This window comes from Streptomyces toxytricini (assembly GCF_014649915.1).
GTDB classification, from domain to species: Bacteria; Actinomycetota; Actinomycetes; order Streptomycetales; family Streptomycetaceae; genus Streptomyces; species Streptomyces toxytricini.
Genome location: NZ_BMTY01000002.1, coordinates 336660 through 394330, shown reverse-complemented (window position 1 = coordinate 394330; position 57671 = coordinate 336660). Strand labels below are relative to the sequence as shown.

At 74.5% G+C, this 57671-nt stretch carries 45 protein-coding genes and 6 tRNA genes (1 of these 51 only partly in view); 26 read left to right on the top strand and 25 right to left on the bottom strand.

Annotated elements, in window-relative coordinates:
• Positions 1-536 precede the first annotated feature (536 nt).
• Both IE170_RS04015 and IE170_RS04010 read left to right on the top strand, forming a co-directional pair.
• Positions 537-1301: a TetR/AcrR family transcriptional regulator gene (locus IE170_RS04015; RefSeq protein WP_189807893.1), complete on the top strand. Its 765-nt coding sequence runs from the start codon at positions 537-539 to the stop codon at positions 1299-1301.
• Between the two features lie 251 nt (positions 1302-1552).
• Positions 1553-3547, top strand: a complete 1995-nt coding sequence (locus tag IE170_RS04010; RefSeq protein WP_189807892.1) for a sigma-70 family RNA polymerase sigma factor — start codon at positions 1553-1555, stop codon at positions 3545-3547.
• Between the two features lie 1705 nt (positions 3548-5252).
• Here the strand turns inward: IE170_RS04010 and IE170_RS04005 are convergent.
• Positions 5253-7517 carry an asparagine synthase-related protein gene (locus IE170_RS04005; RefSeq protein WP_373298942.1) on the bottom strand — a complete coding sequence of 755 codons (2265 nt, stop codon included), beginning with the start codon at positions 7515-7517 and terminating at the stop codon, positions 5253-5255.
• A gap of 651 nt (positions 7518-8168) precedes the next feature.
• Between IE170_RS04005 and IE170_RS04000 the strand changes: the two genes are divergently transcribed.
• The 4 genes from IE170_RS04000 (at position 8169) to IE170_RS03985 (ending at position 13368) form a co-directional block, all read left to right on the top strand.
• Positions 8169-9755, top strand: a complete 1587-nt coding sequence (locus IE170_RS04000; protein WP_189807890.1) for an NsdA family TPR-like regulatory protein — start codon at positions 8169-8171, stop codon at positions 9753-9755.
• A gap of 57 nt (positions 9756-9812) precedes the next feature.
• Positions 9813-11048 (top strand): L-2-hydroxyglutarate dehydrogenase, encoded by a 1236-nt coding sequence (gene lhgD, locus IE170_RS03995; protein WP_223857195.1) that lies wholly within the window; start codon positions 9813-9815, stop codon positions 11046-11048.
• Positions 11049-11177: 129 nt separating this feature from the next.
• Positions 11178-11990, top strand: coding sequence for a tRNA (guanosine(46)-N7)-methyltransferase TrmB (gene trmB / locus IE170_RS03990; protein WP_189807889.1), 813 nt, complete (start codon positions 11178-11180; stop codon positions 11988-11990).
• A gap of 40 nt (positions 11991-12030) precedes the next feature.
• A complete protein-coding gene (locus IE170_RS03985) occupies positions 12031-13368 on the top strand; it encodes a PrsW family intramembrane metalloprotease (protein ID WP_308428358.1) in 1338 nt (445 codons plus the stop codon).
• Here IE170_RS03985 and IE170_RS03980 read toward each other — a convergent pair.
• The 8 genes from IE170_RS03980 to IE170_RS03945 form a co-directional block, all read right to left on the bottom strand.
• Positions 13277-14260, bottom strand: a complete 984-nt coding sequence (locus tag IE170_RS03980) for a M23 family metallopeptidase (protein ID WP_229884582.1) — start codon at positions 14258-14260, stop codon at positions 13277-13279. The genes IE170_RS03985 and IE170_RS03980 overlap by 92 nt on opposite strands.
• A 372-nt stretch (positions 14261-14632) precedes the next feature.
• Positions 14633-14706: transfer RNA gene (locus IE170_RS03975), tRNA-Met, on the bottom strand.
• Between the two features lie 143 nt (positions 14707-14849).
• The gene (locus IE170_RS03970) at positions 14850-15176 is read right to left on the bottom strand and encodes an AzlD domain-containing protein (protein WP_189807887.1); all 327 of its coding nucleotides are present in this window, start codon (positions 15174-15176) and stop codon (positions 14850-14852) included.
• Positions 15173-16000 (bottom strand): AzlC family ABC transporter permease, encoded by an 828-nt coding sequence (locus IE170_RS03965; protein WP_189807886.1) that lies wholly within the window; start codon positions 15998-16000, stop codon positions 15173-15175. The genes IE170_RS03970 and IE170_RS03965 overlap by 4 nt, the downstream gene beginning before the upstream one ends.
• Positions 15988-16476 (bottom strand): GNAT family N-acetyltransferase, encoded by a 489-nt coding sequence (locus IE170_RS03960; protein ID WP_189807885.1) that lies wholly within the window; start codon positions 16474-16476, stop codon positions 15988-15990. Before IE170_RS03960 ends, IE170_RS03965 begins: the two co-directional genes overlap by 13 nt.
• Positions 16476-17252 (bottom strand): 2OG-Fe dioxygenase family protein, encoded by a 777-nt coding sequence (locus tag IE170_RS03955; RefSeq protein ID WP_189807884.1) that lies wholly within the window; start codon positions 17250-17252, stop codon positions 16476-16478. Before IE170_RS03955 ends, IE170_RS03960 begins: the two co-directional genes overlap by 1 nt.
• 53 nt (positions 17253-17305) lie before the next feature.
• Positions 17306-17914 carry a DinB family protein gene (locus IE170_RS03950; protein ID WP_189807883.1) on the bottom strand — a complete coding sequence of 203 codons (609 nt, stop codon included), beginning with the start codon at positions 17912-17914 and terminating at the stop codon, positions 17306-17308.
• A gap of 51 nt (positions 17915-17965) precedes the next feature.
• On the bottom strand, positions 17966-19126 hold the full coding sequence (locus tag IE170_RS03945; RefSeq protein ID WP_189807882.1) for an MFS transporter: 1161 nt from the start codon (positions 19124-19126) through the stop codon (positions 17966-17968).
• 309 nt (positions 19127-19435) lie between these two features.
• Between IE170_RS03945 and IE170_RS03940 the strand changes: the two genes are divergently transcribed.
• Genes IE170_RS03940 through IE170_RS03885 form a run of 12 tightly spaced genes read left to right on the top strand, consistent with a single transcriptional unit; the run spans position 19436 to position 33204 of the window.
• Positions 19436-20713 (top strand): ATP-grasp domain-containing protein, encoded by a 1278-nt coding sequence (locus tag IE170_RS03940; protein WP_189807881.1) that lies wholly within the window; start codon positions 19436-19438, stop codon positions 20711-20713.
• Positions 20710-22008, top strand: a complete 1299-nt coding sequence (locus tag IE170_RS03935) for an ATP-grasp domain-containing protein (RefSeq protein WP_189807880.1) — start codon at positions 20710-20712, stop codon at positions 22006-22008. Before IE170_RS03940 ends, IE170_RS03935 begins: the two co-directional genes overlap by 4 nt.
• A gap of 52 nt (positions 22009-22060) precedes the next feature.
• Positions 22061-23572 (top strand): ABC transporter substrate-binding protein, encoded by a 1512-nt coding sequence (locus tag IE170_RS03930; protein WP_189807879.1) that lies wholly within the window; start codon positions 22061-22063, stop codon positions 23570-23572.
• A complete protein-coding gene (locus tag IE170_RS03925) occupies positions 23569-24963 on the top strand; it encodes a SidA/IucD/PvdA family monooxygenase (protein ID WP_189807878.1) in 1395 nt (464 codons plus the stop codon). The genes IE170_RS03930 and IE170_RS03925 overlap by 4 nt, the downstream gene beginning before the upstream one ends.
• Positions 24964-24984: 21 nt before the next feature.
• On the top strand, positions 24985-26388 hold the full coding sequence (locus IE170_RS03920) for a diaminobutyrate--2-oxoglutarate transaminase family protein (protein WP_189807877.1): 1404 nt from the start codon (positions 24985-24987) through the stop codon (positions 26386-26388).
• Positions 26388-27716 (top strand): SidA/IucD/PvdA family monooxygenase, encoded by a 1329-nt coding sequence (locus tag IE170_RS03915; protein WP_189807876.1) that lies wholly within the window; start codon positions 26388-26390, stop codon positions 27714-27716. The genes IE170_RS03920 and IE170_RS03915 overlap by 1 nt, the downstream gene beginning before the upstream one ends.
• A 16-nt stretch (positions 27717-27732) precedes the next feature.
• On the top strand, positions 27733-28170 hold the full coding sequence (locus tag IE170_RS03910; RefSeq protein WP_189807875.1) for a cupin domain-containing protein: 438 nt from the start codon (positions 27733-27735) through the stop codon (positions 28168-28170).
• On the top strand, positions 28167-29375 hold the full coding sequence (locus IE170_RS03905) for an NAD(P)/FAD-dependent oxidoreductase (protein ID WP_189807874.1): 1209 nt from the start codon (positions 28167-28169) through the stop codon (positions 29373-29375). The genes IE170_RS03910 and IE170_RS03905 overlap by 4 nt, the downstream gene beginning before the upstream one ends.
• On the top strand, positions 29362-30024 hold the full coding sequence (gene epsC, locus IE170_RS03900; RefSeq protein ID WP_189807873.1) for a serine O-acetyltransferase EpsC: 663 nt from the start codon (positions 29362-29364) through the stop codon (positions 30022-30024). Before IE170_RS03905 ends, epsC begins: the two co-directional genes overlap by 14 nt.
• The gene (locus IE170_RS03895; RefSeq protein ID WP_189807872.1) at positions 30021-31679 is read left to right on the top strand and encodes a class I tRNA ligase family protein; all 1659 of its coding nucleotides are present in this window, start codon (positions 30021-30023) and stop codon (positions 31677-31679) included. Before epsC ends, IE170_RS03895 begins: the two co-directional genes overlap by 4 nt.
• On the top strand, positions 31676-32710 hold the full coding sequence (locus tag IE170_RS03890; protein WP_189807871.1) for a hypothetical protein: 1035 nt from the start codon (positions 31676-31678) through the stop codon (positions 32708-32710). Before IE170_RS03895 ends, IE170_RS03890 begins: the two co-directional genes overlap by 4 nt.
• Positions 32707-33204: a rhodanese-like domain-containing protein gene (locus IE170_RS03885; protein WP_189807870.1), complete on the top strand. Its 498-nt coding sequence runs from the start codon at positions 32707-32709 to the stop codon at positions 33202-33204. Before IE170_RS03890 ends, IE170_RS03885 begins: the two co-directional genes overlap by 4 nt.
• Before the next feature lie 22 nt (positions 33205-33226).
• Here the strand turns inward: IE170_RS03885 and IE170_RS03880 are convergent, their stop codons facing one another.
• Entirely contained in the window at positions 33227-34210 is a 984-nt protein-coding gene (locus IE170_RS03880; protein ID WP_189807869.1) for a helix-turn-helix transcriptional regulator, read from the bottom strand.
• 348 nt (positions 34211-34558) lie between these two features.
• Here IE170_RS03880 and IE170_RS03875 point away from each other — a divergent pair, with 348 nt between their 5' ends.
• Positions 34559-34738 (top strand): hypothetical protein, encoded by a 180-nt coding sequence (locus IE170_RS03875; RefSeq protein ID WP_189807868.1) that lies wholly within the window; start codon positions 34559-34561, stop codon positions 34736-34738.
• A 52-nt stretch (positions 34739-34790) separates the two neighbouring features.
• On the opposite strand, the gene IE170_RS03870 is transcribed toward IE170_RS03875, so the two are convergent.
• From IE170_RS03870 to IE170_RS03850, 5 genes are all read right to left on the bottom strand, one after another.
• A tRNA-Lys gene (locus IE170_RS03870) sits at positions 34791-34863 on the bottom strand.
• A gap of 180 nt (positions 34864-35043) precedes the next feature.
• Entirely contained in the window at positions 35044-37362 is a 2319-nt protein-coding gene (locus IE170_RS03865) for a DEAD/DEAH box helicase (RefSeq protein ID WP_189807867.1), read from the bottom strand.
• Between the two features lie 899 nt (positions 37363-38261).
• Positions 38262-38636, bottom strand: a complete 375-nt coding sequence (crcB, locus tag IE170_RS03860; RefSeq protein WP_189807866.1) for a fluoride efflux transporter CrcB — start codon at positions 38634-38636, stop codon at positions 38262-38264.
• Positions 38633-39142 carry a fluoride efflux transporter FluC gene (locus tag IE170_RS03855; protein WP_189807865.1) on the bottom strand — a complete coding sequence of 170 codons (510 nt, stop codon included), beginning with the start codon at positions 39140-39142 and terminating at the stop codon, positions 38633-38635. Before IE170_RS03855 ends, crcB begins: the two co-directional genes overlap by 4 nt.
• Positions 39139-39489 (bottom strand): metallopeptidase family protein, encoded by a 351-nt coding sequence (locus tag IE170_RS03850; protein WP_189807864.1) that lies wholly within the window; start codon positions 39487-39489, stop codon positions 39139-39141. The genes IE170_RS03855 and IE170_RS03850 overlap by 4 nt, the downstream gene beginning before the upstream one ends.
• A 127-nt stretch (positions 39490-39616) precedes the next feature.
• Here IE170_RS03850 and IE170_RS03845 point away from each other — a divergent pair.
• The 3 genes from IE170_RS03845 (at position 39617) to IE170_RS03835 (ending at position 39897) form a co-directional block, all read left to right on the top strand.
• Positions 39617-39689: transfer RNA gene (locus IE170_RS03845), tRNA-Glu, on the top strand.
• 38 nt (positions 39690-39727) lie between these two features.
• Positions 39728-39801 (top strand) — tRNA-Asp (locus IE170_RS03840).
• A 22-nt stretch (positions 39802-39823) separates the two neighbouring features.
• A tRNA-Phe gene (locus tag IE170_RS03835) sits at positions 39824-39897 on the top strand.
• 40 nt (positions 39898-39937) lie between these two features.
• Here the strand turns inward: IE170_RS03835 and IE170_RS03830 are convergent.
• From IE170_RS03830 to IE170_RS03820, 3 genes are all read right to left on the bottom strand, one after another.
• The gene (locus IE170_RS03830) at positions 39938-40804 is read right to left on the bottom strand and encodes a cytochrome c biogenesis CcdA family protein (RefSeq protein ID WP_189807863.1); all 867 of its coding nucleotides are present in this window, start codon (positions 40802-40804) and stop codon (positions 39938-39940) included.
• Entirely contained in the window at positions 40801-41553 is a 753-nt protein-coding gene (locus IE170_RS03825) for a DsbA family protein (protein ID WP_189807862.1), read from the bottom strand. Before IE170_RS03825 ends, IE170_RS03830 begins: the two co-directional genes overlap by 4 nt.
• A gap of 70 nt (positions 41554-41623) precedes the next feature.
• A complete protein-coding gene (locus IE170_RS03820; RefSeq protein WP_189807861.1) occupies positions 41624-42520 on the bottom strand; it encodes a hypothetical protein in 897 nt (298 codons plus the stop codon).
• 110 nt (positions 42521-42630) lie between these two features.
• Between IE170_RS03820 and hrpA the strand changes: the two genes are divergently transcribed.
• Positions 42631-46554 carry an ATP-dependent RNA helicase HrpA gene (gene hrpA / locus IE170_RS03815; RefSeq protein WP_189807860.1) on the top strand — a complete coding sequence of 1308 codons (3924 nt, stop codon included), beginning with the start codon at positions 42631-42633 and terminating at the stop codon, positions 46552-46554.
• 82 nt (positions 46555-46636) lie between these two features.
• A tRNA-Asp gene (locus IE170_RS03810) sits at positions 46637-46710 on the top strand.
• 569 nt (positions 46711-47279) lie between these two features.
• On the opposite strand, the gene bldC is transcribed toward IE170_RS03810, so the two are convergent.
• Both bldC and IE170_RS03800 read right to left on the bottom strand, forming a co-directional pair.
• Complete coding sequence (gene bldC, locus IE170_RS03805) at positions 47280-47486, bottom strand: developmental transcriptional regulator BldC (protein WP_003949541.1); 207 nt, start codon at positions 47484-47486, stop codon at positions 47280-47282.
• A 483-nt stretch (positions 47487-47969) separates the two neighbouring features.
• Positions 47970-48824, bottom strand: a complete 855-nt coding sequence (locus tag IE170_RS03800) for a DUF8083 family protein (RefSeq protein ID WP_189807859.1) — start codon at positions 48822-48824, stop codon at positions 47970-47972.
• 201 nt (positions 48825-49025) lie between these two features.
• On the opposite strand from IE170_RS03800, the gene IE170_RS03795 reads away from it, so the two are divergent.
• Both IE170_RS03795 and IE170_RS03790 read left to right on the top strand, forming a co-directional pair.
• The gene (locus IE170_RS03795) at positions 49026-50141 is read left to right on the top strand and encodes a Leu/Phe/Val dehydrogenase (protein WP_308428357.1); all 1116 of its coding nucleotides are present in this window, start codon (positions 49026-49028) and stop codon (positions 50139-50141) included.
• A 233-nt stretch (positions 50142-50374) separates the two neighbouring features.
• The gene (locus IE170_RS03790) at positions 50375-50686 is read left to right on the top strand and encodes a DUF3073 domain-containing protein (RefSeq protein WP_229884581.1); all 312 of its coding nucleotides are present in this window, start codon (positions 50375-50377) and stop codon (positions 50684-50686) included.
• Between the two features lie 99 nt (positions 50687-50785).
• Here IE170_RS03790 and purM read toward each other — a convergent pair whose 3' ends face one another.
• The 5 genes from purM to purL all read right to left on the bottom strand — a co-directional run.
• Positions 50786-51856, bottom strand: a complete 1071-nt coding sequence (purM, locus tag IE170_RS03785; protein WP_189807858.1) for a phosphoribosylformylglycinamidine cyclo-ligase — start codon at positions 51854-51856, stop codon at positions 50786-50788.
• A gap of 96 nt (positions 51857-51952) precedes the next feature.
• Positions 51953-53470, bottom strand: coding sequence for an amidophosphoribosyltransferase (gene purF / locus IE170_RS03780; RefSeq protein ID WP_189807857.1), 1518 nt, complete (start codon positions 53468-53470; stop codon positions 51953-51955).
• Positions 53471-53798: 328 nt separating this feature from the next.
• The gene (locus IE170_RS03775; protein WP_189807856.1) at positions 53799-54635 is read right to left on the bottom strand and encodes an META domain-containing protein; all 837 of its coding nucleotides are present in this window, start codon (positions 54633-54635) and stop codon (positions 53799-53801) included.
• Between the two features lie 82 nt (positions 54636-54717).
• Positions 54718-55512 (bottom strand): maleylpyruvate isomerase family mycothiol-dependent enzyme, encoded by a 795-nt coding sequence (locus tag IE170_RS03770; RefSeq protein ID WP_189807855.1) that lies wholly within the window; start codon positions 55510-55512, stop codon positions 54718-54720.
• 87 nt (positions 55513-55599) lie between these two features.
• Positions 55600-57671, bottom strand: the 3' portion of a protein-coding gene (gene purL, locus IE170_RS03765; RefSeq protein WP_189807854.1) for a phosphoribosylformylglycinamidine synthase subunit PurL. It continues 178 nt past the right edge of the window; only the last 2072 of its 2250 coding nucleotides appear in the window; its start codon lies beyond the right edge, outside the window; its stop codon occupies positions 55600-55602.

Genomic DNA, 57671 nt, shown 5'->3' with positions numbered 1-57671 from the left:
GGGCGCGGCAGGGGTGTTTCCGGGCGCTTCCCGGGGCGCGTCCGGGGGCGCGGCGGCCGCGGGGGATGGTGCGGCATCAGGGGGTGGTGCGGCGCCCGGGCGGTCGGGCGTGGCGGGGCCGGTGGACGCGGCGGGCGTGGCGGGCGTGCCGGGAGGGGTACCGGGGGCCGTGCCTCGGGAGTGAGCAGCCTTCACCATCCCATGACGCACCGTGGCTGGGAGTTTGTCCACAGGCCCGGCAAATTGTGTGACCGGAGGGAGCAGTGGGGCGGGGGTCTCGGAGGGCACGAAAGGGGGAGGAGTTGTGCAGGTCAGAGGCTGCGGAAAGGGTGGTTCCGGGGGCTTGGCCCGGAAAAGTGGGGGGCGATGCTCCGATCGGGCGGTGCCCGGGGGGGGCTGCCTCTTCTGAATTGACTCTGGCTCAACTATGTTCGTATCTCGCCGGGGAGTGAGACCGAGACCACTGACCGTGGTCTACCCCGGCACGAAGGCGGGGATGTCTCCGGGGGGAGACAAGTGATTACCGGGGGATACATATGAACATTTCCGATTTCCATGGTTCTGCGGCCGCGCTGCAGAGCGAGACCACCAGCCGCGTCCTCACCGGCGGCACCGCCGCGTCGGGCGTGCGCTCCACGCCGCTGCGCGTCGACGCCCAGCGCAACCTGGAGCACGTGCTCCGCGCCGCCCGCGAGGTGTTCGGCGAGCTCGGCTACGGGGCCCCGATGGAGGACGTCGCGCGGCGCGCCCGCGTCGGCGTGGGCACGGTGTACCGGCGCTTCCCCAGCAAGGACGTGCTGGTCCGGCGCATAGCCGAGGAGGAGACCGCCCGGCTGACCGAGCAGGCCCGGACCGCACTCGGCCAGGAGGAGGAGCCGTGGCAGGCGCTGTCCCGCTTCCTGCGCACCTCCGTGGCCTCGGGTGCGGGGCGGCTGCTGCCGCCGCAGGTGCTGCGGGTCCGCTCCGCCGAGGAGGAGGCCGAGGAGGCTCTGGAGGCACGCGTCCCGCACCAGCGGCAGGCCGGCGCCGCGGGCACTCCCGAGCTGCGCGTCGTGGGCGGCCGGACCGCCGACGACGAGCCCTCGCCGGACGCGGGTGCGGGCGCCCTGCTCGAGGTCGTCGGCCGGCTGGTCGACCGCGCCCGGGAGGCGGGCGAGCTGCGTGCCGACGTGACCGTGGCCGACGTGCTGCTCGTCATAGCGACGGCCGCGCCGGCCCTGCCCGACGCGGCGCAGCAGGCGGCGGCGTCCGCCCGGCTGCTCGACATCCTGCTGGAGGGGCTCCGCTCCCGCACCGTCTGACCGTGTGACGGGCGCGCCTGCCCGGGGTCCGGAGTGCCGCAGCGCTCCGGACTGCGGGCGGGCGGTGCCCGGGCCCGCGGGACGGTGCGCCCGCCAACGCATCGTCACTCGAACGGGTGAGAGGCAGTACGGTCTGCCGTGCAGACGCTGCCCGGACGGGTGGATGGTTGCGCGAGTGGCCCGGCGTGCGCCCCCCGTGTGACAGGCTGGAACGGTGTACCGGTTGAGTCTGTCGTGCGGGAGTTTCCGCGATGAGCGTTGACGGTCGGGAAGAGCCGATCGGTGGGGCCGCCGGCGAAGTCGAGGCGGCCGATGCGCCGCTGGGGCAGGTTCCGGTCCAGCGCGCGGCCCGGGGCAGGCATGCCGCACGGCGGGCGGTCAGCCCCGAACTCCCGCCGTCCGACGGCGACTTGATTGCCCGGATGCGCTCCGGCGACGACGGGGCGTACGAGGAGCTGTTCCGCCGCCATGCCGACTCCGTACGGCGCTACGCGCGGACCTGCTGCCGGGACGCGCACACCGCCGACGACCTGACCGCCGAGGTGTTCACGCGGACCCTCCAGGCGGTACGGGGAGGCGCGGGCCCGGACCAGGCGGTGCGGGCATACCTGCTGACCACCGTGCGGCGCGTCGCCGCGGCCTGGGCGAAGACGGCCCGGCGCGAACAGCTCGTCGACGACTTCGCGTTGTTCGCCGAGCAGGCGGCCGCAGGAGTGGAGCAGGGCGGCGGCGCGACCGGGCTGCCCGGGGACGACACCCTCGAACTAGGCGCGGACGTACGGGCGATGCGCGAGGCGGAGCGCTCGCTGGCGGTGCAGGCATTCCGGAGCCTGCCCGAACGCTGGCAGGCCGTGCTGTGGCACACCACGGTCGAGGAGTCCTCGCCGAGCGCGGTCGCCCCGCTGTTCGGGCTGAGCGCCAACGCGACGGCCGTGCTGGCCGGCCGGGCCCGGGAAGGGCTCAAGCAGGCCTACCTCCAGGCGCACGTGAGCTCCGCGCTCAGCGCCGGCGGGGACTGCGCGCGGTATGCGGACCGGCTGGGCGCCTTCGCCCGCGGCGGGCTGCGGATGCGGGCCGAGCGGGGGCTGCGCAAGCACCTGGAGGAGTGCGCCCGCTGCCGGCTGGCCGCGGGAGAGCTGAAGGAGGTCAACGCGGGCATTCCGGCGCTGCTGCCGGTCGCGGTCATCGGGTGGTTCGCCGCCGGGTACTCCGCGAAGGCCGCCGGTGTCCTGGCCGGCGGAGCCGTCGCCGCGGGCGGAGCCGGCGCGGCCGCCGCCGCATCGGGCGGGACTGCCGCCGGTGGGGCCGCGGGTGCGTCGGGCGCCGCGGGCACGGCCGGGGGCGGAGCCGGGGCCGCCGGGGGCGGGGCTGCTGCCGGCGGGGGTGCCGGGGGCTCGGGGGCCGGAGTGGGAAGTGCCGTGGTGTCGGAGGGCATCGGGCTGCCGGCCAAGGCCGCCCTGGCCGCCGGGATCGCGGTCGCCGCCGCTGCGGGGGTGGTGTTCGCCCTGGCCGGGGAGGATGCCGAGCCGGCGCCGCAGGCGCGGCCCGCGCCGCGGGCCGCCGCGCCTGCCGTGCCGGCGCCGGAGCGGCCGAGCCCGTCCGCATCGGAGCCGCCTGCGGAGGTCCCCGCGCCCGCCCGGCCCGCGAGCACGCCGCCCGCGTCCCCGTCGCCGAAGCCGGCGTCCGCCACGCCGAAGCCGCCGGCGCGGCCCACGCCCAGCCCGTCGGCCACGCGGAGCCCGGCCCCGACGCCCCCCGCGTCCCCGACGCCGCCCTCGTCACCCCGGCCGACACCGCCGCCCGAGCCGACGCGAAGCTACCGGCTGGCCGCGCTGGGTTACTCGTCGCTCGGCGACCACCGCGGGCCCGAACTGCGGGCCTGGCCCAGCAGCTGGGTGTGGCAGCGCTGGACGATCGGCATCGCGGACCGGCAGTACGGACAGGGGCTCACCGTGAGCGCCCGCTCCTCGGTGGAGATCACGCTGAACCGGCAGTGCACGTCGTTCTCCGCCCGGGCCGGGGTGGACCGGCTGTCCCTGCTCTCCGACGGCAAGGTCCGCTTCTCGGTCTGGTCCGAAGGCAAGCGCCTGTGGCAGTCGGCCCCCCTGGACCGCACCGACCGGGCCGCAACCGTCGAGGTACCCCTGACCGGGTACGAAACGATCCGCCTGGTGGTGGAGCCGCTGGGCACGGGCCCCAGACCAACCCTGGCAAGCTGGGCCGACGCCGTCCTCACCTGCCGCTGACCCGGCCGCAGGCCCGGCCTCGCAGCCGCGAGGCGACAGCGGGGGGGCTTGGCCGGAGCCGCCCGGCCGGGGGTGGGGGTGTGACGGCGGGGTGGGGTGGGCGGGAGCTGATGGGTCGGGGTCGGGTGGCTGGCTGGGGGTGTCCCCGGCAGTTGATGGTGTCCGGGGCGTGCCGGTCCCTCAAGGGCGCTCCTCCTTCGTCGTCGCGTCGCTTCGCGATGGCCCTTGCGGGCCACCCTTGACCGACCGACCCGCCCCGGAGGCATTTCTTTTGCCGGGGCGCCCCCAGGGGAACGGCCTGGAGGTACCTGGACCAACAAGCCGGATCAGCGAGCTCGCTCTCCCGCCCCAGTGGCCCTTTCCTCCCACCGGCATCAGCAGACCCGGCGGCAGAAGCCAGGCCGGCTCTGACGAGGGAAATGGCGTCCAGAGCATCATCCGGCCACAGGAGCGCGACAGATCGCTACGTGGACGCCCTTGGCTCAGCGGCCGACGGCCGTCAGGGGCCGGGAGACGCGTCCGATCGCTCCATGGGCGCCGTTTTCCGGCGGCTGACTGTCGGATCGCAGGCTGTGGAGGGCAGTGGCTGTTGCCTGCGGCCAGATGCCGTCACATGAGGAGCATGGAGCCTGCCACATGCGCTTCGCGCCCGACGACCACTGATGCCGCCGAAATGGACAGGACTGCGGAGTGAGCAGGGCACTCCGCTGCCCACAACAAACCGACGGCCGCGAGAAGACAGGGTGTCGAGGGAATTGGGGCGCTGCGCAGCCCCAAGCGGCGGCCGGACGACGAGAAACGACGCCTCTGGAGCGACCCACCGTGTGCCTCGCCCCCGGCCTACCTCAAGCCGCCGAACACACGGCGACCACGTATCGATCCCAGGCGTCGGCCCCGCCGTTGACGGCCGACGGCCGCTGAGCACAGGTCGCGCACGTGGCCATTTGACGCGCCTCCTGGCCCCTGACGGCCGTCGGCCGCTGAGCAGAGGGCGCGCGCACATGGCCCATCTGTCGCGCGCCCCGTCCATTACGGCCGACGGCCGCTGAGCACAGGATGCCCATGTACCGATACTGACTCGGCTCCCCGCCGCCCATGACGGCCGCCGGACGCCAAGCCGAGGGTGCCCATGGAGCGATCTGACGCGTCTCCCGGCCCCTGACGGCCGTCGGCCGCTGAGTCGAGGGCGCCCACGTAGCGATCTGTCGCGCTCCTGTGGCCGGATGATGCTCTGGGCGTCGTTTCCCGACGTCAGAGCCGGCCCGGCTTCCGCCGACGGGTCCGCTGATGCCGGTGGGGCTGGATGTGGCCGCCGGGGCGGGAGGGAAGGCTCCCTGATGCGCCCGCATGCCCTTCGTTCCCTCCAGGCCGTTCCCCTGGGGCGTCCCGGCAGAAAAAATGCCTCCGGGGCGGGTCGGTCGGTCAAGGGTGGCCCGCAAGGGCCATCGCGCAGCGACGCGACCGAAAGGGAGCGCCCTTGAGGGACCGGCCCGCCCCGGACACCATCGGCTGCCGGGGACACCCCCGGTGCCGTGTCTGATGCCGACCGCGCGGCTCCCGTCCGCTGGCTGCCGCCGTCGTCCCTCCGACCCTGACCAGTGGCTCCCGCCGAACCGCGCCCCCGCCGTCACCCCTCCGACCCCGACCGCGCGGCTCCCGCCGGACCCCGCCCCCCGCCGTCACCCCGCCCCGACCCCGACCGCCCTCAGGACAGCGCCGCCCGGGGCTGCGGTACGCCGTTCGGGACTGCTCTGCGGCGCGGGGTCGTCGTGCCCGTCCAGCATGTGCCTCGGCGGGACAGGAGGCGGCCGAGCCACAGTTCCATGGAGACGAGTTCGGCGAGGCCGTCCAGGGGGACGGGGCGGCCCTCGGCCGCGTCCAGGAGGGCTTGGCGGACCACGCGGGCCTCGATCAGGCCGGCGTCTGCCAGCAGCGGGGCGGTGAAGAGGGACAGGAGGACGCCCAGGGCTGCGCGCAGGCCCAGGCGGGTTGCCGTCTCGTTCGGGACGTGGGCGGGGGCGCCCCAGCCGGGCGGGAGTTCGCGGACGCCCGCCGAGGAGAGCACGCTGCGCAGGATCGCGGCGCGGGCCCCGGGCTGGACGCGCAGCGGGTCGGGCAGGGCGCGGGCGGCCCGGACGACCTGGTTGTCGAGGAACGGGGCGTGGAGGCGCTGGCTGCGGACCTCGACGGCCTGTTCGAAGACGCGGTGGTCGGCGGCGTGCCGGGTGAGGGCCGCCCGGGCGCGGCATTCGCCGGGCCGCAGCGACAGCGGGGGCCGGCCCGCGGCGGTGGCGAGGCGGATCGATACTTCCGCGAGCGCCTCCCCGGTCAGCCAGCCCGCGGCCGGGCCGGGCCGGGACCAGGTCAGGGCGGCGAGGGAGGCGTCGACCGGGCCGCCGGGTCCGGCGGGGCGGACGTCGCCGCCGCGCAGCCTGGCGGCGGCGGCCTCCATGCCGGTGCGGTACGGGGTGCGGGCCAGGCGGCGGGCGGCCGCGTACACGGAGAACGGGACGGTCAGGGACTCCCCCGCGGCGGGTGCCGAGCGGGCCAGGGCGGCCACGGGGCGCAGGAGGTGGCGTCTGCGGCGGTCCAGCAGGAGGTCGGCGAGGCGGGCGGGGTGGGCGTCGAGGACCTGGCGGGCGCCGTGCCCGACGAAGTGGTCGGCGGAGCCGGCGGCGAGGCGGCGGCGCTCGCGGGAGGCGTGGACGAGGGAGGGGCCGGGTTCGTCGGTGAGGGGTCCGTCGAGGTCGGCGTACGGGAGGGCTTCCTCGGCGGCGGCGACGACCACGTGCCGCAGGCGGGGGTCGGCGGCGATGGCGCGGGCGCGTTCGAGTTCGGCTTCGCGGCCGCTCGGGGTGGCCAGGTCGTTGAAGGTGACGGCGAGGAGCCGTTCGCCGGTGCGGCCGAGGAGGGCGCCGGGGGCGCCGGGCAGGCCCGCGGCGAGGAGGGCCAGGGTGGCGGAGGCGCTGCCTCCGGAGAGGTCGGCGCCGACGCCGGGCACGGGTGCCGGCAGCCCGCGGGCGGCCCGCCGTTCGGCGGGGCCCATCCCCGGTACGGGGCCGGGGTCGTACGGCTGGGTCTCGGGGGCGTGCCTCGGGGCCGTGAGCCGGGCGCGCACCGCGTCCACGAGTGCTTCGCGTACGCCCTCCACCGCGCGTTCGGCGTCGGCCTCGGGGGCGGCCACGGCGAGGGAGGCGACGGGCTCGTAGCCGGTGATCTCGCGGGAGCCCTCGCGCAGGATCAGGGCGTGGCCGGGCGGGATGCGGCGCACCCCCTCGTACGGGGTGCCGTCGCCGAGGGCCTCGGGGCTGTCGGGGCAGGCCAGGAGGGCGGCGAGGTGGCCGATGTCGAGCTGGGCCTCGATGAGGTCGGCGAGGGGGAGGGCGGCGGTGGCGTAGGCGGTGCCGCCGGCCCACGGGGTGTAGAAGACGGGGCGGGCGCCGGCGAGGTCCCCGACGACGGTGATGCGGCGGCCGGCCTGGACGACGGCGGTGTAGCTGCCGGACCACTGGGTGAGGTGGCGCAGGGCGCCTCCGCGGGCGGCGGTGAGGGCGCGCCGCAGGTCGGCGTCGGTGGCGCCGCAGCAGCCGAGGACGGCGATGCGGGTGAAGGGGTCGGCGGGGTCGGCGGTGAGGGTGCGGATCTCGTCGGGGCGCCAGTCGCCGACGGCCCACAGCGGGTCGGGGTCGCCCCACAGGAGCTGGGCGCCGACGGGGACGACGGTGCGTTCGGCGTCGCGGCCCGCTGGGTCGTCGGCGTGGGCGGCGTCGGCGATGCCGCCGGTCACCGGGCCGTCAGGCCCGTACGCGTGCCCCGGCCCGTACCCGTGCCCCGGCCCGTACCCGTGCCCCGGCCCGTACGCGTACCCCGGCTCGGGGTCGCGGGCGCTGCGGGGGCGGCCGCCGGGGCCGACGCGGCCGGCCGTGCCGAAGCTCGCGGCGATACTGCTCCACCCCACCAACCAGCGCACCCGCCGCCTCCCCAGCCCGTGGGCAATCGACCGGGGCCGCTGCGGCGCGGGCAGCGCGAGGGCGCGGCCGGCCGGACCCCGGGTGGCTCGGGACCATGCTGCCACGAGACGGGCGTGCGGGAGTGGTACGGGAGGGCGCACGTGCGAACGAACACACCGTGCGCACACGGTATTTGGTGTTCCGTTCCCACCGGCCCACAGGTCGGTTTCGGCCATTCTCAGGTCGTGCCGAGTGCACCGCGCACAAGGGGGACGCGCGCGGCCGCGGCGGTGCGCGGGCGCGGCCCGGGAAGCGCGGCGCACCTCCCGGACCGTTCCGCCACCCGCGGGGATTGGAGCGGCGGCATCCCCCGGCCCGCCGGATCCACGCAGCGGGCCGACCCACGCACGGCACATCGAATCGCCGGGCCGGGCGACCGGCCAGAGCGCACGGGCGGGCGCACGGCCACACGGCCGGAGCACGCGGGCGGGCGTGCGCCGTCGCCGCCGGGCCGGGGCGGACTGTGCGGGCGGACAACAATCCCGCCATACGGAAGTCGGGGCCTTAACGCTTGGGAGGCGGGGAACTACGCTGGGTTTACGAAATGCCGGGCGCCTATGCCCCGGCGGCGTATGAGTTGTGTGCGTTCCGCGTGTGACGAGGGGTGGCGCATGTCCAGGGAGCTCCGCGAACCCAACGAGAAGCTCGGCGCCGTCCTCGCCCTCGCGGGCATCAGCAATGCGGGGCTGGCCAGGCGCGTCAACGACCTGGGCGCCCAGCGGGGCCTGACGCTCCGCTACGACAAGACCTCGGTGGCCCGGTGGGTGTCGAAGGGCATGGTGCCGCAGGGCGCGGCCCCGCACCTGATCGCGGCCGCGATCGGCGCGAAGCTGGGCCGGCCGGTGCCGCTGCACGAGATCGGCCTGGCGGACGCCGACCCGGCGCCCGAGGTGGGGCTGGCCTTCCCCCGCGACGTGGGCGCGGCGGTGCGCTCGGCCACGGACCTGTACCGGCTCGACCTCGCCGGGCGCCGCGGCGGCGGAGGGATCTGGCAGTCGCTGGCCGGCTCCTTCTCGGTGTCGGCGTACGCGACGCCCGTCTCGCGCTGGCTGATATCACCCGCCGACGGCTCGGTGGCGCGCGAACCCGCACCGCACGGCGGCTCCGCACCCGCGGCCGGTTCGGCTCCGGCCACCCCTGCCTTACCGCCCGCGCCGCCCGCGGTTGTGCCCCCGCAGCCTCCGGGCGAAACCCCGCGCACGCCGCACGCCCCCGCCGCGCCGGGCGTCGCCCCGGCGGCACCGCCCCCGGCGGTCGTGGGCCTGGCCGACGCCTCGCCGCAGCGCGTCGGCCACAGCGACGTCAGCAAGCTCCGCGAGGCCGCCGAGGACGCCCGCCGCTGGGACTCCAAGTACGGCGGCGGCGACTGGCGCTCCTCGATGGTGCCCGAGTGCCTGCGGGTGGACGCCGCCCCGCTGCTGCTCGGCTCGTACAGCGACGAGGTGGGCCGCGCCCTGTTCGGGGCGACCGCCGAGCTGACCCGGCTCGCCGGCTGGATGGCCTTCGACACCGGCCAGCAGGAGGCCGCCCAGCGCTACTACATCCAGGCGCTGCGCCTGGCGCGGGCCGCAGCGGACGTCCCGCTCGGCGGGTACGTGCTGGCCTCGATGTCGCTGCAGGCGACGTACCGGGACTTCCCCGACGAGGGCGTCGACCTCGCGCAGGCGGCCGTGGAGCGCAACCGCGGGCTGGCCACCGCCCGCACGATGAGCTTCTTCCGCCTGGTCGAGGCGCGGGCGCACGCGAAGGCGGGCGACTCGGCGGCCGCCGGGGCGGCGCTGCGGGCCGCGGAGGGCTGGCTGGAGCGGGCGCGTCCGGGCGACCCGGACCCGACCTGGCTGGGCTTCTACTCGTACGACCGGTTCGCGGCGGACGCGGCGGAGTGCTACCGGGACCTCAAGCTGCCCCGGCAGGTGCGCCGCTTCACCGAGCAGGCGCTGTCGCGGCCCACGGAGGAGTACGTGCGCTCGCACGGCCTGCGGCTCGTGGTGAGCGCGGTCGCGGAGTTGGAGTCGGGCAACCTCGACGCGGCGTGCGCCGCGGGGGCGCGGGCGGTGGAGGTCGCGGGCCGGATCTCGTCGGCGCGGACGACCGAGTACGTACGGGACCTGCTGCAGCGGCTGGAGCCGTACGGGGACGAGCCGCGCGTCGCCGAGCTGCGCGAGCGGGCCCGGCCCCTGCTGGTGGCCCCCGCGTAGGCCGGCTGCCGTCCTGTCGGTGGCGGGGTGCAGTATGCAGGGGTGGGAGGTGGCGGCTTGGAGGACAGCGTGGGCGGCGGCGCGGTGCGCGCCGGGGGCAGGGCCGACTGCGACGTGGTCGTGGTCGGCGGCGGGATCGTCGGGCTGTCGACGGCGTACGCCCTGTCGCGGCTGGCGCCGGGGACCCGGGTGGTGGTGCTGGAGAAGGAGCCGGGCCCGGCCCGGCACCAGACGGGCCGCAACAGCGGGGTCGTCCACAGCGGGATCTACTACCGGCCCGGCTCGCTGAAGGCGCGCTTCGCGGTGGGCGGCGCGGCGGAGATGGTGAAGTTCTGCGCGGAGCACGGCATTCCGCACGAGGTGACCGGCAAGCTCATCGTGGCGACGGACCGCGAGGAGCTGCCCCGGCTGCACGCGCTGGTGCAGCGCGGCCGGGAGAACGGCATTCCTGTGCGCGAGCTGGGGCCGGCGCAGATCGGCGAGTACGAGCCGGAGGTCCGCGGGGCGGCCGCGATCCACGTGGCGACGACCGGGATCGCGGACTACGGGCTGGTGGCGCGGCAGCTCGCCGAGTCCTCCGGGGCGGAGATCGTCTACGGGGGCGCCGTCGACCTGGTGTCGCGGCGGGCCGGCGGGGTCGCGGTGCGCACGACGGCCGGCGTCGTCGTGCGGGCCGGGGCGCTGGTGAACTGCGCGGGCCTGCACTGCGACCGGGTCGCCCGGCTGGCCGGGGACGACCCCGGCATGCGGATCGTCCCCTTCCGCGGCGAGTACTACGACCTGGCGCGGCCCGAACTGGTGCGCGGACTGGTCTACCCGGTGCCGGACCCGGCGTTTCCGTTCCTCGGGGTGCACCTGACGCGGGGGATCGGCGGCGGGGTGCACGTCGGGCCGAACGCGGTGCCGGCACTGGCCCGCGAGGGGTACGGCTGGAGCGTGGTGCGACCGCGGGACCTCGCCGACGAGCTGGCCTGGCCGGGTGCGTGGCGGATGGCGCGGCGGCACTGGCGTTACGGGGCGGGGGAGATCCGGCGCTCGCTGTCGAAGGCGGCGTTCACGGAGGCGGTGCGCCGGCTGCTGCCCGCGGTGACCGCCGAGGACCTGCGGCCGGCCGCGGCGGGCGTGCGGGCGCAGGCCGTCCTGCGGGACGGGACGCTCGTCGACGACTTCCTGATCCGGGAGGCGCCGCGGACCGTGCACGTGCTGAACGCGCCGTCGCCCGCGGCGACCGCGTCGCTGCCGATCGGGCGCGAGATCGCCCGGCGCGCCCTGGAGAGCCTGGCCCGCGCCTGACCCGCGGCCCGACGCGCCCCCGCGCCCCCGCGCCCGCGCCCGCGCCCCGTACGCCCGGCGACCCGGCCCACCCGCCCGCGGAGCCGTCGGCGGGCGGGGCGCGGGGGCGGGCCGTAGAATTCCGGGATTGTGTCTGAGTCCCGTACCCCCCAGCCCGACGCCCCGGAAGCCGAGCCCGCGGCGAACTCCTACGTGCCGCCCAAGTGGCGCACCGAGCCGCGGTTCCCCGACGGCCCCGCCCCCGACCCGGCGGGCTCGCACCACGAGCGGCGGATCCGCAGCTTCCAGCCGCGGCGCAGCCGGGTCACCACCGGGCAGGGCGAGGCCCTGAAGCGGCTCTGGGGCACCTGGGGCCTGGACATCGACGGGCGCGAGGTCCTCGACCTCGACCGGCTCTTCGGCGGCCTGCCCGTCGTGCTGGAGATCGGCTTCGGCATGGGCGAGGCGACGGCGCAGATGGCCGCGGCCGACCCGGACACCGGCATCCTCGCGGTCGACGTGCACACCCCCGGCCAGGGGAACCTCCTCGCCCTCGCCGAGCGCGGCGGCATGACGAACGTCCGCGTGGCGAACGGCGACGCGGTCATCCTGCTCCGGGAGATGCTGCCGCCGGCCTCCCTCGCGGGCATCCGCGTCTACTTCCCGGACCCCTGGCCGAAGGCCCGCCACCACAAACGGCGCCTGATCCAGCCCGAGTTCCTGGACCTCGCGGCCACGCGGATGGCGCCGGGCGCGGTGCTGCACTGCGCGACCGACTGGGAGCCGTACGCCGAGCAGATGCTCGAAGTCCTCTCCGCCCACCCGCTGTTCGAGAACACGCAGGAGGACGGCGGCTTCGCACCGCGGCCCGACTTCCGGCCGCTGACCCGCTTCGAGGGGCAGGGCCTGGACAAGGGGCACGTCGTACACGACTTGCTGTTCCGCCGGGTGGAGAACGCCTGAGGTCACTCCCCGTGTCGGGACGGCTCGCTAGAGTCATCGCGTGTTCCCGGCACTCCCCCGCCCCCGTGTGCGGGCGCAGGTCCCCCTGCGCTTCCGTGCGCGGGCGTGCGTGCTCGCCGTCCTCTCCGCCTCCGGCCTGGCGATCCTCGAACTCGTCCGGCAGGAGACCGGCACCGCCGGCTTCCTGGTGGGCCTCGGCCTGGCCGTGCTGCCGGTGGCGCCGCTCCTCGCGGCGTTCCGGTGGCTGGGCCGGGCGGCGCCCCGGCCGTGGCCGCTGCTGCTGTTCTGCTTCGCCTGGGGCGCCTGCACCGCGGCGCTGATCGCCATACTGGCCAACGACTTCGCGACCGAGTGGATCGCGGGGGCGACCGCGGACCCGTCCGACGCGGACCTGCTCGGCTCGGTGGCGATCGCGCCGGTGGTGGAGGAGAGCGCGAAGGCCGCTGCCCTGTTGGCGGTGTTCGCCTTCCGCGGGCGGCAGTTCACGGGGCCGGCGGACGGGTTCACGGTGGCCGGGTTCACGGCCACCGGATTCGCGTTCACCGAGAACGTCCTCTACCTGGGGAACGCGTTCACCGAGGACCTCCAGGGCTCGGTGGGCGTCCTCGACTCGGTGACGCTGGCGACGTTCTTCGTGCGGATCGTGCTGTCGCCGTTCGCGCACCCGCTGTTCACGGTCCTGACGGGGCTCGGCTTCGGTGCCGCGGCCGCGGTCCGGGCGGGCCGGCGGCGGTCCCGGCCGGCGCGGTGCGGGCTGCCGCTGCTGGGGCTGGCTCTCGCGGTGGGGCTGCACGCCCTGTGGAACAGCTCGTCGCGGATGGGCGAGTACGGCTTCTACCGGGTGTACGGCTGCGTGATGGTGCCGCTGTTCGGGCTGCTGCTGTGGCTGGCGGTGCGGATGCGGCGGCGCAGGCTGCGGGAGGTGGCCGGGGAGCTGGAGGTGTACGCGGCCGCGGGCTGGCTCGCTCCCGCGGAGGTGGCGGCGATGGCTTCGGTGCCGGCGCGGTCCCTGGCGAGGGCGCTGGCGCGGCGCAGCGGGGGCCGGGCCGCGGGCCGGGCGGTGGCCCGGTACGAGGCGGACGCGGCCGCACTGGCGCTGCTGCGGCACCGGGCGCGGACGGGCCCGGCCTGGGATCCGGAGTTCGCGGGGCGGGAGGCCGAGCTGCTGCGCCGCCTGTGGCAGCGCAGGGCCACGGCCGGGCCGGCGCTGGCCCGGGCGGCGGCTCTGGAGGACCTGCTGCCGCCGCGGCGGCCGTTCGTGCCGGCGGCACGGAGGCCCGGACTGCCTACGGGGTCAGACCCTTGGAGCGGAGCCACGCCAGCGGATCCGTCGCCGATCCGCCCGTGCGGACCTCCAGGTGGAGGTGGGGGCCGGTGACGTTGCCGGTGGCGCCGACGCGGCCGATGGTGTCGCCCGCGCCGACCTGGCCGGAGGTGACGGACATCGAGGACAGGTGGCAGTACCAGACCTCCGTGCCGTCGGGGAGCTGGAGGACGATGCGGTAGCCGTAGGCGCCCGACCAGCCGGCCGAGATGATCTTCCCGCCGGCGACGGCCTTGACGGGGGTGCCGGTCGGGGCGGCGAAGTCGAGGCCGGTGTGGTGGCCGGAGGACCACATGGCGCCGGAGGCGCCGTAGTACGAGGTGATGGTGTACGAGGAGGTCGGCAGGGAGTAGTTGCCCGCGGCCTTGGCGATCCGCTCCTCCTCGGCCTTCGCGGCGGCGGCTTCGGCGGCCGCCTTCTCCGCGGCGGCGCGGGCCTCCTCGGCGGCCTTCTCCGCGGCTTCGCGACCGGCCTTGGCCTCGGCCGCGGCGGCCTCCTGCGCGGCCCGGACGGCTTCGGCGCGGACCTGCGCGTCGGCGGCGTCGTTCTGGTGCTCGGCCTGCTGGAGGATGCGCGTGCGCAGGACCTCGCCGGCGTCCGGCGCCTCGGCCTGCTGCGCGAGGATGCCGGTACGCGCGCCGCTGCCGCCCTCGGAGGCGGTGTCCGGGCCGGTGTCGTCGTCGGCGAGGCCCGGCAAGGACGGTATGGATATGGGGACTTGGGGCCGGTCCTGGGCGGTGGCGATGCCGCCGGCACCGACCGCGGCGATGATGCCGACGCCGAGGACGGTGGAGCTGCGGGCGAGTCCCCCGCCCTGCTTGGCGACGCGGTGCTTGCCGCGGACGGGCCGGACGGAGTCCTCGGTGGGGTTCCACTCGCCCCAGGCGCCGGGGGACGGCGGCTCCTGGATCTCGATGCCGTCGGGCGCAGGCACGTTGGAGGCCACCGGGGCACACTCCTCAGGGGGACAGTCGAACGCACACGGCGCCGCCTCTTGCGACGGCTGGGACGACCGCACTGCGTTATCGAACGGTAATAGACGCAGGGGAATGATTCCAAGCCGCTGCGCTTGATCATTCCGGCCAAGGGGGCCCGGAGCGGCCGGTTTTGAGGCAGACAAATCTGGCATCCGGCGCTCAAGAAGGGCATACAGCCCTCGACTTGCGCATCTCTTCGGCCACGCGCGCCTCTTGACGCATCCTCACCACGCTTGCGGCCCGCTGCCGCTCCCTCACGCACCGTCACGGCGGAGGCTCTCGGAGAGGATGGAGGAACGACGAAGGCCCGGCTTCCATAGGAAGCCGGGCCTCGTACTGAGTAGCGGGGACAGGATTTGAACCTGCGACCTCTGGGTTATGAGCCCAGCGAGCTACCGAGCTGCTCCACCCCGCGTCGGTAGGAACAACCCTACGCCATCGGAGCGGGGGCCTGCGCCCATTTGTCGCCCGGGGCGCCCCTGCGACCCCCTCGATGCAGCTATAAGTGCAGGTCAGCGCCGTGCCGAACGAATCGAAGACGGTGCCGGAAGCACCTCCTCAGCCCGCCAGGAAGCGGAGCAGCGCCAGGGATCCGATGCCGAACGCGATCGTGAGGTAGAAGTTCCGCGTCCGCCAGGCCAGCAGCAGCGTCGGCACCGCGAGCCACAGCCCGAAGTTCCCCGGCCCGAGGTCCAGGCGGCCGTCCGGCACGAACAGCGGCGGGGCGAGCAGCGCGGCGATCACCGCCGGCGGCACCTGCCGCAGCCAGACCACGACCGGCCCGGGCAGGGACGCCGCCGCAAGGAACAGCGTCGGGAGCAGCCGGGGGCCGAAGGTGACGGCCGCCATCCCGGCGATGGTGAGGGCGAGTACGGGGCCGCTCATCGTCCCGCACCTCCTTCCGCGGGTGCGGCGCCCTCCCCGAGGGCGCGGGAGCGCTCCTCGCGGGGGGTCAGGGCGAGGCCGAAGGTGGCCGCGAGGGCCGCGGCCGCCAGGACGGCCCAGTACTCCAGGCCGAGCAGGGTCAGCCCCACCGCGAGGCCGCCGGCCAGCACGGCGACGGCCAGCCCGCGCCGGTCCGCGACGACGCCGGCCGCCAGCAGGGCCATGAACATGGCGGGCAGCGCGTAGTCCAGGCCGAGCGCCTCCACGTCGGTGACCAGGTCCCCGGCGAGGACGCCCGCCAGCGTGCCCGCCACCCACGACCCGTGGACGGCGGTGTTGAAGGCGAAGACCTCCGCCTTGGGGCGTTCGGCGCGCTCCGCCCACTGCGCGGAGTGCACGGCGAAGGCCTCGTCGGTCAGCTCGTACGCGAACAGCGCCTGCTCCCGGCGCCGCCAGCCGGCCAGCCGCGGCGCGATGGCCGCGGACAGCAGCAGGTGCCGCAGGTTGACGACGAAGGTCGTCAGGACGACCGCGTACGGGGCGGCGCCGACCGCCAGCAGCTGGAGGGCGGCGAACTGCGAGGAGCCGCCGTAGACGAACGCCGACATCGCCGCCGACGCCCACCAGGGCAGGCCCGCGGTGTGCCCGAGGACGCCGAACGCGAAGGCCACCGGCACGTAGCCGAGCATCACGGGCACGGCCTGCCCGAGCCCGGCCGCCCACGCCCGCGGCGCGGACGCCGGCGCGGGCACGGCGGCCGGGGCGGCGGGGGCGGCGGGGGCGGCGGGGGCGGCGGGGGCGGCGGGGGCTGCTACAGGTCGCACTCGAACGTCCTCTCCCCCAGGGCCGGCCGGAATCCCACCCCGGTCCACAGGGCGGTCGCCGCCTCGTTGCCGTCCAGGACGGCGAGGAAGATCCGGCGCACCCCGCGGCGCCGGAAGGCCTCCAGGGCGTCCGCCGCCATCACCCGCGCCAGCCCCAGCCGGCGGTGGCCCGGGTCGACCACCGCGTGGCTGATGCTGCCGCGCACCCCGAAGGAGCCGGCCAGCAGCGCGGCGACGACGCGGCCCGACGGGGTCCGCACCACGCGGCACAGGTCCGCCGAGTGGGCCAGGTGCCCCGCCAGGAGCGCCTCGTCCTCCCACTCGCAGTACGCGGCCTGCGGCGCTGCCCGCAGCAGCGCGATGACCTGCGGGATGTCGGCGGCGGCCATCTCGGCCGAGACCGCGGGGGCCGCCGGCGGGGGCGGCGCGACCAGTACGTCGAACGGCTCGTCGAGCGCCAGCGCTGCCGCCGGCATCAGACCAGCGTCTCGTACGGGGAGCCCGGCAGGGAGAAGGAGATCGCGAGCACGTCGCGGTAGCCGCCCTTGTCCTCGCCCGCGCTCAGGCCGGTCACGTGGTGCTTCATCGCCCGGTCCTCGAAGATGAGGGAGTCGAGCGGGGTGAGGAACGTGCCCTTGGCGAGGGGCTCCTCGTCCCAGGTGAAGACGGTGCTGTGGCCGCCCTCGACGTCGACGCGGGAGATGAGGTGCAGGCCGGCCCACGGGTAGCCGTCGGAGTGGATGCCCTCGGGAACGAGCTCGTTGTACTGGCCCGGGTTGATCTCGATGCGGATCTGGTGGATCTGGCACACCCAGGCGCGGTCGCGGTACTCGGCCTCGATGGGCAGGTTGTCGAAGTCGTAGCGGACCAGGGCCCGGAACAGCGGGTTGGTGTACGTCGACTCCTCCACGTCGCCGAAGTGCCGCTCGATGCCGCCGACGAAGGCGTTCATGGCCTCGCTCTGGAAGTACGCGACGTGGTCGAGCGGGACCAGCTCGCCCGTGGCTGGCGTGAACGCGAAGTCGCTGTAGCGGCGGGTGCGGACGGCGCGGTCGCCGCCGCCGAAGTGGACGTCCGGGGTGAGCCGGCCCCAGGACGCCTGGAGGTCGCCGAAGGCGGCGGCGAGCTCCGGGGAGAGCGTCAGGTCGGCGGCAGACACCAGCGCGTGGCGCTTCTCGCGCAGGTCGTCGCGCAGGTCCGGGCCGACGGCGGCGATGGTGTCCGGGACGGGGGTCCGGAGGGCGGTGGTCATGGCGGTGGGTCCCTTCTGAGGGGGGTACGAACAGGGGGTGGGGTACGGGCGGGTCAGCGCAGGCCGAGGGAGGCGTACGTGGCGTCGAGCTCGGCGACGTCGAGGCCGGCGGCCTGCCGGACGAGGCGGATGGCCCGGTAGATCTGGTTGATGTGCGCGATGTCGTGGCCGACGACCTTGCGGATCATGACCTCCATCGTTTCGCCGCCCTGCTCGCCGTGGCGGCCCGTCCGCTGCCAGTCGGCGGGCGGCAGGGCGGCGAGGAGTGCGACGTTCGAGGCGCGCAGCCCGGTCCAGGCGTCGAGCATCGGGCGGAACGGCAGGCGGGGCAGCGGGGCCCACAGCTGCTCGTCGTAGCCGGGGTAGACCGGGTCGTCCTCGGTGGCGACGAGGCGCCAGCGGAAGCCGTAGACGACGTCGACGTCGAAGAGGTGGCCCACGATGAACGCGGCGGGCCACTCGCCCGGTTCGGGGACGGTCTCGGCGAGCTCGGTGGGCAGGTCGGCGAAGAGGCGGGCCGCCCAGACGGGCGTCTTCGCGAGGACGTCGAAGGGGTCGCGGTCTCCCGCGACGGCGAGGAGGGCGTCGACGTACGCGGCGGGGTCCTCGGTGGCGGAGGGGATGTCTATGCGGTGCACGTCCGTGTCGGCGAGCGGGCTCATCGGGGTTCCTTCCTGAAGGGGGACGGGTCGGCGGGCAGGGGTTGAGGGGGGTCAGGCCGCGGGGGCCGGCTCGGCGGCCGGGACGGCGCGCTTCGGGGCGCGGACCGGGGGGACCGCCGCCAGCGCGAGGCCGGCGCCCAGCGCGGCCACGGCACCGCAGACCACCCAGTGCAGCGGGGCGGAGATGCCGTAGAGGAGGCCGCCGACGGCCGGGCCGAGCGCGCCGCCGAGGGTGTGGGCGATGCCCTCGGCGCCCTGGTAGCGGCCGCGCAGGTGCGCGGGGGAGAACTCGGCCGGGTAGGCGTTCGCGATCGGCGTGTAGACCGTCTCGGCGACCGTCCAGACGACGACGGTCAGCGCGAGCAGCCACACCGCCTGCACCGTGCCCGTCAGGGCCATGCCGAGGCCGAGCAGGAGCAGGCCGGCGGCGATCACCCGGCGGGGGGTGCGGCGCTCGGTGTGCCGGGTGAGCGGCAGCTCGATCACCACGCAGAGCAGGGCGTTCAGGCCGAGCAGCAGGCCGTAGGCCTTGTTGTCGTGGCCGGCGTCGGTGACGTGCAGCGGGAGGGTCGCGGTGGACTGCCCGTAGACGAACGTGGCGGCGACCATCGACCCCAGGAACAGCAGGTACGGCCGGTCGGCGAAGACCGCCCGGTAGCCGCCGCGCCCGCGCTCCGCCGCCTCCGCGGGGTCCTGGACCGGCGGGCGGCCGCCCGGCAGGGTGCACAGGGCGAGCACGCCGAAGGCGAAGGAGAACAGGGCGTCGCCGAGGAAGACGTACGTGTACGAGGCCCCGCTGAGCAGGCCGCCGACCAGCGGTCCGACGGCCATGCCGACGTTGATGGCGAGGCGCAGGACGGCGAAGGCCGTCACCCGCTGCTCCTCGGGGACCACGTCGACGAGCAGGGCGCCGGCCGCGGGCCGGTACAGCTGGGCGAAGACGCCGACGACGCCGACCAGTGCGGTGGTTTCGAGCAGCCCGTCGGCGAGGGGCACGAGGGCGGTGGCGGCGCTGCTGCCGAACATCGACACCGCGATGGCGGTGCGGCGGCCGAACCGGTCGGCGACCGTCCCGCCGACCGCGTTGCCGACGAAGGCGCCGACCCCGACCACGCCGAGCGCCACGCCGGCCTGGAACGCGGAGAAACCGCGCGAGACCAGGAACAGCACCAGGAATACGTTGAGGAAATTCCCGAATTTGATGAGGAACATTCCGGAGAAGATGACCCAGGCACTGCCGGGCAGATTCCGCAATCGACGGCGCAAGGGTTCCTCGCCGGCCATGGGGGGCTCCTTCCCAAACGGGGGATGAGGTGGTGCCCACCATGGAACCCGCAGGTCAGGGCGGGGAGAAGGGGAATCGGCTGGCATGAACCGGGCTGGCACATTCGTGCCTGCGGGGCCCTGGCCCCCTCGCGGGGAGCCCGCCCGCCGCCGGGCCGGTGCGTCTTTCGTGCCGGGCATTCTTGTGCCAGCCTCCGGGCGTTCCCCGGGCGGAATTCCTCCGGCAGTGTTCCGGCCATGACCGAACACAAGCTTCTCGTCGTCGGCGGACGGATACAGACGCTGCGCAAGGCGGCGGCACTCGGCATCCGCTTCGTGCTGATCCAGCACAAGGACCAGTTCGTGCCCGAGGCCGCCCGCCTCGCGGAGGCCGTGATCATCGCCGACTACACGGACTGGGAGACCACCCGCCCGCTGGTCGAGGCCGCGCACCGGGCGTACGGGTTCACCCGCGTCGTCTCCATCACCGAGCCGGGCCTGGTGCCCGCGGCCCGGATCAGCGACCACCTCGGCCTCGGCGGCACCACCGAGGAGGTCGCCGAACGGCTGCGGGACAAGCACGCGATGCGCCGGCACCTGGCCGCCTCCGACTCCCCCGGGGTCCGCGCCCTGTCGGTGGCCGCGGCGGAGGTCGACGGGCCGGAGGCGCTGGCCGCGTTCGGCGCCGAGCACGGCTACCCGTTCGTGTTGAAGCCGGCCGACGCCACCGCCAGCCTGGGTGTCGTACGGATCGACGGGCCCGCCGAGGCGGCCGCCGCGTGGGCCGGGGTCGAGGCGCTGCGCGCCCGTACGGACCTGCAGTGGGGGTCGTTCTTCACCATCGGCCGGTTCATCGCCGAGCAGTACATCCCGGGGCCGGAGTACAGCGTCGAGACGTTCTCCTTCGCCGGGCGGCACATCGTCCTCGCCGTGACGGAGAAGCTGACCGGCGACGGGTTCGTCGAGCTCGGCCACGCCCTGCCGGCCCGGCTGGCGCCGGCCGACGAGCAGCGCATCGAGGAGGCCGTCGTCCGCTTCCTGGACGCGATCGGCCTCGCCGACGGGGCCGCGCACACCGAGCTGCGGCTGGCGCCCGGAGGCCCGCAGGTCATCGAGAGCCACAACCGGATGGGCGGAGACCGGATCTTCGACCTGCTGGACACCGCCTACGGCATCGACCTGGAGGAGTGGATCGTCGCCTGGCAGTTCCGCCTGGTCCCGGCGCTCACCGCCCGCCCGGCCGCCCGCTGCGCGGCCGCCACGCGCTTCCTGTCGGCGGAGCCCGGCACGGTCACCGCGGTGACCGGCGCCGACCGGGCCCGCGCCCTCGACACCACCATCGACGTCGAGGTCGCCGTACGGCCCGGCGACACCGTCGGCGCGCTGCGCGGCAACTGGGACCGGGTCGGGCAGGTCCTGGCCTCGGGGCCGGACACCGCCGCGGCCGTCGCCGCGGCCGAGCGGCTCACCTCGGAGGTCGCCGTCGAGACCGCCGTGGCCGCCGCCGGCGCCGTGCGCGAGGGGGCGGCGGCGTGAAGATCCTGCTGATCATGCGGAACACCTACGCGTGGCACCGCGAGCACATCGAGACGCTGGAGCGGATGGGCCTGGAGGTCCACCTCGCGACCACGGTCGCGCAGGCCTCCGACGACGGCCGGTTCGCCGGCGTCGTCCCGATCCCGGAGGACCTGGAGGGCGCCGCGCTCGCCGAGCACTGCGCGGCCGCCGCCCGCCGCCTCGGCATCGCCTCCGCGATCACCTTCTACGACAGCGACATCGCCGTCACCTCCCGCGTCAACGAGCTGCTCGGCCACCGCTGGCCGCGCCCCGAGGCGGACGCGATCTCCCGCGACAAGCGGCTCCAGCGCGCCTTCCTCACCGCACACGGCCTGCCCGCACCGCGGTTCGCGGCCGTCGACGGCGTCGAGGCGGGCCTGGCCGCCGCCGAGGCCTTCACGTACCCGTTCATCGTCAAGCCCAGCGCGCTCGCCGCCAGCATCGGCGTCAGCCTGGTCCGCGACCGCGGCGAGTTGGAGCGGGCCCTGGCCGACGTGGCCCGGCTCGCCGAGGAGTGGGGCGGCTACTTCCCCAGCGACGGGCCCGAGATCGCGCTGCTGGAGGAGTTCCTGCCCGGCAAGGAGGTCACCCTCGACGGGGTGGTCCTGGACGGGCGCTTCCACCTCGTGGGCGTCACCAACAAGATGCAGATGCCCGGCCCGTACTTCGAGGAGGACTTCTACACCCTCCCCTTCCGCACCCCGCAGGAGGAGCCGGAGCTGGTCGCGGCCGCGGAGGGCATCACCGCCGCCCTCGGGGTGCGGCACTGCCTCTTCAACGCCGAGTTCCGGCAGGACTCCGCGGGCCGCTACCGGGTCGTCGAGTTCGCCACCCGCATGAGCGGCGGCCAGAACTACCGCAACCTGCGGGAGGTCCACGGCATCGACCCGGTCCGCCTGTACGCGAAGGCCGTGCTCGCCGGCGACGACGCGGACGCCCTCGCCGCAGTCCTGGACGGGGAGGTGCCGCGCGCCGCGGTCCCGCGCGCCGCGGCCTGCATCAAGTTCGCCTACCGGACGGGGACCCTCGTCCGCAACAACGCGGGCGACGCCGCGCACTCCCCGCACTTCCGCTCGTACATCCCCGCCTCGCGGCCCGGCGACCGGCTGCGGCGCGCCCCCGAGGGCTGGTACGAGATCGCCGGCTCGCTGGCGGTGGCCGCGCCCTACCGCGGCCCCGAGGACATCGACCGGGTGGAGCGGCTCGCCGCCGAGCTGGACGAGCGGCTCGACGTGGTCGTCGTCCCCGCCCGGGCCGCCGCCGCGGCCTCCTGACCCGCCGCGCCCGCCGCCCCCCGCCCACACCCGAAGCGGAAAGAGCCCCACCGTGCACGCCGACGACCCCGTGTTCCGCATGGGAATCACCGAGCCCACCGCCATCGACCCGTACAAGGCCCAGGAAGGGGAGGGCATCCTCGTCTGCAAGCTCCTCTTCACCGGCCTCCTCGCCCTCGACGGGGACGGCGCGCCCGCCCCGGCCACCGCCGTGGCCTGGGAGGGCAACGCGGACGCCACCACCTGGACGTTCACCCTGCGCCCCGACACGGTGTTCTCCAACGGCGAGCCCGTCACCGCCCACAGCTTCGTCCGCGGCTGGTCGCGGGCCCTGGACCCGGCGGCGGCCACGGAGACCGCCTACCACCTGGCGGGCGTGCGCTCCTTCACCGCCGCCGACGACACCACGCTCGTCGTCGAGCTGTCCGAGCCGGACGTCGAGTTCGACCTGAAGACGCTCCAGCCGGTCTTCAGCCCCGTCCCGGAGTGCGCGGGCCCCGCACTGGACCCCGCCTACAACGACATGCCGATCGGGAACGGCCCGTTCAAGATGGCCGGCCCCTGGGAGCACCACCGGGCGATCCGGCTCGTCCGCAACGACCGGTGGAACCTCGGGCCCGCGCCCGAGGTCCGCGAGGTGCACATCGACGTCCTCGACCCGGTCACCGGGCTCGACGACGAGTACGCCCGCTTCCTCGACGGCACCTACGACTACGCCCGCATCCCGCCCGCCCGCACCGCCGAGGCCGCCGCCCGCGACGGCTTCACCGAGCAGGAGGGCGCCGGGCTGTTCTACCTGATCCCGTTCTGCCACCGGGCGCCGATGGACTCCCTCGACGCCCGCCGGGCCCTGTCGGCCGCCATCGACCGGCAGGGGCTCGTCGACCGGCACTTCCACGGCCGGCGCACCCCCGCCCACTCGCTGCTCTCCCCCTGGTTCGGCAAGGCCCACACTCCGCGCGGTACGGCCGACGCCGACTGGACGGCCTTCGACCCGGACCGGGCACGCTCCGCCGCGCTGCGCGCCGGGCTCGGGCCGGGCAGCAGCGTGCAGTTCGCGTACAACACCGGTGCCGGGCACGACGCGTGGGTCGCCGACCTGGCACGCGGCCTGGAGGAGGTGCTGGGCTGGCGGGTCGAGCTGCTGCGCACCGACGCCCGCGGGCTCGTCGACCACCGCACCTCGATCGGCGCGGCCGGCTTCTGCCGGGCCGGCTGGGCCTGCGACTACCCCACCCCCGACAACGTGCTCTACCCGCTGCTGCACTCCTCCTGCACGGCGCCCGACGCGGCCGGCACCGCCCACGGCGACAACGAAGGCCGCTACGCGAACCCGGAGTTCGACGCCCTCGTGGCCCGCGCCCGCGGCTGCGCCGACCCGGCCGGGCGGGCCGGATTCTGGCGCCGCGCGGAGGCCGTCGCGATGGCCGACCTGGCGCTGGTGCCGCTCTGGTACCGCACCGACCAGCGGGTGTACGCCGCCGACCGGATCACGGGCCTGCGCATCGACTTCGACGGCAACCCGACCCTCACCACTGTCAAGGCAAGGAAGACCACGCGATGAGCGCACCGACGCACCCGACCGCACCGGCCGGCACCGCCTCCGCAGCCCAGGCCGCCGCGGCGCAGCCCGTCCCCGTCCACGACATCCTGGGCATCGGCTTCGGCCCCGCGAACCTCGCCCTGGCCATCGCCCTGGAGGAACGCGGCTCACCGCTCACCGCACGGTTCCTGGAGGCCAGGCCGAGCCCCGAATGGCAGCCCGGCATGCTCCTGGACGGCTCCGACATCCAGAACCACCCCAGCCGCGACCTGGTGACCCTGCGCAACCCGCGCAGCCGCTACTCCTTCCTGAACTACCTGCACGAGCACGGCCGGCTGCTGCGCCACCTGAACCTGCCCGCCGAGTTCCCGCTCCGCAAGGAGTACGCCGGCTACATCCGCTGGGCGGCCGGCTTCTTCGCCCACCTCGTCGACTGCAACCAGCGCGCCGCGCACGTCGAGGTCGTGCAGGAGCAGGGCGAGCGCGTCTACGCCGTCACCACCATGTCCGGCGACCGCCACCTGGGCCGCACCCTCGTCATGGCGCCCGGCCGCACCCCGTACGTCCCCGCCCCGTACGACGGCCTGAGCACCCCGCGGATCTTCCACCTCACCCGGTACCTGCCGAAGCTCGCCGAGCTGACCGGGGACGGGCGGGAGCCGGAGTCGGTCGCCGTCATCGGCGGCAGCCAGAGCGCCGTCGAGCTGGCCCTGGACCTCTCGCGCCGCTTCCCGCGGACGCGGGTGACGACGTACACCCGCTCGCACACCCTGAAGCTGAAGGACACCAGCCCCTTCAGCGAGGAGGGCTACTTCCCCGAGTTCACGGACTACTACTTCCGGGCGCCCCGCGAGGCCAAGAAGGCCCTCGACGCGTACATGCACGGCACCAACTACTCCTCCTCCGACGGCGACGTGCTGCGCGAGCTGTACATGGCCATCTACGAGCAGGAACTCGACGGCGACCAGCGGACGTTCGTCCGCGGCAACCACGAGGCGACCGGCGTGTCCACCGCCCCCGACGGCCGGATCGCCCTGGAGTTCCTGGAGCGCACCACCGGCGCCCGCACCACCGAGACCGTCGACTTCGCCGTCCTCGCCACCGGCTTCCGCAACATGGGCCCCGGCCCGCACGAGGAGCTGTGCCCGCCGCTGATGGCCCCGCTCGCGCCGCTCTTCGCCACCGAGCCGGACGGCCGCCTGCAGGTCGCCGCCGACTACGCCCTGGAGCCCGTCGCCGACGGCGTCCCGCCGCTCTTCCTCAACGGGCTGTGCGAGTCCAGCCACGGCATCGGCGACGCCGGCTCCTTCAGCCTGCTGTCGCTGCGCGCCGCAACCCTCGCCGACGCCCTGACCGCCCGCCTGTCCGCCACGGCCGCGCCCGGCCGCGACGCCGTCCTCGCCGCCGCCTGACCGGAAAGGTCCTTCCGCCCCATGACCGCCACGATCGACGCCCCCGCCGACCGCATCTACAGCGAGCCCCGCGTCACCGGCCCGCTGCCCGGCCCCCGCAGCGCCGAACTCCTGGACCGGCAGGCCGGCCGCGAGTCCAACTCGCGCTCCTACCCGCGCAAGCTGCCGATGGCGATCCGCCGCGCCCGCGGCTCGTACGTCGAGGACCTCGACGGGAACGTCTTCCTCGACTTCCTCAGCGGCGCGGGCGTCCTCTCGCTCGGCCACAACCACCCCGAGCCGCTGGCCGCGGCGCACCGGCAGCTCGACGAGTTCGTCCACGGCCTGGACTTCCCGACTCCGGTGAAGGACGAGTTCACCGAGCTGACCCTCGGGATGCTGCCCGAGCCGATGCGCGGGCGCACCCGCATCCACTTCTGCGGGCCGACCGGCGCCAACGCCGTCGAGGCCGCGCTGAAGCTGTGCAAGACCGCCACCGGCCGCGACGAGGTCGTCACCTTCCAGGGCGGCTTCCACGGCGCCACCCTGGCCGCGCTCAGCGTGACCGGCCTGGTCGAGCAGAAGGAGCCCGTCCGCGGCCGCATGCCGGGCGTGCACTTCTTCCCGTACTCGCACTGCCACGACTGCCCGCTCGGCCTGACCCGGGACACCTGCAAGGTGAACTGCGCGGCGTTCCTGGAGAAGGCGCTCACCGACTCCAACGGCGGCCTCACCCCGCCCGCGGCCGTCCTGATGGAGCTGGTGCAGGGCGAGGGCGGGGTGATCCCGGCCGAGGTCGAGTTCGTCCAGCGGGTCCGGGAGGTCACCCGGCGGCTCGGGATCCCGCTGATCGTGGACGAGGTGCAGAGCGGCTGCGGCCGCACCGGCACCTGGTTCGCGTTCGAGCAGTACGGCATCGAGCCGGACGTGGTGTGCGCCTCCAAGGCGCTGTCCGGGATCGGGCTGCCCGCCTCCGTGATCCTCTACGACGAGAAGCTCGACGTGTGGAAGCCCGGCGCGCACTCGGGCACCTTCCGCGGCAACCAGCCCGCGTTCGCCGCGGGCGCCGCCACCCTGAAGGTGGTGCGGCGCGAGCGCGTCCTGGAGAACGTCCGGGCCCGCGCCGACCAGCTGATGGTCCACCTCCAAGGGCTGCGCGAGCTCGGCCTGTGGGTCGCCGACGTACGCGGCCTCGGCCTGATGGCCGGCGTCGAGCTGACCGACCCCGCCACGGGTCGGCCCGCGTCCGAACTGGCCCGCCGCGTCCAGTGGGAGGCCGTCAGCCGCGGGCTGATCCTCGAACTCGGCGGCCGGGACGACTGCGTCGTGCGCATGCTGCCCCCGCTGAACTGCACCGCCGAGGAGATCGACCACGCCGGCCGGATCATCCGCGCGGCGCTGGCCGCCGCCCTGGAGGGGCTCGGCGCGGCGGCGGGGGCCGCGTGATGGCCGCCGCCCGCGACACCGCCGTCCAGGACCTCGTCGTCGCCGGATTCGGGCCCTCCGGGATCGCGCTCGCCGCCGCCGTCGAGGACCACGACGACGCGGCCGGCGGCCCGCCGCTCGCCGCCCGCTACCTGGAGAAGGCCGCCGACTCGGCCTGGCAGCCCAACCTCGTCCTGCCCGGCACCGACATCCAGCATCACTTCCTGCGCGACTTCGCCACCCCGCGCGACGCCCGCTCCCGCTTCACCTTCCCCCACTACCTGCAGCAGAGCGGCCGCTTCTACCCGTTCACGCTGATGGGCGGCTACGTCAGCCGCCTGGAGTGGTCGGACTACGTCCAGTGGGCCGCCCGGCAGGTCCGCGGCACCGTCGAATACCACCGCGAAGTCCTCGGCATCGAGCCCGTCACCGGGCCCGACGGCCGCGTCCGCACCGCCCGCGTCACCTCCCGCGACCCCCGCGACGGCTCCCTGCACACCGTCGAGGGCCGCAACGTCGCCCTCGCCACCGGCCACGAGCCGTACGTGCCCGAGCTGCTCCGCCCGCACCTGGGCGAGCGGGTCTTCCACGCCTCGCGGCTGCTGCCGGCCCTCGCCGCGCTCTCCGGGACCCCGCTGCGCAGCATCGCCGTGATCGGGGCCGGCCAGACCGCCGGCGAGATCGTCCTGCACCTGGCCGCACAGCACCCCGACGCGCAGATCCACTCCCTCGTCCGGCACGCCGGCTTCCGGATGTACGAGCTCGGCCACTTCAGCAACGAGGTCTACTTCCCGGCCGAGACCGACTACTTCTACGGACTCGAAGGCGAGCAGCGCGAACGCGCCCTGGAGCAGGCCCGCGCCACCAACTACGCGGCCGTCGACCCGGACGTCTCCACCGCCCTCTACCAGGCCGCCTACCAGGACCGGTTCACCGGCCGGAACCGGCTGCACATGCACCGGCGCACCGAGATCGCCTCCGTCGGGCAGGAGGACGGCGGCCGGGTGCGGCTCGCCACCGAGGAGGTCTTCACCGGCGAGCGGGGACTGGTCACCGCCGACGCCGTGATCGTCTGCACCGGCTACCGCGAGCCCGCCCTGCCCCGGCAGCTCGCCGCGTTCGTCCCGTACCTGCGGCTCGACCCGCAGGGCCGACCCGAGGTCACCCGCGCCTACCGGGCCGAGACCACCGGCGACTGCGAGGTCGGGATCTACCTCGACGGCCTCACCGAGTGGCGGCACGGCATCGGCAGCGCCACCTCCTTCAGCCAGATGGCCGCCAAGGCCGACACCGTCCACCGCGACCTGCGGGCCCGCCTCAGCCGGCCCGCCGCGCCCGTCGCCGCCTGATTGGAACCCGTACGCGATGCACATCTTCACCGCCCACGAGGACGACATGGTCTTCGAGGAGCAGTACAACGTCAGCGGCCGGCGGATCTTCCCCTGGCCGGAGGCCGTCGAGGAGCCCAACTGGGGCGGCGCCTGGGTCGACGTGGCACCCGGCGCCACCTCCACCGCGCACCTGCACGACGAGAACGAGATGTTCTTCGTCACCGAGGGCAGCGGGCTGATGCGGATCGGCTCGGAGACCCGCCGCGTGCGGGCCGGGGAGACCGTCTTCATCACGCCCGGCCTCGACCACGACCTCACCAACGACGGCGCGGAGCGGCTCCGCTTCCTCACCATCTGGTGGGGCGGCTCCGAGGCCGTCGCCCGCGACCGCGCCAAGTGGGCCGCCGAGTTCGGCATCGCGGACCCCGGTGCGGACGGCGCCCCCGGTGCGGACGGGCGGGGCGCGGCATGAGCCCCGTCGTGCACGCCCACGCCGACGCCGTCGTGGTCGGCGGCGGGGTCATCGGCGCGGCCATCGCCCACCGGCTCGCCCTCGCCGGCCTCGGCCGGATCGTCCTGTGCGACCAGGGCCGGGTCAGCGCCCAGGGCGCCACCTCCCGCTCCGGCGGCCTCCTGCGGCTGCACCACACCTCCGTCGCCGACACCCGCCTCGCCGCCCGCAGCCTGCCCGTCTTCGAGCAGTGGGCGGACGTCATCGGCGGCGACTGCGGCTACCGCCGCACCGGCTTCGTGATGATCGTCGGCGAGGACCACGCCGACGGCCTGCGGCAGAACGCGGCCGCCGCGAGCGACGCGGCCGGCTACCGGCGCACCGAGGTCGTCGACGCCGCCGAACTGAAGGCCCTCTACCCGGGCCTTCGCACCGAGGGCGTCGGGCTCGCCGCGTACGAGCCGGAAGGCGGCTACGCCGACCCGCTCGCCGCCACCGCCTCGCTGCTGGGCGCCGCCTACCGGCTCGGTGTGTCCCCCTCCGAGGGCATCCGCGCGGTGAAGGTCTTGGAACGCGCCGGCACCGTCACGGGCGTCCTGACCTCCATCGGCCGGATCGACTCCCCGCTGGTGGTCCTGGCGGGCGGGGCGTGGGGCTCGGCGCCCGCCGAGTACCTCGGCATCCACATCCCCGTCACCGCCCGCCGCATCGGCCTCGCGCAGGCCGAACTGCCCGGTGCCGGGCGGCGCGGCTCGGCGGCCTCCGTGCCGACGTGCATCGACGACACCACCGGCAGCTACTTCCGGCCCGACGGCCTGGACCGCTTCTACTTCGGCGTGCCCAGCAAGCCCGACACCGAGCTCGGCCGGGACGTCGAGCCGCTCACCGAGGCCGAGCTGGAGGCCGCGATCGCCGCCGTCGCCCACCGGGTGCCCGCCGCGGCCGCCGCCCCGCTCGCCGGCACCCGCTCCGGCCTGGACGGCTACACCCCGGACAAGCGGCCCGTCGTCGGCGCGGCCGGCCCCGACGGCCTCTACCTGGCGCTCGGCTTCAGCGGGGGCGGCTTCAAGCTCGCGCCCGCCGTCGCCGAACTCGCCGCCCTGGAGATCGCCGAGGGCGGGGCCGTGCCCGGCAAGGCCGTACAGGAGCTGCTGGAGCCGTACCGGCCGCAGCGGTTCCTCGCCGGCCACCCGATCCGCCCGGAGGCCCCGTATGACCACATGTGAGTCCACCCGCGACACCGGAGCTCCCGGAGCGCCCGGAGCGGCCGCGGCGCGGCGGCCGCTGCGGGAGGTGCTCCGCGAGGACGTCGCGACCGTCCTCGACAAGGACCCCGCCGCCCGCTCCCGCGCGGAGGTGCTCCTCTACCCGCACATCCACGCCCTGTGGACGTACCGGATCGCCCACCGGCTGTGGCGCGGCGGCCACCGCGTCACAGCCCGCGCCCTGTCCCTGCTCGCCCGCGCCGTGTCCGGGATCGAGATCCACCCCGGGGCGCGGATCGGGCGCCGCTTCTTCATCGACCACGGCACCGCCGTCGTCATCGGCGAGACCGTCCGCATCGGCGACGACGTGATGCTGTACCACCAGGTCACGCTGGGCTCCGTCGGCTGGTGGAAGGACCTGCGCCGCCCCTCCGGATCGCGCCGCCACCCCGTCGTCGGCGACCGCGTCGTCATCGGCACCGGCGCCAGCGTGCTGGGCCCCGTCACCGTCGGCGCGGACTCCCGGATCGGCGCCCACTCCGTCGTCCTGGACGACCTGCCGCCGCGCAGCCGCGTCGTCGCCGCCGCCTCCGCCGCCCTGCCGCCCCTCGACACGGCGGCCCCCGCCTCCCCTGCCGTGACCGTCCCCGAAGGAACCCCCACGCCATGACCGCGTACGTCGTCACCAGCGCCCCGCCGAACCCGAACGGCGACCTCCACCTCGGCCACCTCTCCGGCCCGTTCCTCGGCGCGGACGTCCTCACCCGCCACCTGCGCCAGCGCGGCCACGACGTCCGCCACGTGGGCTACTCCGACGAGCACTCCTGCTACGTGCCCCGCCGGGCCGCCGAGATCGGCTCCACCGCGCGCCCGACGGCGCGGCTGTTCGGCGACCGCATGGAGGAGACCCTCTCGCTGGGCGCCATGCACCACGACTGGTTCACCCGCCCGCTCACCGACCCCGTCCACACCGAGTTCGTCCAGCGCTTCTTCCTCGACCTGTGGGAGTCCGGCGCGCTGGAGGTGCAGGAGCTGCCCGTCTTCCACTGCGGGCCCTGCGACCGCCACCTGTACGAGGCCGAGGTCCGCGGCTGCTGCCAGTTCTGCGCGGAGCCCTCCGACGGCGTCTACTGCGAGGCCTGCGGCCTCCCCCAGGACCCGGCCGGCCTCGCCGACCCCAAGTGCACCGCCTGCCGGACCGCCCCGGAGACGCGCACGCTGCGCCGCATCGTCTTCCCGCTGGAGCCGCGCCGCGAGGAGCTGGCCGCCTACTACGCCGAGGCGCAGGCCCGCGCCGAGTGGCGGCCCCGCCTGGTCGCCTACCTGCAGGGGCTGTTCGCGCGGGGCCCGCTGCCCGACACCCCGATCAGCCGCGAGGCCGGCTACGGCATCCCCGTGCCGCTGCCCGGCTGGGAGGGGCACGTCCTCGACACCTGGTTCAGCGGCATCTGGGGCTACGCGGCCGCCACGGCCCGGCTCTCCGAGGCGAACGGCGACCGGTCGCAGTGGGAGCGGCTGTGGACCGACCCGGAGACCCGGATCGTCAACTTCATCGGCTTCGACTGCTCGTTCTCGCACGCCGTGCTGTGGCCGGCGCTGCTGCTCGCGCGGGGCGGGCTGACCCTGCCGGCGCAGGTGGTGACGAACGAGTTCTACCGGCTGGAGGGCGAGAAGTTCTCCACCAGCCGCGGACACGCCATCTGGGGCGGCGAGTTCCTGCGGCGGGTCAACGCGGACGCGCTCCGCTTCCACCTGTGCCTGACCGGGCCCGAGCGGGCGCAGAACAACTTCTCCATGAAGGAGTTCGCCGACACGGTCAGCACGGTGCTGGCGGGCTCGCTGGAGCGGTGGACGGACACCGTGCTGGACCTGCTGGCCCGGGACTTCGACTCGACCGTCCCGGACGGCGCGGACGGTGCGGACGGCGCGGACGCCGGGGGGCCGGCCGCCGCCGAGCGGGCCGCGCTGCCCGGACGGATCGCGCAGGCCCTCGGCGCCGAGGCGTTCTCCCCGCAGCGCGCGGCCGACGTCCTGGCCACCGCGGTGGAGCGGGCCGACGCCGACCTGCGCGAGCTGGCCCTGCTGCGGGCCTCCGGCCCGCGCGCCCGGTACGCGGCGCGCCTCGCCGCGCACGCCGAACTCCTCGCCGCGGTCGCGGCCACGGCGGCGCCGCTGATGCCGGGCTGGTCGGCGTTCCTCGCGGAGCGGCTGGGCCTCCCGGTGGACCTCGCGACCCGCATGCCGGGGTGGCCGGAGGGCCGCCTGCTGCCCGCGGGCAGCACCCTCCCGGCGTCGGTCCCGCTGTACTTCCACGAGCTGTCGTGACCGCCTCCCCCGTGTCCGCGCCCGCCCCCGCCGGACCGCGCGGGCCGCGGGCCGCCGCGGGCGGGCCGGCGGAAGGGGCGCGGCGGACGCTGCTCGGGGTGCTGGGGGCCGGGCTGCTGGTGCTGCCGGGGGTACTCGGGCCGGTGCCCGCCCGGGTCGTGGCGGCGGTGGCCGCCGCGCTCGCCTGCTGGTGCCTGCTCGTAGCCGCCGCGGGCGGCACGGACCGCCGCGGGCCGGTGGCCTTCGTACGGGACCGGCTCGGCCCGCGCGCGGCCCGCGCGGCCACCGCGCTGTACTTCGGCGGCTTCGCCACCGGCCAGGCGGCCGTCGCCCTCGCGGCGGGCGGCTACGCCGCGGCCGCGCTCGCCCCGGGCGGCGACTCCGGCTGGCGGGCCCACGTGGTCGCCGCCGCCGTGCTGGCCGCCGCCGCCTGCCGCGCCTGGCTCGGCCCGCAGGGCCCCTCGCCCGCCGCCCGGCGGCTGCGGCTCGCCGCAGTGGCAGCGGTGGCCGCCGCCTGGTGGGGCTTCGGCGGGCCGTTCCCCGGCTCCGGCGCCACCGGATGGTGGGCCGCCGCGGCGGCGGTGCCGCTGCTGTTCGGCTGGGTCGGGCTCGAAGGGACCGTGCCGTCCGCGGCCCGGCCCCGCGTGCTGGCCGGCGCCCTGCTCGGCCTGGCCGCCGCCGGAGCCCTGTACGCCGTACTGGCCGCCCCCCACGACCCGTCCGCCCCGCCGCCGCATCCGGCTGCGGCGGCCGTCCTCGGTGCGGCCGCGGCCGCGCTGTGCTGGTCGTACTGCCGGACCAACCTCCAGGCTGCCGCGGCCCGTTGGACCGAACTCGGCGGCGGCCGCTCCCGCCGCGGCGGCGTCCTCTCCGGCGCCGCCCTCGCCCTCGCCTTCCTCGCCGCCGGCGCGGCCGCCCACCGGCCCGCCGCCGTCCTGCTCGCCGGCCCCGGTACCGCCACCGCGGCCCTGTACTGCCTCATCGCCGTGGCGGCCCTGCGCCGCCCCCGTCCCAAGGAGCACACCGCATGACCACCGTCCCGCAGACCGCCCCCGCCGCCACTGCCTCCAAGGTGCTGCGCGTACCGCCCGCCGACCCGGCGGCCGCCGCCGCCCACTTCCACCGCCGCTTCACCTTCGAGGCCGACGTCGCCGACGTCCACGCCGACATCGAGTCCGGCGCCCCCGGCTTCGTCCTCGTCGACAGCCGCAGCGCCGAAGCCTGGGCCCAGGGCCGCATCCCGGGCGCCGTGCACCTGCCCACCGACGAGATCCCGGCCCGCGCCGCCGAGGCCGTACCGCCCGGCAGCACCGTCGTCACCTACTGCTGGGGTCCCGGCTGCAACGGCGCGACGCGCGCCGCCCACGCCTTCGCCACCGCCGGCTACCGGGTCAAGGAGATGCTCGGCGGCTACGAGTACTGGTCCCGCGAGGGCTTCCCCGTCGAGGACTCCGCCGGGCTGCGCCGCTCCGCCCCCGACCCGCTGACCGCCCCCGCCGCCGAAGGCGCCGCCTGCGGCTGCTGACGGGGCCGGCGCGGGCCGGACGTCAGAGCAGACCCTGCTCGACGGCCCGCTGCCCCAGCTGGAACCGGCTGTGCGCGTCCAGCCTCTCCATCAACTCGGAGATCAGCCGCCGCTCGCTGCGCAGGGAGATCCCCAGCCGGCGGGCGGCGGCCTCGTCGGTGTAGCCCTGCGCCAGCAGCCGCAGCAGCTCCCGCGGCTGCGAGCCCGGGTCGTCCAGGCTCCGCCGCGGCGGCTCCCCGAACGGCAGCGCCGTCTCCCACACCGAGTCGAACAGGGCGCAGAACGCGGCGACGGCACCCGGCTCCCGCAGCAGCACCGCGCCCAGCGCACTGTCCGCGGGGTCGATCGGGAGCAGGGCGAACTCCCGGTCGGCGATGACCATCCGCATCGGCAGCGACGGCACCGTCCGCACCTCGCCGCCCCGTTCGGTCAGCCAGCGCGCGTGCTCCAGGCTGGCCGGGTCGTTGCGGATCGCGTCCTGGTAGACGGTGCGGATCTTCACCCCGCGTTCGATGAGCTCCTCGGTGATCGGCTCGCTGGCCCTGAACTGGGCCGCGGGGACGGGCCCCCCGGGGTGGAAGCTGATCGACTCGCGGCGGGTGCGGGACGACAGCTCGCTCAGCTTGGCCCGCACGGCCTCGACTCCGAGGAACCGCTCCGCCTCGTGCGCGGGCGGCGCCGGGTGCAGTTCGGCGTACTGCGACAGCAGCGCGCTCGCCGCGGCCTGGCTCTCGGCGAGCGCCCGGTGCCGCTGGGCGATCTCCGCCTGCTGGTGCGCGAGCAGCGAGTCCAGGGCCGCCTTCGGGTTGACCACGCGCAGCCGTCCGTCACTGCGCCAGGAGGGCGCCAGCAGCGACAGCCGGGTCAACTCCTCCAGGTCGCCGCGTACGTCGCCCTCCGGCCGTCCCAGCTCGGCGGCCGCGGCGGCGACGGCGAGATCCGGCCGTTTGAGGATGAGCCGGTAGAGCGCGTCCGAGCGCTCGGTCAGCCCGAGAGAAACCAACAAAGGGAGCCCCCCAGCTCGCGGTTCGGAGCGGCAGCACGGCTGTTGCACCGACAACGCTGGCGGCAGGATGCGCGGCCCTCCGAGGGCCGATCTTGCACCCAGGATTGTCCATACCGGCCACGGCCCGCACAAACACCGTCCATCACGCGGACAGCACCGCCGGACATACCGTCACCCATCGGCGCGGCGGGAGCGGTGGGGGCCGTTGGCAGGGATGTGTCAGAGCGCTTTGTGCCACCGCCGAACCGGCGACAGCGGCCCGTCCGCTCGGCACGATGGCGGCACGCCGGAGCGCAGGATCCGGCCAACCGCCCTCATCCCCACGGTCCGATAAGAGGCATCGACACCATGCGCCGCACGCTCGCCACCCTCGTCACCGCCACCGCCGCCGCCCTGATCGCCGTCGCCGGCGTGAACGGCACCGGCCGGGCCTCCGCCCCGGAGTCCCCGGCCGGGGATCCCGGCCACCGCGTGGTCGCCGAGCCCGGCTGGTCGGTCCCCACCCCGCGCGATCCGGGCTGGTCCTGAACACACGGGAGCGCCCCGCCCGGTCGAAACCGCGCGGGGCGCTCCCCGGCCGTAGGCCATGTCGGACTCGAACCGACAACCAACGGATTAAAAGTCCGCTGCTCTGCCAATTGAGCTAATGGCCCTCACTGCCCACCCCAGAGCATAGCCGGACCGCGCCCGTCAGCCGATCGGGTATCGACCGACCGGCCCCGTCGGATGCGGCAAGGAGCGCTCGCGGGAGGGTTCTTGGCGTGTTCCGGAACGCGGACAGGCCCCCGCGGCGGGTGCCGTGGGGGCCTGTCGGGCGTTCTCAGCGCCGGGGATCAGCCGTTGCGCTTCCAGCGCGGCTTGTCGTCGCGGCGGCCGCCGAAGGAGCCGGACGGGCGGTTGTCGTCGCGGCGGCCGTACGGGCGGTCGCCGCCGCCGGAGCGGAAGCCGCCGGAGGGGCGGTCGTCCCGGCGGAAGCCGCCGCGGTCGTCGCGGCGGTCACCGCGGTCGTCACGGCGGAAGCCGCCGCGGTCGCCACCGCGGTCGCCGCGGTCGTCCCGGTTGAAGGACGGGCGGTCGTCACGGCGGAAGCCGCCACGGTCACCCCGGTCGTCACGGCGGAAGCCACCGCGGTCGCCACCGCGGTCACCGCGGTCGTCCCGGTTGAAGGACGGGCGGTCGTCACGGCGGAAACCGCCACGGTCACCCCGGTCGTCACGGCGGAAGCCACCGCGGTCACCGCGGTCGTCCCGGTTGAAGGACGGGCGGTCGTCACGGCGGAAACCGCCACGGTCGCCACGGTCGTCCCGGCGGAAGCCGCCGCGGTCGCCACCGCGGTCGCCGCGGTCGTCCCGGTTGAAGGACGGGCGGTCGTCACGGCGGAAGCCGCCGCGGTCGCCACCGCGGTCGCCGCGGTCGTCCCGGTTGAAGGACGGGCGGTCGTCACGGCGGAAACCGCCGCGGTCGCCCCCGCGGTCACCCCGGTCGTCACGGCGGAAGCCGCCGCGGTCGCCGCGGTCGCCGCCCCGGTCGCCGCGGTCGTCGCGGCGCTCGGTGCGCTCCCGGCGCTCCTCGGCCGCCGCGGCGGCGGCGACCTGAGCGGCCACCTCGGCCTGGGCGGCCTCGGCCGTCTCGGCGATCGCGGTGTCCGGGTCCTCGCCGCGCTCACGGGCGGAACGGGCGACGAGGCGGTCGGCCTCCTCGCGCAGCTCGGCGGCGCGGCGGGTCATCTGCTCCAGGCGGCGGGTCAGCTCGGCGACCTCGCGCTCGGCCTGCTTGGCCGCGTTGTTCGCGGAGTCGGCCTGGACCTCGGTCAGCGAGCGGGCGCCGGTGATCTCGGCGACCTCCGGGTCGAAGGCTCCGGCGCCCTGGACGATGTGGCGCGAGGCCTCGACGCCGGCGTCCTCCATGAGGCGGAAGATCTGGCGGCGCTGGTGCGGCAGGGCCAGGGAGACGACGACGCCGGACCTGCCGGCGCGGGCGGTGCGGCCCGAGCGGTGCAGGTAGTCCTTGTGGTCGCCGGCCGGGTCCACGTTCAGGACCAGGTCGATGCCGTCGACGTGGATGCCGCGGGCGGCGACGTCGGTGGCGACGAGGGCGTTGACGTAGCCGTCCTTGAAGTCGGCGAGGACGCGGGTACGGGCGCCCTGCGTCATGCCGCCGTGCAGCGCGTCCGCCTTCACGCCGGCCTCGACGAGCTGCTCGGCGATGCGGTCGGCGCCCAACTGGGTGCGGACGAAGATGATGGTGCGGCCCTTGCGGGCGGCGATGGCGGCCGTGACGGGCGCCTTGTCCTTCGGCTTCACGACGAGCACGTGGTGCGACATGGTCGTGACGTTGCCCTGGGCGCTGTCGACCTCGTGGCTGACCGGGTCGGTGAGGTAGCGCTTGACCAGGGTGGAGATCTCGTTCTCCATGGTGGCGGAGAACAGCATGCGCTGGCCGCCGGCCGGGACCTGGTCCAGGAGCTCGGTGACCTCGGGCAGGAAGCCCAGGTCGGACATCTGGTCGGCCTCGTCGAGGACCGCGACCTGGACGTCCTCCAGGGAGCAGGCGCCGCGGTTGATGATGTCGCGCAGGCGGCCCGGGGTGGCGACGAGGATGTCGACGCCGCGCTCCAGGGCGTAGATCTGGTTGCCCATGCTGGTGCCGCCGCAGACGACCTTCATCTTCAGGCCGAGTACGTCGCCGTAGGGCTGGAGGGCGTCCGCGACCTGCATCGCGAGCTCGCGGGTCGGGGTGAGGATGACCGCGCGGGGCTTCTTCTTGTCGGTGGTGCCGCCCGCCAGGCGCGCCAGGGTCGGCAGGCCGAAGGAGAGGGTCTTGCCGGAGCCGGTGCGGCCGCGGCCGAGGATGTCCTTGCCGGCCAGGGCGTCCGGGATGGTCGCGGCCTGGATCGGGAACGGGACGGTGACGCCGTTCTGGGCGAGCTTGCGGACGACGCCCTCGGGCAGGCCCAGGTCGGCGAAGGTGGTCTCGGGCTCGTCGGACTCGGCGTCGCGGTCGCCCGCCACGTCGGCCTCGAGGGCCTCGATGATCTCGTCCGCCTCGGCGGCCTCCATGGCCTCCGTCACCACGAGGGCCTCGACGGCGTCCACGATCTCGTGGGAGTCGTTCTCGGGCATGACGGCACGGTCAGAACTGGAAATGGACATGCGAAATGCGAAACCTTCCGGAGTCTCGGCACGCGCCCAAACTCCGTGAATCGCAATTCGACCGCCTCAATGCGGTCGCCACGGCTAGGGAGAAACGCGCCACGCGGCGCGCTTCGGATCGGCGCCGGGCAATGGGATCAAACGATCTATAACCATACGCACCCCTTGGGGGGTCTGGCAAGTCGGTCCCGTCCGATCCGTCCTGACCTGTGGCGATCGGCCCGCGGGGCCGCCGCGGCGGCCCCTCAGCCGGTGGGCGTGGGAGTCGGTTCGGGCTGCGGCGGAGTGGGCGTGGGGGCCGGGGGGGTGACAGGCGGCTCGGGGGTCGGCGACTGCGCCGGCGGTGTGGGCTTCGTCCCGCCGGAACCGCCGGAGCCTCCGCCGGTCCCGCCGTGGCCCGGGGGCGGCTCCTGCGGGCCCTGCCCTCCCGCGCCGCCCCCCGGCCCGGCCGACGGCGACGGCGCCCCCGGCCGCCCCGCCGGCGCACCCGGACTGGCCGTAGCCCCCGTCGCACCGGACGCCTTGCCGTCCTCACCGGGTTTGCCCGCCTGGACCCCCGCGGAGGCCCTGCCGCCCTGCCCCGCCTCGTGCGACCCCGCACCCCGCCCGGCCGCGGCGCCCCGGCCCGCGTCGGCCGCCTGCTTGCGGCCCGGCGAGGCGGACGGCCCCGGCTTCGCGACGTCCCCGCCGACGCTCATGCAGCCCGCCGTGGCCGCGACCGCGAGCGCGGTGACGGCCAGGCGGAGGGAAGCGGACAACTGGCGCACGGTGCACCTCCGGGTAGGCGGTCAGAGTCCGCGGTGAGCGGGTCGATGTGCCCAACTCCCTTTGCCCCGCAAGGGACACGCCCCGGACGGACACCCGCGGACGGCGGCCGGCCGCCGGCGCCGGCCCCGCCCTCAGCCCCAGAGCCGGTCCGCCGCCTGCAACCCCAGCGCCACCGCCCCGAACCCGACCAGCACCGAGCCCGCCACGTTCGCCGCGGCCGCCTCGAACCGCCCCCGCTCCGCCAGCCGCAGCGTCTCGTACGAGAACGTCGAGTACGTGCTCAGCGCCCCGCACAGCCCCGTCCCCAGCAGCAGCTGCCACCGCGCGGACGCCGCCCCCGCCAGCGCCGCCCCGGTCAGCAGCCCCAGCAGCAGGCAGGCGGCCGCGTTCACCGCGAACGTCCCCCACGGGAACACCGAGTCGTGCCGCGCCTGCACCGCCCGGTCCGCGAGGTACCGCAGCGGCGCCCCGACGGCCGCACCCGCCACCACCAGCAGCCAGTTCACCCGCGGCCCCCGCGCCGCACCGCGCGCCGCGCCACCGAGGCCGCCGCCCACACCGCGCCGAGCGCCGCCGCGAGCGTGCCCCCGGCGTACGCGAGCGCACGCGCCGCCTCGCCCGCCGCCCACAGCCGGGTGAAGTCCGCCGCGTACGCGGAGAACGTGGTGAACCCGCCGAGCACACCGGTCCCGGCGAACGGGCGCAGCAGCGGGTGCGGCGGCGTCCGCCCGCCCTCGGCGACCAGCACCATCAGCACCCCGATCAGCGCACTCCCGACCGCGTTCGTCCAGAACACCGCCCACGGGAAGCCCTCCGGACCCGCCGGCCACAGCAGCGCCAGCCCGTACCGGGCCGACGCGCCGAGCGCGCCGCCGGCCGCGACCGCCGCGATGACGGGCCCCAGCGGCTCCGCCCGCTGCGCCGGCACGTGCAGGTCGACGTCCGGATCGATGGGGCCGCCCGGGTCGGCCGGGTCTCCCGGGCGGGCGCCGCCCCCGGCCGGACCGGTCACCCGTAGCCCAGGGCGTGCAGCCGGGCGTCGTCGATGCCGAAGTGGTGGGCGATCTCGTGGACCACGGTGATCTCCGTCTCCGCGATCACGTCCTCCCGGTCCTCGCACATCCGCAGGGTCGGGTTGCGGTAGATGGTGATCCGGTCCGGCAGCACGCCCGCGTACCACTCGCCGCGCTCCGTCAGCGGAGTCCCCTCGTAGAGGCCGAGCAGCTCCGGGTCGTCCGCCGGCGGCTCGTCCTCGACGAACACCGCCACGTTGTCCATCAGCCGCGTCAGCTCCGGCGGGATGCGGTCCAGGGCCTCGGCGACGAGCTCTTCGAACTCCTCGCGTGTCATCTCCAGCACCCGGTCATTGTCCCTCCGCGCCGGGCGCACGCAGCCTGCCGGGGGAAACCGTTTTGGCGTTACCTCCCCGCATCCCATATGCTTCTCACGTCCCCGACGCGCTGGAAAGCGCCCCGGCGGGCCTTTAGCCCTCATCGTCTAGTGGCCCAGGACGCCGCCCTTTCAAGGCGGTAGCACGGGTTCGAATCCCGTTGGGGGTACGCATTACCGTGTGCAAGACTTGTCTCGCACACTGCATGGTCCTGTGGAGCAGTTGGTTAGCTCGCCACCCTGTCAAGGTGGAGGTCGCGGGTTCAAGTCCCGTCAGGATCGCTGAGGCCGGAAACGGTCTCGTGGCTGGGTAGCTCAGTTGGTACGAGCGATCGCCTGAAAAGCGATAGGTCGCCGGTTCGACCCCGGCCCCAGCCACAACAGGAAGGCCCCCTCCCTCGGGAGGGGGCCTTCCGCGTCATTCCCGCGCCTCCGCCGGCTCCGGTGCGTCCTCCCCGGCGGCCGCTGCGGGGCCGCCGCGCAGCCGGCGCACCAGCACCACCGCGAGGGCCACCGCCGCGGCCGCGCCGAGCAGCACCGCGTCCGGTACCGCGCCCGCGACCTCCCGCACCCGCTGCTCCACCGCGAACGAGTCGTCCACGTCCAGCAGCCCCGGCAGCGCGCTCGCCCCGTCGTACGCCAGGAACAGCGCCCCCAGCAGGACGAAGAACAGCCCCGACAACAGTGACGTGCTGTGCACCTCCAGCCGCCCCAGACGGACGGGCCGGCCGCGCAGCCACCGCCGCCGCCCCAGGTCGAAGCGCTCCCACAGCAGGGCCAGCACGAACAGCGGTACGGCCATCCCCAGCGCGTACACCGCCAGCAGCAGGCCCCCGTAGACCGGGCTGCCGCCGACGGCCGCCACCGTCAGGACGCTCCCCAGGATCGGCCCGGCGCAGAAGCCGGCCAGCCCGTACACCGCGCCCAGCGCGTACACCGACAGCGCGGTCGTCGGTCGGATCCGCCCCGACAGCTCCGAGAGCCGCCGCGGCGCGAAGCCCCTGCCGAGGACCTGCGCGACGCCCAGCGCGATGATCAGCCAGCCGCCCGCCAGGACGAGGGCGTCCCGGTGGCCGTGGAAGAACCGCCCGGCCGTCGAGGAGGCCGCGCCGAGCGGTACGAGGGTGGTCGCGAGGCCCGCGTAGAAGATCCCGGTCCGCGCCAGCAGCCGGGACGGGGAGTCGATCGAGTACGCGAAGAACGCCGGCAGCAGCAGCGCGCTGCACGGGCTGAGCAGCGCCAGCAGCCCGCCGAGCAGGGCGGCCAGGTAGCCGATGCCGGTCACCGGGCCGCCTCGGCCTTGGCCCCGTCGATCACCGCGGCGAAGGCGCCGTACGGCTGCGCGCCGGCGATCGGCCGGCCGTTGACCAGGAAGGACGGGGTCGAGGCGACGCCGATGCGGCTCCCCTCCTCCCGGTCCCGGGCCAGCGCCGCCGCGGCGGCCTCGCCGGCCATGTCGCGGGAGAAGCGCTCCAGGTCGGGGACGCCGGCCTCGCGGGCCAGCTCCAGCAGGCGCTCCGCGCCGAAGCCCTTCTCCTTGGCGCCCGGCGCGTACGCGGCGGCGTGGAACTGCTGGAAGCGGTCCTGCTGCCCGGCGGCCCAGGCGGCCTTCGCCGCGGCCTCGGACTCCTCGCCGAAGATCGGGAAGTTGCGCCACTCGATGCGCAGCGTGCCGTCCTCGACGTACTTGCGGATCAGCTCGGGCTCGGTGTCCCGGGCGAACTTGCCGCAGTAGCCGCACTTGAAGTCGGAGTACTCGATCAGCACGACCGGCGCGTCCTGCCGGCCGACGGCGAGCCGGTCACCGGCCTCGCGGCGGGCGAGCTTCAGCAGCTCGGCGCGGGCGCCGGAGTCCTCGGCCCGCGGCTGCGACACGGCGCCGCCGCCCCGCGCCGGGCGGTCGTCGGGCGCGGTGGCCTGCCAGGACGCCAGCCCCAGCGCGGCCGCGGCGAGGACGACGCCCGCGCAGGCGAGCAGCGTCTTGCCGGTGGAGCGGGAGGAGGATCGGGAGGGACGGGAGGAGGAGGAAGGCATACGGGTGCTCCGGAACGAGGTGGTGGAGGGGAGGGCGGCGGTCCGGCCGCTCGGGGCCGGGCGCGCCCTCCTACACCCGGATCACGGAGAGCTCCACCGGCCCGGGAGCGGGCCGGTCGGGGGCCCGCGCCCCGCCCGGCGGCCCGGCCGCGGCACGGGCGGCGGGAGCCCCGCAGCCGGGGACGGAGCGGGCACAGACCGCGAGGACGTGCTCGGCCTGCGCACCGGCGCGGGCCGGCAGGGCCGGCGCCCGATCGGGCCCACCAGACCCCGGCCCACACCGGGGCCCCCGCCCGACGCCGCCGCCGTCGGCCCGCTGCCCGGCGGCGGAGGCCCGTACGACCTGGACGGCGCCGACCCGCTGCCCCGAGACGGAGGCCCGTACGACCTCGGCCGCGTCGACCCGCCGCCCAGGGGCGGGGACCGGTACGACGCCACCCGCATCGGCCCGCTGCCCCGCAGCGGAAGCCCGTACGACCGCACCCGCGACGGGCCGCTGCTTCACGGCGGAGGCCCGTATGGCGTCCGGCACCCTGTCGGCGGTGCCGGCGGACGCCCGGCCGGGCATCGGCCCCGCGACGTCCGCAAGAGCCCGGCCCGGCCGCTGCCCCGCGGCGTAAGCCCGTACGACCTCGGCCACATCGGCCGGCAGCTCCGCGGAGGAGGCCCGTACGACCTCGGCCACATCGGCCGGCAGCTCCGCGGAGGAGGCCCGTACGGCCTCCGGTGACCCGGCGGCGGCGCCGGCGCGCCCGGGGCCGCCGGCCGAGCCCCGGCCGGGCGGCCGCCCCGCACCGTCTGCGACAGCCCGGCCCGCAGCCCGGTCGGAGACGTCCGCGGCGGCCCGGGCGGACGAGGCCGTGCCGGCGGGCGCCGCACCCGCCGCGCCCCCCGCGACACCGCACAGCAGCGCCAGCAGCACCGTGAGCAGCACGCCGCACACGCGTCGGTACGCGCTGCTCGGCATACGTGGGGCCTCTCACGCGGGACGGGACGGGGGATCGTCCCGAAATGGTACGGGTCCCCCGACAAATGCGTTCGCCACCCGGCGCACCGGGGTGAGATCCTCGAGCAGGTATGTCTACTTCCTTCGCCGCCCTGCAGACGCTTCTCGGTGAGATCTCCCTCCGCGACGCGCACCGCCTCGGCCGCCGCCTCGAAGGCGCCCGCCGCATCCGCAAGCCCGAGGCCAGGCAGGCCGTGCTCGACGAGATCGCCGCGGAGGCCGAGAAGGCCGCCGCGCGGCTGTCCGGCCGCGCCTCGCGCATGCCCGAGGTCACCTATCCCGAGAACCTGCCCGTCAGCCAGAAGAAGGACGAGATCGCCGAGGCGATACGCGACCACCAGGTCGTGATCGTCGCCGGTGAGACCGGTTCCGGCAAGACCACGCAGATCCCGAAGATCTGCATGGAGCTGGGCCGCGGCGTCCGCGGCATGATCGGGCACACCCAGCCCCGCCGCATCGCGGCCCGCACGGTCGCCGAGCGGATCGCCGAGGAGCTGAAGTGCGAGATCGGCGGCACGGTCGGCTGGAAGGTCCGCTTCACCGACCAGGTCGACCCGGACGCGACCTTCGTGAAGCTCATGACGGACGGCATCCTCCTCGCGGAGATCCAGACCGACCGCGAGCTGCGCGCCTACGACACGATCATCATCGACGAGGCCCACGAGCGGTCCCTCAACATCGACTTCCTGCTGGGCTACCTCTCCCAGCTGCTGCCCCGGCGCCCCGACCTCAAGGTCGTGATCACCTCCGCGACGATCGACCCGGAGCGGTTCTCCCGCCACTTCGGCGACGCCCCGATCGTCGAGGTCAGCGGCCGCACCTATCCCGTGGAGGTCCGCTACCGGCCGCTGCTGGAGGAGGACTCCGAGGAGAGCGACCGCGACCAGATCACCGCGATCTGCGACGCCGTGGACGAACTCCAGGCCGAGGGGCCGGGCGACATCCTGGTCTTCCTCTCCGGCGAGCGCGAGATCCGCGACACCGCGGACGCGCTCATCAAGAAGAAGCTGCGCTTCACCGAGGTCCTGCCGCTGTACGCCCGCCTCTCGCACGCCGAGCAGCACCGGGTCTTCCAGCAGCACACCGGCCGCCGCATCGTCCTGGCGACGAACGTCGCCGAGACCTCGCTGACCGTCCCCGGCATCAAGTACGTGATCGACCCGGGCACCGCCCGCATCTCCCGCTACAGCCACCGCACCAAGGTCCAGCGCCTGCCGATCGAGCGGATCTCGCAGGCCAGCGCCAACCAGCGCAAGGGCCGCTGCGGCCGCACCAGCGACGGCATCTGCATCCGGCTGTACTCCGAGGACGACTTCGACGCCCGCCCGGAGTTCACCGACGCCGAGATCCTCCGCACCAACCTCGCCTCCGTCATCCTCCAGATGACCGCGGCCGGGCTCGGGGAGATCGAGAAGTTCCCCTTCATCGACCCGCCGGACCACCGCAACATCCGCGACGGCGTCCAGCTCCTCCAGGAGCTCGGCGCCCTCGACCCGGCCGAGAAGGACCCCCGCAAGCGGCTCACCCCGCTCGGCCGCAAGCTCTCCCAGCTGCCCGTGGACCCGCGGCTGGCCCGCATGGTCCTGGAGGCCGACCGCAACGGCTGCGTCCGCGAGGTCATGGTCATCGCGGCCGCGCTGTCGATCCAGGACCCGCGGGAGCGCCCGTCCGACAAGCAGACCCAGGCCGACCAGCACCACGCCCGCTTCAAGGACGAGACCAGCGACTTCCTGTCCTTCCTGAACCTGTGGCGGTACGTCCGCGAGCAGCAGAAGGAGCGCGGCTCCTCCTCGTTCCGCCGGATGTGCAAGCAGGAGTACCTGAACTTCCTGCGGATCCGCGAGTGGCAGGACATCTACTCGCAGCTGCGCACGGTCGCCAAGGGCATGGGCATCCACGTGAACGAGGCGGACGCCTCCGAGCAGCACGTGCACGTGTCGCTGCTGGCCGGCCTGCTGTCGCACATCGGCCTGAAGGACACCGACAAGAACGAGTACCTCGGCGCCCGCAGCGCCAAGTTCGCGATCTTCCCGGGTTCGGCGCTCTTCAAGAAGCAGCCGAAGTTCGTGATGTCCGCCGAGCTGGTGGAGACCTCCCGGCTGTGGGCCCGCGTCAACGCCAAGGTGGAGCCCGAGTGGGTCGAGCCGCTCGCGGGGCACCTGCTCAAGCGCACGTACAGCGAGCCGCACTGGGAGAAGGACCAGGCGGCCGTGATGGCGTACGAGAGGGTCACGCTGTACGGCGTGCCGATCGTCGCCCAGCGGAAGGTCAACTACGGGCGGATCGACCCGGAGGCCTCCCGGGAGCTGTTCATCCGCCACGCCCTCGTCGAGGGGGACTGGCGCACGCACCACAAGTTCTACGCGGACAACCGCAAGCTGCTGACCGAGGTCGAGGAGCTGGAGAACCGGGCCCGGCGCCGCGACATCGTCGTCGACGACGAGACCCTCTTCGACTTCTACGACCAGCGGATCCCCGAGCACGTGGTGTCCGGGGCGCACTTCGACTCCTGGTGGAAGCACAAGCGCCGCGAGGAGCCCGAACTCCTCGACTTCGAGCGCGAGATGCTGCTGACGGAGAAGGCGGCCGGCGTCACGAAGGCCGACTACCCCGACTCCTGGCGGCAGGGGCAGCTGAAGTTCCGGGTCACCTACCAGTTCGAGCCGGGCGCGGACGCGGACGGCGTGACCGTCCACATCCCGCTCCAGGTGCTCAACCAGGTGACCTCCGAGGGCTTCGACTGGCAGATCCCGGGCCTGCGGGAGGAGGTGGTGACCGAGCTGATCCGGTCGCTGCCCAAGCCGATCCGCCGCCACTACGTGCCCGCGCCCAACTACGCGGCCCGCTTCCTGGACACGGCGGTGCCCCTCCAGGAGCCGCTGACGGCCACGCTGGCGCGCGAACTGCACCGGATGGTGGGCGTCCCGGTCACCGCGGACGACTTCGACCCGTCCCGGATCCCCGACCACCTGAAGATCACCTTCCGGATCGTTGACGAGCGGCGCCGGAAGGTCGCGGAGGACAAGGACCTGGAGGCGCTGCGCCTGAAGCTCAAGCCGAAGGCCCGCCAGGCCCTCTCCCAGGCCGCCGCGGCCACCGCGGAGCGGTCGGGCGGGGAGTCGGTGGAGCGCTCCGGGCTGACGGACTGGACGATCGGCACCCTGGCCAAGGTGTTCGAGACGCGGCGGGCCGGCCAGCCCGTGAAGGCGTACCCGGCGCTGGTCGACGAGGGGGCGAGCGTCGCCGTACGGCTCTTCGACACCGAGGCCGAGCAGCAGCAGGCGATGTGGCTGGGCACGCGCCGGCTGATCCTGCTGAACCTCCCCGTGAACGCCGCCAAGTTCGCCTCGGACCGGCTCAGCAACCAGCAGAAGCTGTCCCTGTCGCGCACCCCGCACGGCTCCGTGCAGGCGCTGTTCGACGACTGCGCGACGGCCGCCGCGGACAAGCTGATCGCCGACCACGGCGGCCCCGCCTGGGACGAGGCGGGCTACCGCAGGCTGTACGAGGCCGTGCGCGCCGACCTGGTGGACACGACCGTCCGCACGGTCGGGCAGGTGCAGCAGGTCCTGGCGGCCTGGCAGGCCTGCGAAAGGCGTCTGAAGGGCACGCAGAGCCCCGCGCTGCTGGCGAACCTCCAGGACGTCAGGGCACAGCTGGCCGCCCTCATGCCGCCCGGCTTCGTCACCCTGACCGGGCTGCGGCGGCTGCCGGACCTGATGCGGTACCTGGTGGCGGCCGACCGGCGGCTCCAGCAGATGCCGACGGCCGTCCAGCGGGACACCACGCGCATGCAGAAGGTCCACGAGATGCAGGACGAGTACGCCTGGCTGCTGGAGCAGCTGCCCAAGGGCCGGCCGGTGCCGGAGGCGGTCACGGACATCCGCTGGATGATCGAGGAGCTGCGGGTCAGCTACTTCGCGCACTCGCTGGGGACGGCGTACCCGGTCTCCGACAAGCGCATCGTGAAGGCGGTGGACGCGGCGGCCCCCTGACGGGGCGCCCGCCGGTTCGACCGCACCCCCCGGGCTGCTGTACAGTCTGATGCGCAGCCAAGCGAAAACGGCTGCACATCGAGGTCCTGTGGAGCAGTTGGTTAGCTCGCCACCCTGTCAAGGTGGAGGTCGCGGGTTCAAGTCCCGTCAGGATCGCAGCAGGAGAAGGGCCCGCATCCCATCGGATGCGGGCCCTTCCGCATGTCCGCGTCCGCCGACTCCGCCGCAGACCCCAGGCGGTTCGGCGGGCCGCGCCACCGGGGGCGGACGCCCACCCGGGGAGGCAACGGCCGCCACATCACCCGTTCGGCCGACCGAATTCACCCGTCCGCCATCCTCGGGTGCAATTCTCCGCGTACATCACCCCTCGGGCGAGACCGCTCTGCGCGGGACATCCCTTTACGGGCGCATTGCCTCCCACACAAGGGTCACAGCCTGTGACAGGAGTCACCACACGAGTTTTCGGCACCCGCACTTTTATCGCACCTATACGTCCGCTCAATTTAATATGTGCAATGGCACCTCTCCGGGGAGGCCGCCCGCCCTCCCCGCCGCCCCGCCCTGCGGGCACAAAAAAAGATCGCGCTGGACCCGGCGGAGTCCAGCGCGACCGAACGGCCGGGTACCTGTTGGGGCAGGTCGTCCGGCCGAATGAAGCACAGTGGGTTTCATCGGATTGGGGGATCCGATGCCTACCCGTTCAAAGCGGGGTGATGAACGCGACCTCAGGCCTCGCTGCGCTGCTGCGGAATTCCCGCGAGCAGGGCGCGGACCTCGGCCTCGCGGTAGCGGCGGTGCCCACCCAGGGTGCGGATGGACGTCAGCTTGCCGGCCTTGGCCCAGCGGGTCACCGTCTTCGGGTCCACGCGGAACATCGTGGCGACCTCAGCCGGGGTCAGCAGCGGCTCGGCATCAGGGGTGCGAGCGGTCATGAGCGGCCTCCTCGGGAGAACCGAACCATCTCGGTTCTTTCCTCTAAATTCTGCACCTTGGCCCGCGTTGCCCGAAATGGACATACGCGGGCCGAGTCGGTTATAGGACGAACGGCTTGTCCTCGGCACTACAACTACACCATCCGTCCAGCCGTGACGGCCAAACCGACGGAATTGCCCTCCGAGGTGTTCATCAGCGGTCGGAAGCCGATGGACCGCCCCATAACGGACAGTCACCCCACTGTAACGATCAGTCACAGAGCGATCAGGAGTCCTCTGGACCCCCCGTAGCGTGCAATGCCGAGCGTTCCGCCCTCAGTTGGGCGGAAGGAACCCTCCCCGGACTCCTTGTCCTATTTTGGCACGAGGGTAGGGGAACGGCGCAAGGGTGTGTTTAGTGCAGTCCGTCACGCTTGAGGCAATGGCCCGGATCGGGACGTAGGTCCCGCCCGTTCGCCCCGAATACGGGTTCGCGGCCTCCCCCTAGTTGGCGAACAGTCTCTCCCGCACCGCCCGCCACCGCTCGCCCAATTCCGCGTACGCCTCCGCCGCCCCGGCCGCGTCCCCGGACCGCAGCGCCGCCATCCCGGCCGCGACGTCCCGGGCCGACCGGTCCGCCGCCAGCCGCTCCGCCGGCAGCGCGTGCACCAGCCCCCCGTAGTCCAGTTCGACCATCGACCGCGGATGGAACTCCTCCAGCCAGCTGCCGACCCCGACCAGCCCGTCCGCGAGCATCTCGTACCCCTCCGCCTCGCGCAGCGTCCGCAGCGCCCGGGCCAGCCGCCGCCGCGCCTGGACCATCGGCGTCCGGTACCGCAGCCGCTCGCCCGGCAGGTACTCCCGCTCATCGTCCGACACGAGCACGAACCAGCGCAGTGGCACCTGCCACACCGAGCTGCGGATCCACGGCCGCGCGTCCGGGTTCCGCGCCCGCCAGCGCTCGTACTCCTCGGCCGCCCGCCGCCGCGCCTCCGGGGGCAGCGCCGCGTCCAGCACCGGAGCCGGGAACTCCTCGACGAGCTCCTGCAGCGCCAGCCAGCCGCGCAGCCGGGTCCGCCACGGGCAGACCAGCAGCACCCCGTCCACCTCCGCCGTGAAGGCGTCAGAGCTCTCGCGCAGCGGCACCCCCGCCACCGGGACGCGCGCCAACTCCGCCAATGACCGGCGCAGTTCGTCCTGGGCCGTGGGCGCCGACCCGCGCCGGGCGTACGCCGCCCAGTGCGTGCGCTCCGGCTCGGCGAAAGCCCCCAGCGGCTCGTAGACGCGCAGGTAGGAGGCGTACGGGACGGTCGGCGCCGGGCGCTCGGACGGCGGCCGGGGGTCGCGGGATGCACTCACGCTTCCGTACTCCCCCGCCCCGCCCGGGCCTACTCCGCCCGCCGCGCGGACCGCCCCCGGCGGCAGCGGCGAGCCGGCCCGTACTCCGGGAGTGTTCCGATCCCCGGACAGGGGGTCTGCGGGCGGCGCTTTGGACTTACGCTGCTCCCAGCACGCCCTCCCCCACCCGCAGGGCGGGCGTCATTCCGCCGCATCTCTTCCATGGGAGTCACCACCGTGACCGAAATGACCGACGGCGTCCTGCACACCCTGTTCCGCACGGAGCAGGGCGGCCACGAGCAAGTCGTGCTGTGCCAGGACCGGGCCACCGGACTCAAGGCCGTCATCGCCATCCACTCCACCGCCCTGGGCCCCGCCCTCGGCGGCACGCGCTTCCACGCGTACGCCTCCGACGAGGAGGCCGTCCTCGACGCGCTGAACCTCTCGCGCGGCATGTCCTACAAGAACGCCATGGCCGGCCTCGGCCTCGGCGGCGGCAAGGCCGTCATCATCGGCGACCCGGACGTCATCAAGACCGAGGAGCTCCTGCTGGCCTACGGCCGCTTCGTGGAGTCCCTCGGCGGCCGCTACGTCACCGCCTGCGACGTCGGCACCTACGTCGCCGACATGGACGTCGTCGCCCGCGAGACCCGCTGGGCCACCGGCCGCTCCCCCGAGAACGGCGGCGCCGGCGACTCCTCCGTCCTCACCGCCTTCGGCGTCTTCCAGGGCATGCGCGCCAGCGCCCAGCACCAGTGGGGCGACCCGACCCTGCGCGGCCGCAAGGTCGGCGTGGCCGGCGTCGGCAAGGTCGGCCACTACCTGGTCGAGCACCTCCTGGAGGACGGCGCCGAGGTCGTGATCACGGACGTCCGCGAGGAGTCCGTCCGCCGCATCCTCGACAAGCACCCGCAGGTCGTCGCCGTCGCCGACACGGACGCGCTGATCCGCACCGAGGGCCTGGACATCTACGCCCCCTGCGCGCTCGGCGGCGCCCTCGACGACGACACCGTCCCGGCGCTCACCGCCACGATCGTCTGCGGCGCGGCGAACAACCAGCTCGCCCACCCCGGCATCGAGAAGGACCTCGCGGACCGCGGGATCCTCTACGCACCCGACTACGTGGTCAACGCGGGCGGCGTCATCCAGGTCGCCGACGAGCTCCACGGCTTCGACTTCGACCGCTGCAAGGCGAAGGCCACGAAGATCTTCGACACCACGCTCGAAATCTTCGCACGTGCGAAGTCGGACGGCATCCCGCCGGCCGCCGCCGCCGACCGCATCGCCGAGCAGCGCATGGCGGACGCCCGCGCCGCCAAGGCGGCGAAGGCCTCCTGACCCCCTGACGGGCGGACCCGCCGGGGCGCGGCGAGACGGAACTCACTGCGCTTCGGCGGGTCGCCCGCCGGGAAAGAGTTAAAATCGCAGCTGACCAGCGAGGACGGGGCGCCTCGGTGGTCCTGCACCGGGGCGCGTGATGCGGGCGGCGTACCGTATGGCCGCGGAAGCAGGTACCGTTAAACCCCTACGGACGGTCTCTCCGAGGAGAGCCCGATCCGAACCATGAACGCGTGTCAGACTCTGGGGCCGTCGAGCCCCGTCACCGAGGGGGTCGAGCCATGGGGCGCGGCCGGGCCAAGGCCAAGCAGACGAAGGTCGCCCGCCAGCTGAAGTACAACAGCGGCGGCACTGACCTTGCGCGTCTGGCCAACGAGCTGGGCGCATCGCCGACGGCGCCGCTGCTGCCTGTCAGCGAGCCGGTCGACGTCGATGACGAGCTGGACGACGACGACCCGTACGCCAAGTACGCGGAGATGTACAACGACGACGACGAGGACGAGGACGACGAGTCCGGCCCGTCCGCACAGCGTCGCGGCGCTTGACGCCTGAGCCGTAGCCGGCCACCCACGCGGCCGAGCAGCTCCGACAGCACAGGAAACCCGGTCCGGGGCCCCGCCCCGGACCGGGTTTCCGTGCATCCCTCAGCTCGCGTAGGACCCGGTCAGCTCGGCTCCCGAGGTGTGCTCGCCGCGCTCGGTGATCGCGCCCGCGACCCAGGCGTCGACGCCCCGGTCGGCCAGCGCGGTCAGCGCCACGTCCACCGACTCCTGCGGGACGACGGCCATCATGCCGACGCCCATGTTCAGGGTCTTCTCCAGCTCCAGCTGCTCCACGGCGCCGGCCGTGCCGACGAGGTCGAAGATCGCGCCGGGCGTCCACGTCGACCGGTCGACGGTGGCGTGCAGGTGATCCGGGACGACCCGGGCCAGGTTGGCCGCGAGGCCGCCGCCGGTGATGTGCGAGAAGGCGTGGACCTCGGCGGTGCGGGTGAGGGCCAGGCAGTCCAGCGAGTAGATCTTGGTGGGCTCCAGCAGCTCCTCGCCGAGGGTCCGGCCGAGCTCCTCGACGTGGGCGTCGAGCGACATCCCGGCGCGGTCGAAGAGGACGTGCCGGACGAGCGAGTACCCGTTCGAGTGAAGGCCGGACGACGCCATCGCGATGACCGCGTCACCCGTACGGATGCGATCCGCGCCGAGCAGGGCGTCGTACTCGACGACGCCGGTGCCCGCGCCCGCCACGTCGAAGTCGTCCGGGCCGAGGAGGCCCGGGTGCTCGGCGGTCTCGCCGCCGACCAGGGCGCAGCCGGCGAGGACGCAGCCCTCGGCGATGCCCTTGACGATGGCGGCGACGCGCTCCGGGTGGACCTTGCCCACGCAGATGTAGTCCGTCATGAAGAGCGGCTCGGCACCGCACACCACGATGTCGTCCATGACCATGGCGACCAGGTCGTGGCCGATCGTGTCGTAGACGCCCATCTGGCGGGCGATGTCGACCTTCGTGCCCACCCCGTCGGTGGCAGAGGCCAGCAGGGGGCGCTCGTAGCGCTTGAGGGCGGAGGCGTCGAAGAGGCCGGCGAAGCCGCCCAGGCCGCCGAGGACCTCGGGGCGCTGCGTCTTCTTCACCCACTCCTTCATCAGCTCGACGGCGCGGTCCCCCGCTTCGATGTCGACGCCCGCCGCGGCGTAGCTGGCACCGGTGGTCTTCTCTGTCATGACAGGAGAGAGCTTTCGTGTCGTTACTGCGTGGAGTGCCGGGCCCTGGGAAAAGCTTGAAAGACAGGGCCCGGCGCAGGTTGAGCGGAATGCGGGCTACGGGCGGCGCAGCGCGTCGGCGGCGTCGGTGCCGCCGGCCAGCTCGGTCTCCAGGAGCTGCTTGCCCAGCAGCTGCGGGTCGGGCAGCTCCATGGGGTACTCGCCGTCGAAGCAGGCGCGGCAGAGGTTCGGCTTCTGGATGGTCGTCGCCTCGACCATGGCGTCGAGGGAGATGTACGCGAGGGAGTCCGCGCCCAGCGAGGTGCCGATCTCCTCGACGCTCATGCCGTTGGCGATCAGCTCGGCCCGGGTGGCGAAGTCGATGCCGAAGAAGCACGGCCACTTCACCGGCGGCGAGGAGATCCGGATGTGGACCTCGGCCGCACCGGCCTCGCGGAGCATGCGGACCAGCGCGCGCTGGGTGTTGCCGCGGACGATCGAGTCGTCCACGACCACCAGGCGCTTGCCCCGGATGACTTCCTTGAGGGGGTTGAGCTTGAGGCGGATGCCCAGCTGGCGGATCGTCTGCGAGGGCTGGATGAAGGTCCGGCCGACGTAGGCGTTCTTGACCAGGCCGGAGCCGTACGGGATGCCGCTCGCCTCGGCGTAGCCGACGGCGGCCGGCGTGCCGGATTCCGGCGTCGCTATCACCAGGTCGGCGTCGACCGGGGCCTCCTTGGCGAGGCGCCGGCCCATCTCGACGCGCGAGAGGTAGACGTTCCGGCCGGCGATGTCGGTGTCCGGGCGCGCCAGGTAGACGTACTCGAACACACAGCCCTTGGGCTTCGCTTCTGCGAATCGGGAGGTGCGCAGGCCGTTCTCGTCGATGGCGATGAGCTCGCCGGGCTCCACCTCGCGGACGAAGCTGGCGCCCACGATGTCGAGGGCGGCGGTCTCGCTCGCGACCACCCAGCCGCGCTCCAGGCGGCCGAGGACCAGCGGGCGGATGCCCTGCGGGTCACGGGCGGTGTAGAGGGTGGTCTCGTCCATGAAGACCAGCGAGAAGGCGCCCTTGACCTGCGGGAGGACCTTGGCGGCCGACTCCTCGACGGTCATGGGGCGGCCCTCGTCGTCCGTCTGGCCGGCCAGCAGGGCCGTGACGAGGTCGGTGTCGTTGGTGGCCGCCACCTGGGTGGCGCGGCCGTCCTGTCGGGGGAGGTCGGCGACCATCTCGGCAAGCTCGGCGGTGTTCACCAGGTTGCCGTTGTGGCCCAGGGCGATGGAGCCGTGGGCGGTCGCGCGGAAGGTCGGCTGGGCGTTCTCCCAGACGGACGCGCCGGTGGTCGAGTAGCGGGCGTGACCGACCGCGATATGACCTTGGAGCGATCCGAGGGAGGTTTCGTCGAAGACCTGGGAGACGAGTCCCATGTCCTTGAAGACGAGGATCTGGGAACCGTTGCTCACAGCGATGCCCGCGGACTCCTGTCCGCGGTGCTGCAGTGCATACAGTCCGAAGTAGGTGAGCTTGGCGACCTCTTCACCCGGAGCCCAGACACCGAAGACGCCGCAAGCGTCCTGGGGGCCCTTTTCGCCGGGGAGCAGGTCGTGGTTGAGTCGTCCATCACCACGAGGCACGCCACCGAGTGTAGGCGAGATCGACCACTGGTCCGAATTGGGGACTGACCGTAAAAGTCACAGTGCGGACAGTCGGGTAACCCCTGCGGAGGGTGACGGGTCCGATATCCGCAAATGCGGTGGTTGACACGCACCTGCCGATGCAATGGGCGCTCTTCCTGCGGTGTCGCGGCGAGAGCGGCGTGAGCGCTGCGGGACGGCGGCCGGCGGCGCCGGGGCGGCGGTCGGCGGATCCCGCTCCGCTTTCTGCTTGCGGGCGGGGCGGGGCCGCCGGGAACGCCGTGTTTCTTTTCCTTTTCTTTCCCTTTTTCCCGTGCGTTCGTACGGGTCACTCGGCCGCGGAAGCCGCTTCGGCGGTCAGCCCGCGGCCGTCGGGCGCGGTCAGGGTGAGGGTGTGCGCGCGGATCCGCCAGGTGAGGGGGCCGCTGCCGAGGAGTTCGGTGAGGGTGCGCTCCAGGTCGCCCTCGGGGCCGGTGCAGGCGACCCGGGTCGACGTCACCTCGCCGAAGGTGATCCGGTCGCCCTCGACGGCGGCCGGGGCGGAGAACCGGTTGCACCCGAGGTTGCCGTCCGCGGTGCCGTCGGGGCCGATCCGCAGGACGGCCCGGCCGGCCGCGGGGGCCGGGACGGAGGCCGCCGTACCGCCGCTGAGCAGGGCGGTGACGGTCCACTGGGTGGCGGTGAGCGGGGCGTCCGGGACCGGGGCGCGCAGCACCAGGTCGACGGTGCCGCCGTCGGCGGCCTTCAGGGTGAGCCGGTCCCCGGGGCCGCGCCGGGCCTCCATGCGGCCGCGGAGCACCTTGGCGAACTCGGCCTCGAAGGCGCTGTGCTCGCAGGCCATGGTGGTCGACGCACCGGGTTCGACGGTGAGGGCGGTGGCCTGCCGGCCGGCGGGCTCGTGGGCGACGGCCGCGGTGAAGCCGTTGCAGCCGTAGTTGCCCTTGGCCTCGGCCCGGCCGGCGGCGCCGGCCTCGAAGTCCACGTGCGCGGTGGGCGGTGCGGTCAGGGTGCGGCCGCCGGCCGTGAGGCTCCGTACCGACCACTTGCCGGCGAAGTCGGGGCCCGCGGAGGCGCCGGGTGGGGCGCCGCCGTCGCCGCATGCGGAGGTCGCGGCGAGGGCCAGGAGGGCGACGAGGGCTGCGGGGAGGTTCCGGAGCGTTCGCATGCCGGTGGGACGGGCGGCGGGCCGGACCGGTTCCGCGGGCGCGGGCCGGCCCCGTCGGCATCCGCTGCTGCGGTGGCCGGATTCAGCTCATCACCGGCAGCAGCGCCGCGAGGTCGGCCCGCTCGCCGCTGGCCGTGACACGGGCGTCGGCGAGGGCCTCCGCCCAGCGCATACGCCCGGTGGCCAGCCGGATCCACGTCAGCGGGTCGGTCTCCACGACACCCGGCGGGGTGCCGCGGGTGTGCCGGGGGCCCTCGATGCACTGGACCACCGCGAACGGCGGGATCCGCACCTCCACCGCCCCGCCCGGCGCGGCCAGCGCGAGCGCGTCGGCGAGCAGCCGCGTGGTGGCGGCGAGCGCCTGCCGCTCGATCGGGACGTCCAGGCCCGCGGCCCGGTTGAGGTCGTCGGTGTGGACGGTGAGCTCCACGGCCCGGGTGACGAGGAAGTCGGCGAGTGTCATGTCGCCGACCCACAGGTGCAGGACCCGGCTGCCGACCGGGTTCGCCGCGAGCTGCTCTGCCATGCGGGCCCCGGCGCGCTCGTACAGCTCGGCGAGCGGGGCACCCGCGAGGGTCTCCTTGGCCGCCTCGGCGATCTTCCCGGCGAGCGAGGCGGTCGCGGAGGGCCACTCGACGGCCGTGAGCTCGGGGACGGCGGCCGGGGGGCGGGCCAGGCCGGCGGCCAGGGAGTCGGCGATCCAGGCGACGTGCGCGGCGAGGTCGGCGACGGTCCACTCGCCCAGCCCGGCGGGGCGGGCGAGCTGTTCGGGCGTCAGCTCCCGTACCGCGTCGGCGAGATGGCCGAACTGCGCCGTGACGGCGGCTCGGATCTTCACGGCGTCGTAGGTGCGCGGGCGACGGGTCCTGGGTGCCATGCGGCGAGTGTGCCCGATCGGCCGCGGCGGCCGCAGCACGGCGGGCACCCGGGGTGGGGCGCCCGCCGCGCTGCGGGACGGGGCGGATCAGGCCAGCAGGCCGGGGATCGTCGCCTCGTGGGCCTCGCGGAGCTCGGCCAGCGGGATCGTGAACTCGCCCTGGACCTCGATCTCCTCGCCGTCCACGACACCGATGCGGGTGGCGGGCAGGCCCCGCGCGCCGCACATGTCGGTGAAGCGGAGCTCCTCGCTGCGCGGGACGGCAACGACGGCCCGGCCCGCGGACTCGGAGAACAGGAAGGTGAACGCGTCGAGGCCCTCGGGGACCACGATCCGGGCGCCGTTCCCGCCGCGCAGGCAGGACTCGGTGAGCGCCTGGACCACGCCGCCGTCGGAGACGTCGTGCGCCGCGTCGACCATGCCGTCGCGCGAGGCGGCGATCAGGATCTCGGCGAGCAGCTTCTCGCGGCCCAGGTCCACCTTCGGCGGGAGGCCGCCGAGGTGGTCGTGGACGACCTGCGACCAGGCGGAGCCGCCGAACTCCTCGGCGGTGTCGCCGAGCAGGTACAGCAGCTGGCCGGGCTCGGCGAACGCCATCGGCGTGCGCCGGTTGACGTCGTCGATGACGCCGAGGACCGCCACGACCGGGGTCGGGTGGATCGCGGTGTCGCCGGTCTGGTTGTACAGCGAGACGTTGCCGCCGGTCACCGGCGTGCCCAGCTCCAGGCAGGCGTCCGCGAGACCGCGGCAGGCCTCGGCGAACTGCCACATGACGCCCGGGTCCTCGGGCGAGCCGAAGTTCAGGCAGTCGGAGACGGCCAGCGGCTTGGCACCGGTCGCGGCGACGTTGCGGTACGCCTCCGCCAGCGCCAGCTGCGCGCCCGTGTACGGGTCGAGCTTGGCGTAGCGGCCGTTGCCGTCGGTCGCCATGGCCACGCCGAGGTCGGACTCCTCGTCGATGCGGACGATGCCGGCGTCCTCCGGCTGCGCGAGGACGGTGTTGCCCTGCACGAACCGGTCGTACTGGTCGGTGACCCAGGACTTGGAGGCCTGGTTCGGGGAGGAGACCAGGGCCAGGACCTGCGCGCGGAGCTCCTCGGAGGTCTGCGGGCGGGGCAGCTTGCCCGCGTCGTCGGCCTGGAGGGCGTCCTGCCAGTCGGGGCGGGCGTACGGGCGCTGGTAGACCGGGCCCTCGTGGGCGACGGTGCCCGGGGGCACGTCCACGATCTGCTCGCCGTGCCAGAAGATCTCCAGGCGCTCGCCGTCGGTCACCTCGCCGATGACGGTGGCGATGACGTCCCACTTCTCGCAGATCTCCATGAAGCGGTCGACGTGCTGCGGCTCGACGATCGCGCACATGCGCTCCTGCGACTCGCTCATGAGGATCTCCTCGGGCGAGAGCGTCGCGTCGCGCAGCGGCACCGTGTCGAGCTCGACGCGCATGCCGCCGGAGCCCGCGGAGGCCAGCTCGGAGGTGGCGCAGGACAGGCCTGCGCCGCCGAGGTCCTGGATGCCCGCGACCAGCTTCTCCTTGAAGATCTCCAGGGTGCACTCGATGAGGAGCTTCTCCTGGAAGGGGTCGCCGACCTGGACGGCGGGGCGCTTGGTCGGCTTCGTGTCGTCGAAGGTCTCGGACGCGAGGACCGAGACGCCGCCGATGCCGTCGCCGCCGGTGCGGGCGCCGTAGAGGATCACCTTGTTGCCGGGGCCGGAGGCCTTGGCGAGGTGGATGTCCTCGTGCTTCATCACGCCGATGCAGCCGGCGTTGACCAGCGGGTTGCCCTGGTAGCAGGCGTCGAAGACGACCTCGCCGCCGATGTTGGGCAGTCCCAGGCAGTTGCCGTAGCCGCCGATGCCCGCGACGACGCCCGGCAGGACGCGCTTGGTGTCGGGGTGGTCGGCGGCGCCGAAGCGCAGCGGGTCGACGACGGCGACCGGGCGGGCGCCCATGGCGAGGATGTCGCGGACGATGCCGCCGACGCCCGTCGCCGCGCCCTGGTAGGGCTCGATGTACGAGGGGTGGTTGTGCGACTCGACCTTGAAGGTGACCGCGTAGCCCTGGCCGACGTCGACGACGCCGGCGTTCTCGCCGATGCCGACGAGCATGGCGTCGTTGGCCGGGGCCTTCTCGCCGAACTGGCGCAGGTGGACCTTGCTGC

Bases quoted from the DNA above. Each gene is read 5' to 3' on its own strand.
- IE170_RS04015 (WP_189807893.1), top strand. From the start codon at position 537: ATGAACATTTCCGATTTCCATGGTTCTGCGGCCGCGCTGCAGAGCGAG.
- IE170_RS04010 (WP_189807892.1), top strand. From the start codon at position 1,553: ATGAGCGTTGACGGTCGGGAAGAGCCGATCGGTGGGGCCGCCGGCGAA.
- IE170_RS04000 (WP_189807890.1), top strand. From the start codon at position 8,169: ATGTCCAGGGAGCTCCGCGAACCCAACGAGAAGCTCGGCGCCGTCCTC.
- IE170_RS03970 (WP_189807887.1), bottom strand. From the start codon at position 15,176: ATGAGCGGCCCCGTACTCGCCCTCACCATCGCCGGGATGGCGGCCGTC.
- IE170_RS03960 (WP_189807885.1), bottom strand. From the start codon at position 16,476: ATGCCGGCGGCAGCGCTGGCGCTCGACGAGCCGTTCGACGTACTGGTC.
- IE170_RS03955 (WP_189807884.1), bottom strand. From the start codon at position 17,252: ATGACCACCGCCCTCCGGACCCCCGTCCCGGACACCATCGCCGCCGTC.
- IE170_RS03950 (WP_189807883.1), bottom strand. From the start codon at position 17,914: ATGAGCCCGCTCGCCGACACGGACGTGCACCGCATAGACATCCCCTCC.
- IE170_RS03945 (WP_189807882.1), bottom strand. From the start codon at position 19,126: ATGTTCCTCATCAAATTCGGGAATTTCCTCAACGTATTCCTGGTGCTG.
- IE170_RS03940 (WP_189807881.1), top strand. From the start codon at position 19,436: ATGACCGAACACAAGCTTCTCGTCGTCGGCGGACGGATACAGACGCTG.
- IE170_RS03925 (WP_189807878.1), top strand. From the start codon at position 23,569: ATGAGCGCACCGACGCACCCGACCGCACCGGCCGGCACCGCCTCCGCA.
- IE170_RS03920 (WP_189807877.1), top strand. From the start codon at position 24,985: ATGACCGCCACGATCGACGCCCCCGCCGACCGCATCTACAGCGAGCCC.
- IE170_RS03915 (WP_189807876.1), top strand. From the start codon at position 26,388: ATGGCCGCCGCCCGCGACACCGCCGTCCAGGACCTCGTCGTCGCCGGA.
- IE170_RS03910 (WP_189807875.1), top strand. From the start codon at position 27,733: ATGCACATCTTCACCGCCCACGAGGACGACATGGTCTTCGAGGAGCAG.
- IE170_RS03905 (WP_189807874.1), top strand. From the start codon at position 28,167: ATGAGCCCCGTCGTGCACGCCCACGCCGACGCCGTCGTGGTCGGCGGC.
- epsC (WP_189807873.1), top strand. From the start codon at position 29,362: ATGACCACATGTGAGTCCACCCGCGACACCGGAGCTCCCGGAGCGCCC.
- IE170_RS03895 (WP_189807872.1), top strand. From the start codon at position 30,021: ATGACCGCGTACGTCGTCACCAGCGCCCCGCCGAACCCGAACGGCGAC.
- IE170_RS03885 (WP_189807870.1), top strand. From the start codon at position 32,707: ATGACCACCGTCCCGCAGACCGCCCCCGCCGCCACTGCCTCCAAGGTG.
- IE170_RS03875 (WP_189807868.1), top strand. From the start codon at position 34,559: ATGCGCCGCACGCTCGCCACCCTCGTCACCGCCACCGCCGCCGCCCTG.
- IE170_RS03865 (WP_189807867.1), bottom strand. From the start codon at position 37,362: ATGTCCATTTCCAGTTCTGACCGTGCCGTCATGCCCGAGAACGACTCC.
- IE170_RS03825 (WP_189807862.1), bottom strand. From the start codon at position 41,553: ATGCCTTCCTCCTCCTCCCGTCCCTCCCGATCCTCCTCCCGCTCCACC.
- IE170_RS03820 (WP_189807861.1), bottom strand. From the start codon at position 42,520: ATGCCGAGCAGCGCGTACCGACGCGTGTGCGGCGTGCTGCTCACGGTG.
- hrpA (WP_189807860.1), top strand. From the start codon at position 42,631: ATGTCTACTTCCTTCGCCGCCCTGCAGACGCTTCTCGGTGAGATCTCC.
- bldC (WP_003949541.1), bottom strand. From the start codon at position 47,486: ATGACCGCTCGCACCCCTGATGCCGAGCCGCTGCTGACCCCGGCTGAG.
- IE170_RS03795 (WP_308428357.1), top strand. From the start codon at position 49,026: ATGGGAGTCACCACCGTGACCGAAATGACCGACGGCGTCCTGCACACC.
- purM (WP_189807858.1), bottom strand. From the start codon at position 51,856: ATGACAGAGAAGACCACCGGTGCCAGCTACGCCGCGGCGGGCGTCGAC.
- IE170_RS03775 (WP_189807856.1), bottom strand. From the start codon at position 54,635: ATGCGAACGCTCCGGAACCTCCCCGCAGCCCTCGTCGCCCTCCTGGCC.
- IE170_RS03770 (WP_189807855.1), bottom strand. From the start codon at position 55,512: ATGGCACCCAGGACCCGTCGCCCGCGCACCTACGACGCCGTGAAGATC.